The sequence below is a fragment of the Hymenobacter psoromatis genome (assembly GCA_001596155.1).
In the GTDB taxonomy this organism is placed as follows: domain Bacteria; phylum Bacteroidota; class Bacteroidia; order Cytophagales; family Hymenobacteraceae; genus Hymenobacter.
Map to the genome: position 1 here is coordinate 461371 of CP014771.1, position 57671 is coordinate 519041.

A 57671-nucleotide genomic window follows, 5' to 3' on the forward strand; every position below is an offset into this window, starting at 1 on the left:
GACCAGTTGGTAGGTATCGCGCAGCTGCTGCTGGGTGTAGGCACCCGCCGTGTAAGTACCCGTGTTGGTGCAGGTATCATCTTGCCAGCTAAATGTTTGCACCGAGTTGTGCGTCGTTTTCTTGGGCGGTGGCACCGCCACTGCCGGCATTGCGGCTGGCTGAGCGATGGTGGCTGCCGGCTTGCTTTCGCAGGCAATGAGCCCTACTAGCGGCAGTAATTTCAGGGTAGTAGAAAAAGTCATTGAGCGGGGCGCGCTGGGGCAAGCAAATGGCCGGATAGCCAGAGTAAAAGCCTCGGCAGCAGCCACAGGCAAAAGTAGAAACTGCGCGGCCACAACTTGTCGAAAACTAAAAAACGCCGCCCCGTTGCCAGGGCGGCGTTTCTGCAACCTAATTCAGCGAGCAGCGACTCGCCGGGGCAACCCTACTTTTTCGTCAGGTCGAAGCGGTCAGCGTCCATCACCTTGGCCCAGGCGGCTACGAAGTCGCGCACGAATTTGGGGCCGGCGTTATGGGTGCCATATACTTCGGAGATGGCGCGCAGCTCCGAGTTGGAGCCGAAAATCAGGTCCACGCGGGTGCCGGTCCACTTCACCACGTTGGTTTTGCGGTCGCGGCCTTCGAACAGCTGGTCGGCCTCCGAAGTGGCTTTCCAGGTAGTGCCCATGTCGAGCAGGTTCACGAAGTAGTCGTTGGTGAGCGTGCCAGGGCGGGCGGTAAACACACCGTGGTTCGAGTGGTCGTAGTTGGTGTTCAGCACGCGCAGGCCGCCAATCAGCACCGTCATTTCGGGGGCCGAGAGGGTCAGCAGCTGTGCCCGGTCGATGAGCATCGCCTCGGGAGCGGCTTCGTGGTTGGCGCGCAGGTAGTTGCGGAAGCCATCGGCGTGCGGCTCCAGCGCCTCGAACGACTGCACGTCGGTTTGCTCGTGCGTGGCATCGGTGCGGCCGGGGTGGAAAGGCACCTGTATGTCGTAGCCACCTTCCTTGGCAGCCTGCTCGATGGCAGCGGCCCCGCCCAGCACAATCAGGTCGGCCAGTGACACTTGCTTGCCGCCCGCGTTGCTGTTAAACTCCCTTTGGATGCCGGTTAGCGTGTCGAACACCTTGGCCAGCTCGGCGGGGTTGTTGGCATCCCAGTATTTCTGGGGAGCCAGCCGCAGCCGGGCACCGTTGGCCCCGCCGCGCTTGTCGGAACCCCGGAACGTGGCGGCCGAAGCCCAGGCTGTGCGAATGAGCTGTGCGCCCGTGAGGCCGCAGGCCAATAGCCGGTCTTTCAGCGTGTTAATATCCTGCTCGTCAACCGGCGCGTAGTCGGCGGCGGGCAGCGGGTCTTGCCAGACGAGTACTTCGCTCGGCACCTCGGGACCCACGTAGCGCGACACCGGACCCATGTCGCGGTGCGTGAGCTTGAACCAGGCGCGGCTGAAAGCATCGGCAAACTCCTCGGGGTTTTCGTGGAAGCGGCGCGAGATTTTCTCATAAATCGGGTCTTCGCGCATGGCGATGTCCGAAGTCAGCATAAACGGCTGGTGCGACTTATTCGGGTCGTGGGCGTCGGGAATCAGGCCCGCGCCGGCATCGCCTTTGGGCTTCCACTGGTGCGCCCCGGCGGGGCTCTTGGTCAGCTCCCACTCAAAGCCAAACAGGTTGTTGAAGTAGCCGTTGCCCCACTTGGCGGGGGTAGCGGTCCAGGCACCTTCGAGGCCGCTGGTGATGGTGTCGCCGGCGTTGCCGGTGCCATACGTGTTCAGCCAGCCCTTGCCCTGCTGCTCGATGCCTGCCGCAGCCGGCTCGTGCGCAATATACTGGGCGGGGTCAGCCGCGCCGTGGGTTTTGCCGAAGGTGTGGCCGCCGGCAATCAGGGCCACGGTTTCCTCGTCGTTCATGGCCATGCGGCCGAAGGTTTCGCGGATGTCGCGGGCCGAGCCCAGCGGGTTGGGGTTGCCGTTGGGACCCTCCGGGTTCACGTAAATCAGGCCCATCTGCACGGCCGCCAGCGGGTTTTCGAGCTGCCGGTCGCCGGTGTAGCGCTTGTCGCCGAGCCACTCGCGTTCCGAGCCCCAGTAAACTTCATCCATCGGCTCCCACACGTCGGCGCGGCCACCCGAATAGCCAAACGGCTTGAGGCCCATCGACTCCAGGGCGCAGTTGCCGGCCAAAATCATGAGGTCGGCCCAGGAAATCTGCTCCCCATATTTCTGCTTGATGGGCCACAGCAGCAGGCGGGCTTTGTCGAGGTTGGCATTGTCGGGCCAGCTGTTGAGCGGCGCGAAGCGCTGCATACCCGCGCCCGCGCCCCCGCGGCCATCGGCGATGCGGTAGGTGCCGGCGCTGTGCCAGGCCATGCGAATAAAGAACGGGCCATAGTGGCCGTAGTCGGCGGGCCACCAGTCCTGCGAGGTGGTCATCAGCTCAAGCAGGTCCTGTTTCACCGCGTTGAAATCCAGCTTCTTGAACTCCTCCACGTAGTTGAAGTCCGCGCCCATCGGGTTGGCCAGCGCCGAGTGCTGACGCAGGATGTTGAGCCGCAGCATGTTGGGCCACCAATCGCGGTCGCGGGTGCCGCCGCCGGCCGCCTGCTGCGTCTGCCCCGCCAAAAACGGACATTTCGCCGCTGAGGGGTCATTCATGAAAAACTCCGTGGTGTTGGCGGCGGGCGCGTGCTTGTTGTGGTCTTCAGCCATTGGTAAAGGGTTGGATTAATTGAAAGTCGGTTTTTAAGTAATAGGGTGCTACCGGGACAACCTGCCGAATAAACGGCTAAGATGGGCAAAGTACCGGCAAGTAGTGCATAGGTTTGTGGGCCGCCGGTAAAAGATTAGGGCATTTTTGTGAAAGGCCGGTCAACCTGCTTTCGTACCCCTCATTCGGGTTGCCAGTAGGTTACCGGGTAAGAAAAGCAGGTGCTATTTTGTTTAACAAAAGTAGCTATTTTTCTCAATAAACAGCGCGGAAAGCGTTTTTTTGCCTGATTCTGTTTAACCTACCTGGCGGCTTACTGCTACAGCACAGGATTTTTACTAACACCAATCCGGCGCTTTTTATTCCATGACGACCCGCATTGCCGCCGCCCTGGCCGCCCTCGAAGCCAAGTACGGCATCCGCATTCTCTACGCCTGCGAGTCGGGCAGCCGCGCCTGGGGCTTTCCCTCGCCCGACTCCGATTTCGACGTGCGCTTTCTCTACGCGCAGCCCCTGGACTGGTACCTGGGGCTCGACGAAGGCCCCGACACGCTCAACTTTCCCCTCGATGACGAGCTGGACCTCGGCGGCTGGGAGTTGCGCAAGGCCTTGCGCCTGCTGCGCGGCTCCAACGCGGCGCTGTTTGAGTGGCTGCAATCGCCGGTTATCTATTACCAAGCGCCGAATTTTTTGGCGCGGCTAGCCCCGCTGCTACCCCTCGCTTTCAACCTGAAGGCCGGCCTGCACCACTACCTGGGCCAGCTGCGGCGCGGGGTAGAAGAAGATTTAATCGGCGAAGAAGTGCGCCTGAAACGCCTGTTCTACGCCCTGCGTGCGGCCCTGGCGGCCCGCTGGATACGCGAGCGCCACAAGTTGCCACCAATGGAGTTTGCCCCGCTGCGGGCGCTGCTACCGGCTGATTTAGAGGGGGTAGTGAATGAATTGCTGGCGCAAAAAGATGTTTCCAGCGAGAAGACGCTGGTGGCCCGCCCGGCGGCGCTGGTGGCGTGGCTGGCGGAGGAATACGCGGCCGGGCAGGCGGCGCGCGAGGCGCTGCCGGTGGCGCGCGCCGCGGAGCCGCTGACGCGAGAGCTGAATGCGCTGCTGCGCGGGTGGCTCGTTGGGTAGCCGGCCGGCCAGGCAGCCTGAGCCATTTTGAGGCAGCCCCTCCACCCCGCTATTTTCGCCCCATGACCATCGCCGACCTGCGCCAGCGCCACCTTATTTTGTTCGAGGCCATCAGCGGCAGCCGCGCCTACGGCACGCAGCTGCCGCATTCCGACACCGATTTAAAAGGTGTATTCGTGCTGCCCGAAGAAGAATTTTTTGGCCTGAATTATATTCCGCAAATCGCGAATGAAACCAACGACGAGGTGTTTTATGAGCTGCGTCGCTTTGTCGAATTATTGCTGAAAAATAATCCGACCGTGCTCGAATTACTCGGCACGCCGGCCGACTGCATTATTTACAAGCACCCGCTTTTTGAGCAATTCAAGGCGGCCGATTTTTTATCCCGGCTCTGCCGCCAAAGCTTTGCCGAATATGCCGTGGCGCAAATTCGCAAGGCGCAGGGATTGAATAAAAAAATTAACCATCCCGAGCCGCCGGCCCGCAAGTCGGTGCTCGACTTTTGCTACGTGACGGTGGGGGCGGGGGCGCAGCCGGTGGCGGCCTGGCTGGCCCGCCAAGGCATTGAAGATGAGCAGTGTGGGCTGGCCAACGTGCCGCACCTCACCGACTTGTACGCCCTGTTCATCGACCCTACCCCCCTCCGCCCGCTCGGCTACCGGGGCCTGGTGCGCGACCCGGCCACCAGCCAGGACGTGCTGCTCTCGGCCGTGCCGAAAGGGGAGGAGCCGGTCGCCTATCTGTCGTTTAATCGCACCGGCTACAGCGTCTATTGCCGGGCCTTTCGGGAGTACTGGGAATGGGTGGAAAAACGCAATAAAGAGCGGTACGAAAACACCGTGCGGCACGGTAAAAATTACGACGCGAAAAATATGCTGCACGTGTTTCGACTGCTGCAAATGGCGGAGGAAATTGCCCGCACCAGCACGCTACACGTGCGCCGCCCCAATCCCGAATTTCTGCTGCAAATTCGGCGCGGCGAGTTTGAATATGCCGAGCTGGTGGCTCAGGCCGAGCACTTAATAGCGCAGGTCGAAGCGGCGTTTGCCACCTCATCCCTACCCCCCGCGCCCGACGCCAACGCCGCCGAAGCCACGCTGCGGCAAGTGCGCCGGGCATTTTATCAACTTTAAGTATTCATGCAGAAGTAAATAGGTGCCAAAAAACGTCCTTCCGAGCTTGCCAAGGAATCTCGCTCGCGTCGTAGAAACGAGACCCAAACGGCGCGGGCGAGATTCCTCGGCAAGCTCGGAAGGACGTTCACCACTTAACTCCCACCTACTTCGGCCAAATCGATTTCATGCCGGCCAGCTCTACGCTGGGCAGCGTGAGGGGCGCGCTGGCTTGCAGCGCCAGGCCCGTCAGCGGCTGGCTGGCAAAGAAGATTCCCGTCATGCACGTCAGCCCGCCATCGGCAAAAAGCTCGGCCGAGGCGGCATCGACCAGCAGCGTGATTTCCTGGGTGGGGCCGGCCGCCTGGCGCGGCGCGTAGGCCACCCGCGCGAAGCCTTTGCCGGGGGCAAAGTTGACGTTGCCCGACTTGCTGCGGTCGAAATAATACGCGTTGCGCGCCTGGTCGTAGCCAATAACAACCTGTTCTTTAGCAGCATTACTAAGCACCAAAGACCAGGTTTGCGCCTGCGGCACCATAAACTTCAGCCGGAAGCGCCCGGTCAGATTTTTGAGGTGCCGGCCCAGGTCGCACCGGTCAGTCACGGCCACGTTGGTCAGCTGCACGGCCTGCTCGGCTAGCCCGCTCAGCCCCGCGATGGGCTGCGAGGCCAGCAGCAATTCCCCTTGCGCACCAGCGCGCAAGGCCAGGGTACGCGGCACCGTCATGGCGCTGCGCCAGGGGGTAGTGGGCACCTGCTGGCCATAGTTCCAGTTGCTCATCCAGCCGATGAGGGTAGGGGCGCTGCCGGCGGGCAGGTTGGTCCACGTCACGCCCGCGTAGTTATCAGGGCCGTAGTCGAGCCAGTGCGTGCCGGGCAGCGTGGCTCGAAACTGCCTGCCATCGAACTCACCCACGAAATACTGCGTGGCCGAGCCGCTATTGGGCCCGTCAGGGTTCATGTTGACAATCAGTACGTCGTGCGGCTTGCCTTGCGCGTCGGGCACCTCCAGCAGGTCGGGGCACTCCCACACACCGCCGTGCGCCCCCAGGCTGCGGCCAAAATCGCTTTCCTTGGTCCAGCGCAGCAGGTTTTTTGACGAATAAAACTCGATGTGGTCGTGGGCCGACAAGGCCAGCAGCCACTTGTGGCCCGGCGCGTACCAGCGCACTTTCGGGTCCCGGAAATCGCGGCTGCCCTGGTTGGGCAGCACGGGGTTGTGGGCGTATTTCTGCCAGGTTTGACCGTGGTCGAGGCTGTAGGCCAGGCTTTGGTTTTCCACATCCTGGCGGCCGGCTCGGTCGCGGGCTTCGCTGTGGCTGGTGTAGAGCGCCACCAGCGGCGGCTGGTCGGGCCGCCCCAGGCCGCTCGTGTTCTGGGCGTCGAGCACGGCACTGCCCGAAAATATCAGGCCCAGGCTATCGGGGGCCAGGGCCGTGGGCTGCTGCTGCCAATGCACCAGGTCGGGGCTGGTGGCGTGGCCCCAATGAATATTGCCCGCCACCGGCGCGGTGGGGTTTTGCTGAAAAAACAGGTGATACGTGCCGTTTTCATACACTAGTCCGTTGGGGTCGTTCATCCAGTTTTCTTTGGGCGAAAAGTGGAACTGCGGGCGGTACGGCTCGTGGTAGCGCGGCGCGGGGGGGGTAGCCTCGGTAGAGGAAGTGGATGATTGGCACGCGGCCAAGCCAGCCACCAACAGGGGCGCGAGGTACAGGTGACGCATAGTCGGCGTAGGATTGAAAGTGTTGAGTGGGGGTAGGAAGGAGCAAAGAAGGGACTCAGCCCGCGATTATCCCCGTTCGCACTACCCTCAGCGCGTAAAAGCCGTAATATTGTACTGGATAAACTCAACTAAAAGCCGACCTTCGCATGTTCATTCACCGCCCGCTCACTGGCGGTGCTCCTTTGATATGATACTCACCAACGACCTACTCATTTCACGCGGCGAAGTACTTCAACAACTCGAAGGCTATCTGAAAGATAATATCTATACCTTTCTGAAACGGGTAGAAGACAGCTGGCAGCCAGCCGACTACCTGCCCGATTCACGTCGCGACACCTTCTTCGAGGAAGTGAAAGAGCTGCGCGAAAAGGCCACCGGCCTCAGCTACGACCTGCTGGCCGTGCTCATCGGCGACACCATCACCGAGGAAGCCCTGCCCAACTACGAAGCCTGGTTTCACGAGCTCGACGGCCTCAACCGCGACCGCGACAACGGTTGGGCGCAGTGGATTCGGGGCTGGACGGCCGAGGAGAACCGCCACGGCGACCTGCTCAACCGCTACCTCTACCTGTGCGGGCGCGTCAACATGCGCGAGTTTGAGTTTTCGACCCAGTACCTCATCAACGACGGCTTCGACCTGGGCACGGCCCAAGACCCGTACCGTGCCTTCGTGTACACGAGCTACCAGGAAATGGCCACCAACGTGTCGCACCGCCGCGTGGGCCAGTTGGCCCGCCAGGCCGGCGACGATGGGCTTTCTAAAATCTGCGGCATGATTGCGGGCGATGAAAACCGCCACGCCAAGGCCTATAAAACCTTTGTGGACAAGATTTTCGAGCTCGACCCAAGCGAGATGATGCTGGCCTTCGAGGATATGATGCGCAAGAAAATCGTGATGCCCGCTCACTATATGCGCGAGCTGGGCATTGATATGGGCAAGACCTTCGGGCACTTCACCGACGCCGCCCAGCGCATCGGCGTGTACACGAGCAGCGACTACACCGATATTCTCGACACGCTCCTCAGCGAGTGGAAAATCGCTGACCGCACTGGCCTCACCGGCCCCGCCGAAAAGGCCCGCGACTACGTAATGGCCCTGCCCGACCGCCTGCGCCGCGTGAGCGACCGCATGAGCGTGCCCAAGCTGGAATATAAGTTTAAGTGGATTAGCTAGGTTGCAAACTTAGTAAGTACCCGTTGCTAATTAGTTTGCTATAAAAGAACGTCATGCTGAGCTTGCCGAAGCATCTCTACCACGAGAGTAATCTCAATGTTTAGAGTTAGTTACGCAGCAGAGATGCTTCGGCAAGCTCAGCATGACCGTCTACTTTAACATTCTACTTTAACATAAAGTATTTGCCAACGGGTACTTAGCTGATATTACGCAACGGCGCGGAGACGCGAACTACAAAGTTCGCGCTACTCCCCGTGGCCATCTCGAATAAGGGTAGTGCGTAACAGTAGTTATACTCGTCACGAAGTAGGGTGCGGGGCTCGCCCCCGCCCGTCGTTGCTCGATTAACGCGCGATTCGTTCAACGGCGGGCGGGGACAAGCCCCGCACCCTACCTCTTTTTCGCAAATCACTTCGCGACGAGTATAGTAGTACTCTACCCCCATAAAATAAGTAAGTAGTTCGGCCCAACTACTTAGCCGTAAAAAGGCCCCGCTGAAAAATTCAGCGGGGCCTTTTTATTTTAGAAACGCTCAGCTATTTACGCCGCCGCGCTCATCTTATCCAGCGCGTCCATTACCTCTTTCACGTGGCCGCGCGAGGTTTCGAGCATGGCTTTTTCTTCGTCGTTGAGCTGCAATTCAATCACGCGCTCCACGCCGTTTTTGCCCAGGATAACCGGCGCGCCGAGGTACACGCCGTTGATGCCGTATTCGCCCTGCAGCTCCAGGCACACCGGGAACACGCGGCGCTGGTCGCGCACGATGGCTTCCACCATTTGGGCGGCGGCCGCGCCGGGCGCGTACCACGCCGAAGTGCCCATGAGCTTCACCAGCTCGCCGCCGCCCTGGGCGGTGCGCTGCACGATGGCATCAAGTTTTGCTTTGTCAATCAGCTCCGTAACCGGGATGCCGCCCACGGTGGTGTAGCGGGGTAGGGGCACCATCGTGTCGCCGTGGCCACCCATGAGCACCGCCTGAATGTCTTTGGGGCTCACGTTGAGGGCCTCGGCCAAAAAGGCGCGGTAGCGGGCCGTGTCGAGGATGCCGGCCATGCCGAATACCTTTTCGCGGGGCAGCTTGGCGGTGAGGTGCGCCTGGTAGGTCATCACGTCGAGCGGGTTGCTCACGATGATGATGATGGCGTTGGGCGAGTGGGCTACTACCTGCTCGGTCACCGTTTTCACGATGCCGGCGTTGGTCGAAATCAGGTCGTCGCGGCTCATGCCGGGCTTGCGGGGCAGGCCCGAGGTGATAACGACTACCTCCGAGCCGGCGGTGCGGGCGTAGTCGTTGGTGACGCCCACGGTGCGGGTGTCGTAGCCAATAATGGGGGCTTTCTGCCAGATATCGAGGGCTTTGCCTTCGGCGAAGCCTTCCTTGATGTCAACCAATACAACTTCGTTGGCAATTTCACGGGTGGCGAGCACGTCGGCGCAGGTAGCGCCCACATTGCCAGCCCCAACTACGGTAACTTTCATGGGGTAGGAATGAAGGTAGGAGGGAACAGCGCCAGCAAGTCTGGCCCGGTAAAAGTACGCCCAGCAGCGCGAAGCTTCTGCCTCGCACGCGAGCACAGTGAGCAGCTTGCACCAGGAATCGTACGCTCCCGCCTGCTCGCTGTGCTCGCGCACGAAGTGGAAACTTCGCGCTACTTATAGCGACAGCCGCACCAGGGCCAGCACCTGCGCCGGCCGCAGCTGGTAGGTATTCTGCACCAGCGCAAACTGGCTCACCGAGCCGTATTGGTACTGCCGCGTGTCGAAGATGTTAGTCCAGCGCACTTCCAGGTCGATTTTGCGGGCCGTGGGCAGCGTGTAGCGGTAGGTGAGGTCGGCAAACACGGCCCGCACCGGCGCGCCCGGCCCTTGGCTGGCGTAGTAGTCGGCGGCGGCCGTGAGGGCGTGGCGGCCCACCAGAAACACGCTCACGCTGGCGTGGTGGTCCTGCAACAGCGTCAGCGGCTGGAGCGCGCCGCCCGCCACGGTGCTGCGCAGCGCCGTGAGGGTGGCGCTGTAATCGAGGCTGCCCCAGTCGAAGGCCGAGCAACTGGCCTTGAAGCTGGCCATGGCGGTGCGCGCCTGCGTCTGGGCCAGCGTGCCATTGAGCACCTGCGGCTGGCGGCTGAGGCTACCCAGCATGTTCAGGCTCAGGTTGGTTTTCCAGGGGCTCACAAACTTGCTGACGGCCCCCGACACCGAGTGGCTCAGGCGGCGGCTGTCCTGGTCGAGCGCCACCGTGGTGAGCGCCCCGTTGGCATCGACCTGGCTGCTATACAGGCGATTGGTAAGTGTAGTCGAAAACGAATAGCTGGCGTGAAAGAACAGCGACTTCAGCGGGTTTTTGAAGTAAATGCCCGCGTTGTAGCTCTGCCCAATGCTGCGCGGCAGCGGCGCGTCGTTGCGCTGCAAGGTGCGGTAATCGCGCAGAATATAGGCGTAGTTGAGCTGCGAAATATCGCCGAAACCGTTGCGCAGCCCTACCCCCCCCGAGGCATACCACAGCGCCCCGAGGTCGCGGCGGGCGCTGAGGCGGGGCTCGGCCACCAGCACGCGCAGGCGCTGGCCGGTGTCGAGGCCGGCGTCGCGGGCCTGGAAATCGTAGTAGCTGATGGGCGCGTCGAGGCTGGCGTTCCAGGTGTCGGCTTTGTAGCTGAGGCCGGGCTGCACGTAGTAGCGGCCGCGCGCCCAGCGCAGGTCGTTGCGCAGGGGCAGGCCGGGGGTAGGGAGCACCGGCGCGGTGTCGAGGGCCGAGGTTAGCCGCTGAATCTCCTCCGAGAAGCCCGCCGTGCCCGAGTAGGCCCAGTGCCCCCGGCTGGCGCTAAGGCCCACCGAGTTGCTCGTAAAAAACGACCCCAGCCGCACCTGCTGCCGGGCCGTGTCGTAGGCCACGCCGCCCGTGAGCGCCGCCGCAAACACGCCGGGGCTCACCGCCAGCTGCTGCGGCGAATTGGTATAAAACACCAGCGACGACACCTGCAAAATCCGCCCCGCGCTCAGGGGCCGCACTAGTCCCAGCCGGTTGGTGGCCGCGAAAAACGGGTTGCGCGCCGCCTGCGCCACGCGCATCTGGCTCTCGGCCCGGTACACGTCGCCGGTCTGCGAATCCCAGCGGCCATCCAGGCTCAGCGTATTTTTCAGGTAGTAATCCTTGACGTTTTTGATGAACGCCAAATCGGTTTGCAGCGTGTTGAAGTACAGCCGGTTATACTTGTCCTCCGTCACCTTCACGGTTTTATTATCGGGTAGGAAATAATACGTCTGCGTGCCGCCGCGCTGCGTTTGCGCGTCGTGCAGGTACGAGGCATTCACCCGCAGCTGGTTTTCCTTGCTGATGGTGACTAAGTGGTTGGCGCTCAGCAGCTGCACCTGGTTAAAGAGGTAGCGGTTGGTGGCCACCGGTGGCTGGCCCAGGCCCTGAATGTGGGTGAGGTCGGGCTTGGCGTTGCTGCTCTCGCTCTGCTGCTGCAAGTCGGCCATAGTCAGGGGCTTGAGCTCGGCGGCCACGTCTTGGCCGGTGTTGTTGCTCTGGTAGGTGTCGATGAGCTGCTGCTTACCCGTAAACAGCATCGGCGACACGTTGGCGTTCCAGAGCGCCGAGGGTGGCGCGGGCACCAGCCCCGCGCCCAGCCGCGCCTGCCCGGTGGCGGTTATCTTGTGCTTGAGCTTGATGTTGAGCGCCGCGTTGTCGGGATGGATGAGCTTATCGAGCGCCCGGATGGGCTGGTGGTTTTCGAGCACCTGCACGCTCTGCACCGCATCGCTGGGCATGTTGTCGCTGGCCAGGTTGTAGCGACTTTCCAGCAAATCCTGCCCGTTGATGTAAAACTTGCTGATGGGCCGGCCCTCGTAGGAAATCTGCCCGTCACTCGCCACCTCAATGCCCGGCATCTTCTTGAGCACGTCCGAAATTACGCGGTCCTGTTTGCTGGCGAAGGCATCGACCTTGTAGCTGAGCGTGTCGTGGCTGCGCGTGATGGGCGCGCCCTGCACCACCACTTCCCGGAGCACGGTGGCTTGTTCGCGCAGGGTCAGCGTCACCGGCTGGCTGCGATTGGCCAGGCGCACGAGCTGCTCGGCGTAGCCCAGGGCGCGGGCCGAGAGGCGCAGCGAGTCGCTGGCCGGGGTGGGGGGTATGGTCAGCTTAAAACCGCCATCGGCCCCCGAAATCACGAAGGCCGAAGCCGGCGGCTGCGTCTTGGTTTCGGCTTCGATAAGAATGCCTTCCAGCGGCTGGCCGGCGGCGTTGCGCGCCGTGCCGGTGAGAATGGTTTGGGCGTGGGTTGGGTTAATGCTAAGTAGGAAAACTAAAGCAGTCGGAGATACAAACCAAAACCAAATGGTTTTGCGAAAAAACTGCTTGATAAGCATTTAATCACTTTAATTCTAATGGGTTATTACGATGCTTCATGCGCTCGTTATAAAGCTTTCGCTGGGTATCTAAATCGCCGTACGCAGAGCCATGCTGTGCCTGAACGTCGATTGCACGTGCCTGATAATCCGCGAGCCCCTTTCGAAACCCTTGTTTGTTTGTTGAAGTAATACGCTTATTAGAAAAGGTAATCGCGAGTTGAGTTTTTGGTTTCGTTACAGAAGCTAACTCAAACTTATACTGGTTTTTATCATCGTTGATTTTTACGATTAGTCCTGGCAGGCCTCGAAATTTATATGGGCCTTCACTGATTGGAATTTGCTTAGTAAACCAAGCTACGTATGAACGACCGGCAAAAGAAGTCGTCGCCTTGAAACAGTCGTATCCAGCTATTTTCTGCTGCTCAGCACTTATTCGCCATTGAAAATTTATTTCCTCCGTGTATTTATAAAAAGACGTGTAAATATTATCAACAGTTATTATACTGACCCCTCTTTTGTAAACTATGAACTGAAACCTTGATTTAGGGTAGTTAGTTAGATTAATTATGTGAGTTTTTATAGCCGGATTAGTTGGTGAGAATGCCATAGAATCTGCTAAGAAGCTATTAACAGTCTGAAACCTGGATAATTTACTGCCAATTAATAAGAAGGTATTCTCAGCCACAATGTTGTATACATCATTTGAATCGGGTTGAAAAGTCATGCGATATATACACTTCAGCTTAGCTGTATCTTTTATAGCTTCGGTCGTTTCACCTGATTGTGCATTGCTAACGAAGGGTAATGTAAGTAATACGAAGGCTATAATAAACTTCTTCTTCATTGTCTAACTAAATGATGAATGTAAGTATATCCGTCAACTATTAATAAATTTAATAGTTGACGGATAAAAAGGATTAATTAGAATCTTATACTAATCACCACAATACTCAGCTTCAGCTTGTAGTGCTCGTGCTATAACATCTCCAATTTCACCACATTCTATCCCATGTAGATTACAGGACAAAGTAACTTCATAGCATTCCCACTCAACAGTTTTTACCGGTTTAGCAGAATATGCTACCGTTACCGTTGTTTTTTTGACCGCTGGATTGTTAATATCCGGCTTCGACTTGGCCGCAGCAGTACCAATGAATGAGATGCTACCCAGTAGAGTAGCCATTAGAACAGTCTTTTTCATAATTGAATAAAGAAAAACTTCCAGCTCCGCCAAACCCCCGGAACCACGTGGGGCTGCTCTCTCGATAAAGCCCAGGTGCAGAACCTAGTCGGGCCGTCGCATCGAAACCGGGGTGCCAACCCAACGCCTGGCGCGCAGGGAAGCGGGCTATGCTGCTTTCTAGCAGTGGTGCTAGGCAGCTAGGTAGCTTCTCTGCCGGTAAAAGTTGCGAAAAAAAACAGATTACCAAACTTTTCAGGAAAATAATTTTAAAATATTTCAACCTAGACAATTAGATGAGTCAGGCACGGTTATTGTTAATGAAGGAAAAATGAAGTTTATAATTAGTGCTTCGAAACGAGAATAAGCCAGCGGCTATTTCAATTCCAGTGGATTATTTTTACGTTTGGCCTGCTCCTTACCCTTCTGCCGGGCCGCCTGAGCCTCCTCGGAGCTGTTGAAGCGGATGTTGCCGCTGGCCATCAATTGCACGAGGCCGTTGCGGTCGAATTTGGCTTTGCCACGCCGGAATTCAGGTTTAGTAATGGGTTTTGCGCCAGCGGCGGGCGGGGCGATGGCCACCGGCGGCACTAACTGCCGCAATTGGGTCAACTCAAATTCATAGTGGCCGCGCATATCGCGCACTTTCACGATGAGGCCGGGCATGGTCGGCAAGGTTTGAAGGGGGCAGATAATTCAAACCTAGTCTATTCACGCCGAACAGACTTTTTTTCGGACTCGTTTATGCCTCGCAACTTGGGTGTGCTAATATTTAAGCTCTAAAGGGTTGTTTGCATGTTTTAGCCGTTCTGTAAGTTGTTGCTGCGCTGCCTCAGGATTCTTAAAAGTTATTCCAAATTGAGGAGCGCTATTTACCGCATTTTCACGAGCTGCCCTTGCAGCGCGAAAAAAAGCGCCTTTAGTAGTTGTTAAAACAGGTTCAGCTGGTAGGCTTATGAAAAATATCTTTGTTGGCTTTGTCAAGCCTATTAATTCAAAATTATAACTATTAGTCATATCGCTTATTTTTATAATCAGCCCTGGTAGCCCACTGAATTTGTATGGGCCATCATTAATAGGTATTTTTCTAGTAAACCAGGCTGTGTACCGGCGCCCTGCAAAATTAGTAATTGCCTTTTGGCACTCGTACCCGGCTATTATAGAAGTTGTATCAATTAACTTCCAATCAAATGAGTATTTATCCTCTTCATATTTGTAATTATCCAATAAGATATTATCATAAACTATGCATTTTTTAGGGTTCAAGGTTTTGTACACAATGTAGTCGAACTTTGGCTTAGGACCTTTGAGCATATTACTTATTACTTGACCTAAGTTAGGGTCATTTACGCCTATTTCATTACCTTTTACGATAGCAGCCTTCTTGAGCGAATCTCTGACAGATATATTATAGCTTTTAAACTCTGTCAAGTTCTTTGATACCAGTAGCACCATCTTTTCTACTGACTGATTTGCAGAGTTTGAATCAGGGCGGAAAATTAATCGATAAGTGCATGTTAGTGTTACTAACTGCTCTGACTGGTTTGAACTTGTTTGGCCCAAACCATTAATCGTCCAAAGTAGACATGCGCAAAAAAAAATTAATTTATTCATACTATTTATATTAAAAATTAGATAAGTACTCAAGCTTTTTGAGTACTTATCTATGATTAAGTGTTATTAGCCGCAAAATGCTTTTTGAAAAACTGCTGCGAGATTTATCATATCTTGAACAGTATTTCCGCAAACGCCTACTGCAACGTCACAAGATAGACAAACAGTGGTGCAACCAAAATCACTCGTTTTCTTAACTGTGGTTGGCCGAACTGTTGTTTCGAGCTTAGCGCTAATATGCTTTGTGTGCATTGAAGTAGTGCTTGCCATGCTGATAAGCGAAGTGCTACCCAATAGGGCAGCCATCAAAAAAAGCTTTTTCATAACCAGAAAAGAGAAAAACTTCCAGCTCCGCAAAACCCCCGGAACCACGTAGAGCTGCCCCATCGATAAAGCCCAGGTGCAGAACCTGTGTCGGGCCGTCGCATCGAAACCGGGGTGCCAACCCAACGCCTGGCTTGCAGGGAAGCGGGCTATGCTGCTCTCTAGCAGTGGGGCTAGGCAGCTAGGTGACTTCCTGCCGGTAAAAGTTGCGAAAAAAAACATTTTACCAAACTTTTAAGGAAAATAATTTTAAAATATTTTAACCTCGGCAGTTCATTGTATCAGGCATAGTTGTTGCGGGCCGGGGTAGGGGCCGGGCGAAGCTGACAATCAGTGGTTTGAGGCGGGTTTTGGCTGGTGGCTACCGCAGCTCCAGCGGGTTATTGCGGCGTTTGGTGCGGGCCTGCGCCTTTTGTTTGGCCGCCTGGGCTTCCTCGGGGCTGTTGAAGCGTAGGTTGCCATTGGCCACCGCCTGCGAAAAGTTGGCGCGGTCGTATTCGGCTTTGCCCCGCAGGAAATCCGCTTTGGCGATGGGCTTGGCTCCGCCCTCCGGCAAGGCAATAGCGACCGGCGCGGGCAGCTTACGCAGTTGGGCCAGCTCAAACACGTAGTGCTGGCGCGTGTCGCTCACCTTCACGATAAGGCCCGGCAGGCCATAGAATTTATACGGCCCGTCGCTCACGGGCACCTCGCGGGTGAACCACGCTTCCCACTGCCGCCCGCCAAAACTGGTGGTGGCCCGCTGGCAGGCGTGGCCCGCGACAGTGGCCGTGGCGGGTAAGATGGTCCAGGCCAGGGGAGTAGGCTCCTGGTACACGTAGCGCGTGGCCCCAATGCGGTCGTACACGGCCACTTGCCGCGCGGTGGGCACTTTGTAAATCACGCCTCGAAAAAAAGTGCTGAACCGGCTGCGGTCGGGGTTGTCGATGTTGATAGTGGGCATTTCGCCCCGCTGTTGCGCCAGCGTCACTGCCGCCATCGCGGCCGTCATGGTCGAATCCAAAAACCGCGCGTTGCTGGTGTCAAACCGCGACAGCCGGCTGCCCAGTGTCAGGCGCGTAAGCTCGCTGCGCGTTTTCGCATCGGTCGAGTCGGGCTGGTAGGTGAGGCGGTAGTAGGCCTCCAGGGTAGCCTGGTCGGCGGGGAGGGCGGGGGCCGATTGGGCGCGGCCGGCCAGCGGCAGCCAACCCAGGGCCAGAGCGTAGAACCAGCGCATAGGGGTAGGGAAAAAGGAGGAAGAAATCAGTTCAGTTCCAACGGATTATTGCGCTTGCGGGCAATTTCGCGGGCTCGTTGCTGCAGTTGCTCCGAACTTGAGCCGTCGGCGCTATAAACCCCGGCCCCGCCGTTGGCCGCGGGCGCAAGGTGGCCCATAGGGTCGGCGTCGTAATCGTGCTTGGCGCGGCGGAAGGCGACTCTATCAGTGGCGGCCGACGCTCTGGTGGGCACCACAATCCGCCACTCCGTAGCGGGCTTGGCCAGCTTCAGCAGCTCAAAAACGTAGTACTGGCGCGTATCCCCAACCTTGACGATAAGGCCCGGCAGACCGTAAAACTTGTACGGCCCGTCGCTCACCGGCACCTCGCGGGTAAACCACGCCTCCCATTGCCGCCCGCCAAAAGCGGTAGTGGCCCGCTGGCAGGCGTAGCCGGCTATGGTCGCCGTGGCGGGCGTAATAGTCCAGGTAAAAGCATCGGCTGGTTCCTCGTAGCGATAGTGTTGCAGGCCGATATTGTCGTAGCAGTACACGCGCCGGGGAGCCATAGTTTTGTAGATATTGTAGTGAAAACGGCTGTGCGGCAGCAAATCATACTGCGTTAGGCTAATAGTAGCCGTTTCTTGATTAAAGGGTAGCTTATCCATCACAATTATCAGTGAATCAAGTGCCTGCGTGCCTTGGCTATGAAACTGCGATAGCGTTTTGCCCAGCAGCAAATACATGATTTCCGAGCGCGGTACCGGGTTGGTCGAGTCGGGCCGGTAGGTGAGGCGGTAGGTGCCCACCAGCGTGGCGGCTTCGGGCGCGAGTGGGGGGGTAGGGGCCGATTGGGCGCGGCCGACATGCACGGCCAGGCAGAGGGTAGGGACGAGAAGCCAACGCATAAAAGCTGATAAAGAAGGACTTATTTCAATTCGAGCGGGTTGTTATTCCTCTTGAGGCGCTCCCGCGCCAGCTGCCGCGCCTTGTCGGGGTCTTGCATGATGACGCCCGCCCCGCCGCCGGCGGCCGGGGCCATGCGGCTCACCGGGTCGGCGTCGTAGTCGGCCCGCGCCCGCCGAAACGCGGCTCGGTTGGTGGTGGCAGCCGCCTTGGTGGGGAAGGTGAGCAGGCGCTCAGCGACGGGCTTGGCCAGCTTGGCCAACTCAAACACATAGTGCTGGCGCGTGTCGCCGACCTTCACGATGAGCCCCGGCAGGCCATAGAATTTATACGGCCCATCGCTCACGGACACCTCGCGGGTGAACCACGCCTCCCACTGCCGCCCGCCAAAGCTGGTGGTGGCCCGTTGGCAGGCGTAGCCAGCTACGGTAGCCGTGGCCGGCAGGATGGTCCAGGCCAGGGGGGTAGGCTCCTCGTAGCGGTAGTGTTGCAGACCAATGCGGTCGTAGTAGTAGAGGTGCCGGGGTGCCGTCGTTTTGTAAATGCCGTAGTTGAACCGGCTGTGCGGCAGCGCCAGTATCTGCTGCGTCAGGAGGGGCGCGGTTTCCTGGTTGAAGGGAATGTCTTTCACCGTATCTACCAGCGAATCGCTGGCAAACTTGCCCTGGCTCTCGAACAGCGATAAGGTTTTGCCCAGCCACAGATACAGGATTTCCGTGCGCGTTTTCGCGTCGGTCGAGTCCGGCTGGTAGGTGAGGCGGTAGGTGCCCACCAGCGTGGCGGCTTCGGGCACGAGTGGGGGGGTAGGGGCCTGGGCGGCGGCTGGCCGGCTCCACCAGCCGGCCGCGAGCAAAAGGATAAGGAAGCGCATAGCAGCTGGAGTATCTAGCTGGCAATATAGCTGCACTATCCGGGAATTTTTTTTTGCCGACCCTGGCCGCACTACGCCTGTTACAGCCGCTGCACGGCCAGCACGCGGGCGGTTTCCTCGTCCACCTTGAAGCGGTCATCGACGCGGAAGCCCACGACCCAGCAGATTTTGCCGTCGGCCGAGGTCAGCACGCGCACGTCTTCTTTGAGGTTGAGCGGCACTTTCTGGTCGATGAGAAAGTCGCTGAGGTGCTTCTTACCCTTCATACCCAGCGGCATAAACCAGTCGCCCTCCTGCCAGCGCCGCAGCGTGAGCGGAAATTGAAGCTTATCCGCATCCAGCGCCGCCGTGCTGCGCGAGCGCGGAATCTCGTAGCCAGCGCTCGCGTGCTGGCTGGCGCGCAGGCGCAGGCCATCGGCCAGTAAATCTTCCTGGCCCTCAGCTAGTTGGAAGGTACCGTACTGCGCCAGCCGGCGCGGGGTAATCACGAGCTGGTCGCGGTCCTTCACCAGGCGGTGGGTCGGCGAGTCGAACTGCTTGCCCGCCAGCCCCTTGAAGCTGGCCACGATTTCTTTGGTCACGGGCCACGAAAAGCCGAAAGGCCGCAGCAGCTCGTGCAACACCAGCGTCGTGGCGGCCGTGTTTTGCAGCAGCCGAATGTCAAAATAAACCGCCTCGGGCGCGTCGCGGCGGGCCTGGGCGGCAGTGTCTTCCACGTAGCGGCGCACGATTTCTTCGGCCCCGCCCACGCGCTCGGCGGTGGCGGCCAGCGTGTTATCCAGGTTAGGATTAATCTCGCGTAGCACGGGCAGCACCTGCTGGCGCAGGCGGTTGCGCTGGTACACAGGGCTGTCGTTGCTGGCATCCTCGCGCCAGATGAGGCGGTTTTCGACCAGGTAATCGTAGAGGTCGTCCTTGGCCTGGGCCAGCAGCGGGCGCACTACCCGGTCGTTTTTGGCCCGAATGCCGTGCAGGCCCGCCAGCCCGGTGCCGTGGGTGAGGTTGAGCAGCATGGTTTCGGCGGCGTCGCGGCGGTGGTGGCCGGTGGCAATGGCGGCGTAGTCATTCGTCGCGCGCACCTGCTCAAACCAGCGGTAGCGCAGCAGCCGGGCCGCCATTTGGGTCGAAATTCCCTCGCGCTCAGCAAAGGCTTTGGTCTGAAAAAACTCGGCAAAATAGGGCACCTCGTACTGCTTGGCCAGCTTGCGCACGAACTGCTCGTCGGCGTCGGCCTCGGCACCGCGCAGGCCAAAATGGCCGTGCGCCACGGCCACTTTGGCCCCCAGCCGGTGCAGCACATCGAGCAATACCACCGAGTCGAGGCCGCCGCTCACGGCCACCAGCACGGTGTCGGCTTCGAGGTCAAAAAGATTTTCCTGACTGATAAACTGGCGAACCTGGTCGAGCATAACGGTAAACGGAGGGGGTAGGGCACTAGCCCGCAAAGATGCGCGTTAGGCCCTGCCCGCCGCCGTAACTTTGGCCCCGAATGCCGCTACCTCGTTTTTTTCTGCTCCTCCTGCTGTGGCTGCCCCTGGGGGTTTTGCACGCCCAAAACCGGCCCGCTGCCGCCCCCAAGCCTACCCCCGGCGCCCGCGCCCAAGCCGCCCAACCCGTGAAGGGCACGCCCGTGGAGCTGCTGCACGCCGATGAGCTGCGCGGCGGCGACTTCAACGGCGTCAAAATCCGCAAATTGCTGGGCAATGTCTCCTTCAAGCAACAGGATGTGCTGCTGTACTGCGACTCGGCCTACCAGTACACCGAACGTAATGAGATTGAGGCGTTTAGCAATGTGCGCATCGTGCAGAGCGACACGATGACCATCACCGGCGACCACGGCTACTACGATGGCAATAAGCGCCTGGCCCGCATGACGGGCAACGTGGTGATGCGCGACCCGCGCATGACGCTCACCACCACCGCCCTCGACTACGACATGACCCGCCGCACGGCCTTCTACACCGTGGGCGGCCACCTCGTGGACCCCAAAAATACCCTCGATAGCCAGCAGGGCTTTTACGACACCAATAGCAAAGTCTTTGTCTTTAAGCGCGATGTGCACCTGGTTTCGCTCGACGAGCAGGGCGCGGCCACTGACCTGCGCAACGACACGCTGACGTTTAATACTATCTCCAAAATCGCGTATTTCGACGGCCCTACCCGTATCAAGAGCGCGCAGGGCGACCTCTACGCCGAAAAAGGCACCTACAACACGGTGACGCGTATCTCCAACTTCGCCCGCAACGCCAAGATTGACACGCCCGGCTATCTGCTCGGCGGCGACGTGCTGGTGTATGACCAGGTGAAGCTCTACGGCGTGGCGACGGGCCACGTTTCGCTCATTTCGAAGAAGGACAACGTGGTGCTGCGTGGCGACCGCGGCCGCTACTGGCGGGCGCTGGGCCGCACCAAAATATTCGGCGACCGGCCGGTGGTGCGCAATATTTCGGGCAAAGACACCCTCTACCTGGCCGCCGACACGCTGCTGAGCGTGGAAACCCGGCCCGGCCGCGCCGTGCAGCGCCCCGTTATCTACGCCTGGCCCAAGGTGCAGATTTTCAGAGGCTTGATGCAGGGCCGCTGCGACTCGCTCACCTACGACCGCCAGGACAGCATTATTTACCTTAACCGCGACCCGGTGGTGTGGCAGGCCCGCAACCAGCTCACGTCTGACTCGATGAACCTGCGCTTCAAGCACGGCCAATTGGAGCGGGCCAACCTGTTCAGCAATGCGTTTGCCATTCAGGAAGACACCGTGCAGGACTACAACCAGGTGAAGGGCCGCAACATGGTGGCCTACTTCCGGCGCAGCCAGATGGCCCGCATCGACGTGCTCGGCAACGCCGAAAGCCTCTACTTTACCCTCGATGGCGACACGGTTATGAGCGGCCTCAATAAGTCGGTGTCGGCCACCATGCAGGCGCGCTTCGCCGACAATAAAATCAAGCAGCTCAGCTTGCTTACCAACCCCGAGGCCAGCTACACGCCGGTGCACGAGATAAAGCCGGGAACTAAAGAGCTTAAGGGCTTTAAGTGGCGGGCCGCCGAGCGCCCTACCCGGCGCATCGTCTTCGGCAAGCACTTCGCCAGCGATATCAAAAAAACCAAACCCAAGTTGAAGGCCAAAGTCAGGTCCGGCATCCGGCCAAAAACCCGGCCCAAACCCAAGGCAAAAATGAAAGCCCGCCCGCCCGCGCCCAAGGCCCCGGCGCGGCCGCCTACCCCCCCGGCCGTGGCCAAGCCCGCCGCCGTTGCAACCCCACGCTAGCTCAGCGGCTCCTGGGTAGTGACTAATGACGAGTGACGAGTGACTAATGTTCTTGTAAAGCAGGGTGTTAGGCTGATTGCAGTAGGTTGCCAATTCGAGCCTGACTAACTCAGTTGGGCCTCTGGCCCCTCACTCATTAGTCGGTAGTCACTACTCATTAGTCATTAAATCCCTTATCTTTGCCCTTTGTATGCGATTTCCCCGTCTGATTACCGCGGTTCTGCTCACCAGCACTCTTTCGTTAGGGTCCTGCACGGGCTACCAGAAGCTGCTTAAAAGCGCCAACGTCAATGAGAAGTACGAGGCGGCCATCAAGTATTACGACAAGGGCGACTACTTCCGCTCGGGGACGTTGCTGGAAGAACTGATTCCACTGCTCAAGGGCCGGCCCGAGGCCGAAAAGGCGCAGTTTTACTTTGCCAACACCAATTATAAGCAGCGTAACTACGTGCTGAGCGCGTATTATTTCAAGCAGTTTATCGATACCTATCCCAATTCGCCGCTGGTGGAAGAGGCATCATTTCTGCGGGCCAAGTCGCTGTTTCGCGACTCGCCCGGCTACGAGCTTGACCAGACCAACACGGTAACGGCCCTGGAAACGATTCAGGATTTTCTGAATACCTACCCCACCAGCCAGTTCCGCGTCGAGACGGATGCTATGTCGCAGGAGTTGCAGAAGAAACTGGAAAACAAGGCGTTTCAGAGTGCCAAGCTCTACTATGGCCTGCGCTACAACCAAGCGGCCGTGACGTCGCTGGGCAACTTTACGACCCAGTATCCTGGCTCGGCCTACGGCGAACAGGCGGAGTATATTCGCCTGCAGGCGCAGTATGAGTGGGCCAGGGAAAGCATCGAGAGCAAGCAGCGCGAACGCTTTCTGGATGCCGTGTCGTTCTACCAGCACTTCATCGATACGTACCCGCAGAGTAAGAATATCCGCACGGCTCAGGCCATGTACGACGACAGCCGCACCGAGCTGGAGCGCCTCAAGAGCATTCCCGAAGCCCAATCGGCGGCCCAGGCCGCAATTGACCAAACGAATGCGGCCGCTCCCGAGCCACCCAAGCGCTCATCCGGCGGTGGGGGCGGCGGTGGCCGCCGGGGCCACTAACTAAGTAGCAAGAAAAAAGTAATAAGTAGTAAGTCTGATGCTTTTTGCTTGATTATCAGCCTGCTATGGCCTTGCTGCTTAATTCTGGCTACTTACTTAAATCAGTCATTTATAACAACGAATTGTCATTTCTCATGAAAACCCCCGCTTCCGCTTCCATCGTTACCCGCAATCTGGCCGACATCACGACTGAAAACAACAACGTGTACGAGGCGATTTCCATCATCTCGAAGCGCGCCAACCAGCTGTCGGTGAAGCTGAAAGAAGAGCTGACGGACCGCCTGGCCGAGTTCGCTACCACCGTCGATAACCTCGAAGAAGTGTTCGAAAACCGCGAGCAGATTGAAGTCAGCAAGCAGTATGAGCGCCAGCCCAAGCCCACCAGCCAGGCCATTGAGGAGTTTATCGCCGGCGAGCTGCACTACGAAACCCCCGAGGCCGCACCCGTTATTATCCCCCGCGAGTTGTTCTAAGGAGTGGTGCTTGGTGCTTGGGTTTTATGTTCTTTTGCCTTTGCCTTTTTTAGGAAAATGCCTGACCAAGCCCCAAGCGCCAAGCCCCACGCACTAGAAAACCGCCGTGTTCTGCTGGGTGTGAGCGGCAGCATTGCCGCCTACAAAGCCGCGCCGCTGGTGCGGCTGCTGGTGCAGGCTGGGGCCGAGGTGCAGGTTATCCTTACCGAAGCCGCCGCCGCCTTCGTCACGCCCCTCACGCTGGGTACCCTCTCCAAAAAGCCCGTCCTGACGGGCTTTTTGCGTGATGCGGCCAGTGGGCAGTGGCACAACCACGTGGAGCTGGGCCTGTGGGCCGAGGCCTACGTTATTGCCCCGGCCAGCGCCAACACGCTGGGTAACCTGGCCAACGGCCTGTGCCCTAATCTGCTGAGTGCCGTGTACTTATCGGCGCGCTGCCCCGTGTTCCTGGCCCCGGCAATGGACCTGGACATGTACGCCCACCCGGCCGTGCAGCAGAATATTCAGCGCCTGCGCTCGTTTGGCAACCACGTGTTTGATTCGCCCAGCGGCGAGTTGGCCAGCGGCCTCAGCGGCCCCGGCCGCATGCTGGAGCCCGAGCAGATTGTTGCCGAGCTGGAAGGTTTTTTTGTAAGGTAAGCAACTGTGCGGTAAGCTTTAGCTTGCCGTTTTCAGCAGATAAAAGAAGTTAATTTGGCAAGCTAAAGCTTACCGCACATTCGCCACTTATGCGCGTTCTCCTCACCGCTGGCCCCACCTACGAACCGCTCGACCCCGTGCGCTTTCTGGGCAACCGCTCGACGGGCAAGATGGGCTACGCCCTGGCCGAAGCCTTTGCCGCGACGGGTGCCACAGTCACGCTCATCAGCGGGCCGGTGGCCCTACCCCCCCCCGCCAGCCCGCTCGTGACGACGGTGCGCGTCGAAACGGCCCAGCAGATGTACGAGGCCGCCGTTCAGGCTGCGCCGCTGGCCGACGTGTGGGTATTTGCCGCCGCCGTGGCCGACTACCGGCCCGCCACCGTGGCCACCGAAAAGATTAAAAAAGCGGGTGAAACACTCACGCTGGAGCTGGTCAAGAGCGTGGACATTGCCGCCACGCTCGGCCTGAGCAAGCGCGCTGAACAATTTGCCGTCGGTTTTGCGTTGGAAACTACAGATGAGCTGGTGCACGCCCAGGACAAGCTGCACCGCAAAAACTTCGATTTAGTCGTGCTCAATTCCTTACGCGATGCCGGGGCGGGTTTTGGCCACGACACCAATAAAGTGACCGTGCTCGACCGCGCCGGGCAGGTGCTCAACTTTGAGCTACAAGCCAAAAGTGAGTTGGCGCACGCGCTGGTGGTCCTGATTTTGAACCGTTATGCTACTGTGTATGCGTAAGTTAATTGCCTTGTTCGCTTTGCTGCTGCTAGGGGGGGTAGGCGCCCAGGCCCAGGAGCTGAATGCCCAGGTGGCCGTGACGCTCGAAAACGCGACGATTACCGACCCTACCCTGGTGCAGCAGCTGCAAAAGAATATGACGGAATTTTTGAATACTCGCACCTGGACCCGGCAAGCCTACCGGCCCGAGGAGCGCATCAAGCTGCGCATGTTTGTGGGCATCACCGCAATTCCGCAGAATGGCACTTACCAGGCCACGATGCGTCTTATTGCTACCCGCCCGGTCTATGGTACCAGCTACGAAACTAACTTGCTGAACATCAACGACCGCAGCTTCAATTTTAACTATACGCCCCAGACGCCGCTTGACTTCGCGGCCAGCAGCTTCGTTAATAATTTGTCGTCGCTGCTGGCCTTTTACGCCTACCTGGTGATTGGCAGTGACCAGGACTCGTTTGCCCGGCTCGGCGGCTCGATTTATTACGACCAGGCACGGGTGATTATGCAATACTCAGTCAGCCAGAACACTACCACCGAGTCGGACCCCGGCTGGACCGATGCCAGCCCGCGCAACCGCTATTGGCTGCTCAACAACCTCACCGACCCGCAGCTCGAAGCCTTCCGCACTGGCCTGTACGCCTACTACCGGCTGGGTATGGACATTTTTATTGAAAAGCCCGACGAGGCGCGCACTTCCATCATGGCCGCGCTCACGGGTATTCAGAAGGCTAATGCCGTGCGGCCCAACACGTTATTCCTGCGCGCCTTTTTCGACGCCAAGGCCGACGAGATTACCAACGTCTTTCGCACTAGCACCAACATCGAACAAAAGCAGCAGCTCCTGGCCCTGCTCACCGACGTGGACCCCGGCAACCTAGCGAAATACCAAACCATAAATCGCTAATAAATCGCGGATTGAGCAGATTACGCCGATTTCGCAGATTCAGACGACCACAACGAAGTCAAATTTCGAGCATCCTCAATCTGCTTATCATGGATAGTAAATAAACAAAATTTTCGAATATATTAGCAAAAATAAAACTATAAAAAACAGTAAGTCAGAACGAGCCGATAGAATCTGCGAAATCTGCGAAATCTGCTCAATCCGCGATTTATGTTAATCGATTTACGCATCCAGAATTACGCGCTCATTGAGCAATTGGAAATGCGGCCCTCGCCGCTGCTCAATATTATTACCGGCGAAACCGGGGCGGGCAAATCCATCATGCTGGGCGCTATCGGGCTGTTGCTGGGCAATCGGGCCGACTCGCGCATGCTCTTCAATACCGAGCGCAAGTGCGTGATTGAGGGGCAGTTTGATATTGCGAATTACCAGTTGCAGGATATTTTCGACTCCGAAGACCTGGACTACGACACGCAGTGTATTCTGCGGCGCGAAATTAGCCCGTCGGGCAAGTCGCGGGCCTTCGTGAACGACACGCCGGTGACGCTGGACGCCCTGCGCAAGATTGGCGCGAACCTCATGGACATTCACTCGCAGCATGATACGCTGCTGCTGGGCGATGCCGTGTTTCAGCTCAATCTGCTCGACCTCTACGCCAACCTCGTGCCTACCCGCACCCAGTACGGCAACGCTTACCGCCAGTACCGCAAGCTCGAAACCGACTTAAAAGCGCTGGAAGACCAGTCGGTGCAGGCTAGCAAAGAGTTGGATTACAACAGCTTTTTGCTGAGTGAGTTGGAAGAAGCCGACCTCGACAAGGAAGACCAGGACGCGCTGGAGCAGGAAGTAAAGCAGCTCGAAAACGCCGAGGAAATCAAGTATAAATTGAGCCAGGCGCTGCACGGCCTGCGCGACAGCGAAAGCTGCGCCACCGGCACCATGAAGGACGCTTCGACGCTGCTGGGCCAGGTAGCGAATTATTCGGAGAGTTTCCGTGAATTGCGCCAGCGCCTGGAAAGTTGCCTGATTGAGCTGCACGACATTGCCGACGAAGTAGAAACCGCCGAGCGCCGCACCGAGGGCGACCCCGCCCGCGCCGAAGAGCTGCAGGCGCGCCTCACGGTGCTGTATAATTTGCAGCGCAAGCACCAGCGCCGCGACGTGGAGGGCCTGCTCGAAGCCCGCGAAACCTTGCGCCAGAAGGTAGGCTCGGTGCTGAATCTGGACAAGGAAATCACGCGCCTGCGCAAAGATTCGGAGGCCGCGCTCAAGCAGGCTACGACTCAGGCTGCCAAGCTCTCGGAAAGCCGCCGCAAGGCGTTTCCGAAGTTTGAGAAGGAGCTGAGCGCGCTACTCTCCGACCTCGGGATGCCGCACGCGCGCATCGTGGTGGAGCACAAAACCGGGCCGCTCGCGGCCAGCGGCTCCGACGTGGTGAGCATCCTCTTCACCGCTAACAAAGGCGCGCAGCCCCAAACGCTGAGCAAGGCCGCGTCGGGCGGCGAGTTTTCGCGTCTTATGCTGTGCATCAAGTACATGCTGGCCGATAAAACGGCCCTACCCACGATAGTGTTCGACGAGATTGACACCGGCATCAGCGGCGAAATCGCGGTGAAGGTGGGCCGCATGATGCAGCAAATGGCGCACAAGCACCAGCTGATAGCCATTTCGCACCTGCCGCAGATGGCGGCGGCCGGCGACACCCACTACTTCGTGTATAAGGAAGACCGCGCCGACCGCACCGTGAGCCGCATCCGGCAGCTGAGCCCGGAGGACCGCATCAAGGAAATCGCGCACATGATTGCGGGGGCCAAGCCCAGCGAAAACGCCTTGCAGAGCGCCCGCGAGCTGCTGGCGTTGCGTGGGGACGTAGAATTAACAAAAACTTCACATTGAGCACATTGCGCTTTTAAAAAAAAACTATATGTTTGCTGCGTACCAATACTTCTCAGCAAGCATATGAAAAATTTTCTACGTTTAGCTACTTTAGTATGTAACTTCTTCGTGCTCGGCGTTCTCAATCAATGCACGGTTAAGGACAACCAGGTTTTGCCTGTAACGGTCTTATCGGCCAAGGACTTGGCTGCCGACTCCTCTTTTGTGAGAATAGCTGTGACTGGCAATGACTTTCAAACTGTACTATATAATACGTTACGTGATGCTCATAGCCAGCTTATTAGGCAACGGACTAGCAGTAGAATTCAAAAGCTATTAGTAGCTAATCAGCAAGATAGTCTACTACTAGCAATTAGATTGCTTGGGTTTAAGAACCCGACTCAATACTTGTCAGGACTTGAAAAAATTGAGCGGGCGAACAAACAATTGAGAACCAGGGGTATTGAGCTAACCAAGATGCCGTTGGATGTAATAGCCAAAGCGTATAGTATAGTGTCTGCTCAAACTGGTTATCATTATCCTCCAATTCAGTCATCAACATTATCAGCTAGGAAATCAGGCATTAGTAGCCCAGTTACCCAAGATTACAATACTGGTATTTGTGAACTCTGCTTCTTAAATAATTGTGATGAGTGTGGAGATTTTGGTGGTTCCACTCAAATTGAACCGGAGGAGAATGGTGGCGGTGGTGGCGGTGGCGCGAACTGTGTGCAACTTGCACAAGGTGTAAGGCAGGCCAAAGTAAATTCTGAAAATGTTGATTTCGTAGGTGCTCTCTTAGCTTGTGGAGTCACCGCAGGTGGTGCAGGTATTGCAGTGTGTGAAGGGACCTTGATAACCGTAGTAGGTGGTCCTTTTTCTCCCGCTACTGGTGTTGGTACGTACTGTGTTGTTTATGTGGGCTGCTCTGGTTACGCCCTATGGCAACATCAGGCTCACTTGTCTGTGATTGAAGCTGAATATGCTCAGGCCGTGGCTCAATGCAAATAGATATTATGAGCGTATTTTCTAAGTATTCTGTTTTAGCTACTGGACAACTACTCGTCGTGTTGATGGTTGTTCTAACAGTAGTTGGTTCCAAACTTTGGATATCGGCTGATGCACTTGGGAAAGTGGTGGTGCTATTTTTAGTATTTCCAATAATATTATTAATGTTTTATGGGAATAAATTGCTAGCTAAAAAGCTCGTTGCTGTTGCATGGTTGTGGTCAATAGTACCAGGAATACTGCTGACTTTAACTGTTAGCTACGCCAGATTGGCCATGAACTTTTAACTTTGTCGCGAGCGAAGCCTACCCCTCGTTTACCCACCAATGTCCTCCAACCTCCTCGCCGGCAAAGTCGGCATCATCTCCGGCGCGCTCAATTCCCAATCCATTGCCTGGAAAGTGGCCCAGAAGGCCCACGCCGAAGGCGCACGCATCGTGCTCACCAATGCCCCGCTAGCCATGCGCATGGGCGAAATCAAGGCGCTGGCCGCTGAGATTGACGCGCCCATCATCCCGGCCGATGCTACCTCGGTGGAGGAACTGGGCACGCTGTTTACGGAGGCGCAGGCGCACTTTGGCGGCAAGATTGACTTCCTGCTGCACTCCATTGGCATGAGCGCCAATATTCGCAAGGGCAAGAGCTACGGCGACCTCGACTACAAATTCTTCCAGCAGACGCTCGACGTATCGGCGCTCTCGCTGCACAAGATGCTGGCAGTGGCCGAAAAGCAGGATGCCTTCAACGAGTGGGGTAGCGTGGTGGCACTCAGCTACATCGCGGCCCAGCGCGCCTTCCTCGACTACACCGACATGGCGCAGGCCAAGGCCGTGCTCGAAAGCATTGCCCGCAGCTATGGCCAGCGCCTGGGCCACCTCAAAAAGGTGCGCGTGAACACTATCTCGCAGTCGCCGACCAAAACCACGGCCGGCACCGGCATCGCGGGCTTCAACGCGTTCTATGAGTACGCCAATAAAATGGCCCCGCTCGGCAACGCGCCCGCCGAAGCCTGCGCCGACTACTGCGTATCGCTCTTCTCGGACCTGACCCGCTACGTGACCATGCAAAACCTGCTGCACGACGGCGGCTTCAGCAGCACCGGTATCTCGCAAGCGCTGGCCGATTTGATGGAAAAGGCCGGGACCGGGGAGTAGGGGTGGGGTAGGGAAGTTTGCGCGTCAACGCTGAGTCTTACCAGTCAACGCGGTAACCAGATACGCCAAATAGCCTTTCCAGCCTCTTGTAGCAGTTTGTTCGCATCTTTACATTCCACTTCTGAATGAAGCAAACGGTTGCGTCAAAACCCCCACCCTTCTCGAAGCCCTGACTGCATTAACAGCCGGGGTTTCTCTTTTTACAGAGTAACCGTAGGCTTTCTTAGTGGATAATGGGTAATAAGTAAGGGGAGTAATGTTGTTCTACTATGAGAACGACATTACTCCCCTTACTGGTTTAAGGAACCTACGCCAGCGCCGGCTGGGTGCCTTCCGGCGGGATGCCGCCTTCCGGCTCCTGCTTTTTGGGGCCGCCGTGCTCTTCGTCGGGCTTGTAGTTTTTCTCCAGCTCGGCGAGCTTCTCCTTACCGTAGGCAAAGCGGGTGATGATGACGTAGAGCACCGGCACGATGAAAATGCCCAGACCGGTGGCGGCCAGCATCCCGCCGAGCACCGTCCAGCCCAGCGTCTGGCGGCTTTGCGCGCCCGCGCCCGAGGCAAACACCAGGGGTAGGATGCCCAGGATGAAGGCCAGCGAGGTCATAATGATGGGTCGCAGGCGCAGGCGCACGGCTTCGAGGGTAGCTTCTACCAGCGGCATCCCTCTGTCCACGCGCTCTTTAGCAAACTCAATAATCAGGATGGCGTTTTTGGCCGAGAGGCCGATGAGTGTAATCATCCCGATTTGGGCGTACACGTTATTGGTGAGCTTGGGGAGGAAAAACAGCGCCAGGATGGCCCCGAAAATGCCCACCGGCACGGCCAGCAGCACCGAAAAGGGCACCGACCAGCTTTCGTAGAGCGCCGCCAGAAACAGGAATACGAAGAGAATAGACAGCGCGAAGATGTAAATCGTCTGGCCGCCAGCAATCAGCTCCTCCCGGCTCAGGCCCGAGAACTCGTAGCCGTAGCCCTGGGGTAGGGTTTGCTCAGCGGTTTCCTGCAAGGCTTTGATGGCATCGCCGGAGCTGTAGCCGGGGGCCGCGCCGCCATTGATTTCGGCCGACCGGAAGAGGTTGTAATGCGAGATGAGCGGGGCGGATTCAATGCGGTGGTAGGTCGTGACGGCGCTCAGCGGCACCATGCCGCCGGCGCTGTTGCGCACGTAGTACTGGCCCAGGTCCACCATGTCGCCGCGATACGACGAATCGGCCTGCGCCACCACGTGGAAGGTGCGGCCGTAGAGCGTGAAGTCGTTAATGTAGGCGCTGCCCAGGTAGGTGCGCAGCGTGTTGCCGATGTCGCCAATTGAAACGCCTAATTTCTTGGCTTTCAGGCGGTCAATATCCAGGCGGTAGCCCGGCGTGTTGGCGGTGAAGAACGAGAACGCCGCCGAGATTTCGGGCCGCTTGCGAATGGCGGCCAGAAACTTCTGTAAGTTGGCGTCGAAGACCTGAATATCACCCCCGGCCTCGCGCTCCTGAAAAATAAACGAAAAGCCGCCCGTGTTGCCCAAACCCGGAATGGCGGGCGGCGAGATGACAACCGTGGTCGCTTCCTGGAAGCGAGCCATGTTTTTCTGAATCGTCGCTATCATGCCTTGCAGCTGCAGGGCCTTATCAGTGCGCTGGTCCCAGGGTTCCAACTGGCAGAAGATGGTGCCGGAGTTTGACTTTGAGGAGAAATTAACCGCGTTCAGGCCGCCGAGAGCCGCGAAGTGGGCGACGCCTTTCGTGTGCTCCAGCTCCTTCATCATGCCTTGCAGCACGGCCACGGTGCGCTCGGTGGAAGCACCTTCGGGCAGGTTGAAGGTGACGTAGATGCGGCCTTCATCCTCGGTGGGCAAAAACCCGCTGGGCTTGCCGCGAAACAGCAGCCCGGCCCCTACCACGATGCACACCAGCATAATGACCACGAAGCGCGAAAACCGGATGCCGCGCTTCACGCCATTGGTATAGCTGCCCGTGACGCGCCCAAACCAGTCGTTGAATTTCTTAAAACCCTTGTCAATGAAGCTCTTATTTTTCTCATTTTCGTCGTGGGGCTTGAGCAGCAGCGTGCACAGCGCCGGCGTGAGCGACAAGGCCACGAAGGCCGAAATCAGCACCGAAATGGCAATTGTAATGGCAAACTGCTGATACAAGCGCCCCGTGATGCCCGGAATGAAGCCCACCGGCACGAACACCGCCGCCAGAATGAGCGCGATGGCGATAACCGGGGCCGAAATCTCGCGCATGGCTTCCAGCGTGGCATCCATCGGGCTCATCTTGCGCTCGTTGATATTCACCTCCACGGCTTCGACTACCACAATGGCATCGTCCACCACGATGCCGATGGCCAATACGAAGCCGAAGAGCGTCAGCGTATTAATGGTAAAGCCCAGCGGAATAAACGCGATAAACGACCCAATGATGGACACCGGAATGGCCAGCACCGGAATGAGGGTAGAGCGCCAGTTTTGCAGGAACAGGAACACCACCACGACCACCAGCCCGAGCGCCTCCACCAACGTGTGCACTACTTCGTCAATGGACACCTTAACTACACTCGCCGACTCGAAGGGCACGATGTAGTCGAGGTCGGCCGGAAACTGCTTTTTGAGCTGGTTCATAGTCGCCAGCACGTTGTCGTAGGTTTCGAGGGCGTTGGCCCCCGGTGCCTGGTACACCAGCAGGTAGGCGGCGCGCTTGCCGTCCACGTAGGAGTTGTTGGCGTAGTTGAACTTACCCAGCTCGATGCGGGCCACGTCCTTGAGATACACCAGCGAGCCATCGGTGGGCCGGGTCTTGATGATGACGTTGCCGAACTGCTCCACCGTAGCTAGGCGGCCCTGCACCGTCACGATATACTCGAACGACTGCCCCTTCTGGGCGGGTGGTGCGCCCACCGAGCCGGCCGCAATCTGGGCGTTCTGCTCGTTCAGCGCGTTCTGGATGTCGGCAGCCGTGATGCCGAGCGCGGCCAGCTTGTCGGGCTTGAGCCAGATGCGCATCGAGAAGTCATCAGCCCGCGACACGATGTCGCCTACCCCCTTCGTGCGCAGCAGCGCGTCCTTCACGAACACGTTGGCGTAATTGTCTAGAAATGTCGTGTTGTGGGTTCCTTTGGGGGCAAACATGGCTACCAGCATCAAGATGCTGGGATTGCGCTTGCGCACGGTCAGGCCCAGGCGCTGCACCTCCAGGGGGAGGGTAGGGGTCGCGATGCCCACCCGGTTCTGCACGTCGAGGGCCGCGATGTTGACGTCCGTCCCTATCTCAAAGTTAACCGTCATGGCCATCTGGCCATTGCTGGTATTATTGCTCTGGAGGTAGGTCATGCCGGGCGTGCCGTTCACCTGCACCTCCACGGGCGTAGCCACGGTTTGCTCCACGGTCTGGGCATCGGCCCCGATGTAGCTAGCCGACACCGACACCGTGGGCGGCGTGATTTCGGGATACTGCCCAATGGGCAGGCTGCGCATGGCCAGAATGCCCACCAGCACGATAACCAGCGAGGCCACGATGGCCATAATGGGCCGGCGAATAAAGGTTTCGGCAATCATAGAAAAATGATTTAGCTATAACTTATTTATAAAAGAACGTCATGCTGAGCTTGCCGAAGCATGACGTTCTTTATTAATTACTTAGCGGCCGGTCCCGCCGGCCCGGCCACGGGCGCGCCCGGCGCGCTGATTTGAATCTTGGCTCCGTCGCGCAGCTTCTGCACGCCGTCGGTCACTACTTTGTCGCCGGCCTTGATGCCGTTCAGCACCACGATTTCATCGCGCAGGCGGGGGCCGAGCTTTACTTTACGTTGCTTGGCGCTGTCGCCGAGGGCCACGTACACGAAGTTTTCGCCCATCTGCTCCACGATGGCTTTGTTGGGAATAACCAGGTGGTGGCCCGAATCGGTGTTCAGCACTTTCAGCACGCCGCTTAGGCCAGCCTTGAGGCGGTGCTGAGAATTAGCGAAAACCACCCGCACCGTGATAGTGCCGGTTTGCGGGTCCACGGCCCGGTCAATGGTCTGAATGCGGCCGGGCTCGCCGTAGGGCTTGCCGTCGGGCAGCACGAAGCGCAGCGTCGAATCGCCTACCCCCCCTTTTTTACTCTGCAAAGCCAGGAAACGCGGAATGTCCGTTTCCGTCACCGCGAAGTCCACCCCCATCGGGTTTTCGGTCGAAATCGTGTTCAGCACCGTAGTGCCCGCCGCCACCTGCGAGCCCAGCCGCACCTGCGAGATGCCGATGCGCCCCGCGAACGGCGATTTGATAGTGGCAAAAGCCAGGTTGGTGCGGGCCAGGCCAACGCCGGCCTGGGCGGCCGCCACCTGGCTGCTGCTGGTGCTGGCGGTGGTCACGGCGTTTTCGGCCAGCTGCCGGGCCACGGCCTCCTGTTGCAGCAGCTGCTGGTAGCGCGCTTGGTTCACCTGCGCGTTCTGGGCCGTGGCCTGGGCGCTGTGCAGGTTGGCCACCGCCTGCCGGTAGGCATCCTCATACTGGCGCTTGTCAATTTCATACAACACCTTGTTCGCTGGCACCAAGTCGCCTTCCTTAAAGTAAAGGCCCGTGATAAAGCCCGTAATCTGCGAGCGCAGCTCTACGCTCTTGAGCGCCACCGCCGTAGCGGGGTACTGGTCGTAGTACACGGCATCGGTCGTGTGGGCTTCCACCACGCTCACGGGGGTAGGCGGCGGCGGGGCGTTTTTCTTGTTGTCGTCTTTCTTGCCGCACGCGGCGCTGGCCAGTAGGCCCGCAATGGCGCACAGGGCCAGGTAGTTAGTCTTCATTAGGCGAAGGCGGAATTAATAAGTGGTGGGCAGCGTACCCTGCGTGCGCAGCAGCTCTACCTTGCTGGTAAGTACCTGAAACAGCGCGCTGTAGTAGTTGAGCTGCGAGGTGCGCAGCGTAGTCTGGGCCACCAGCAGGTCGAGGTAGGCCTTGATGCCCCCGCGGTACTGCAAATCCACGACCCGGTACACTTCCTTCGACAGCTCCAGGTTTTGCCGGCCAATAACGTAGTCGTTGTAATAGCTCTTGTAATTAGCCAGCGCGGTGGCGTATTCGGTCGTCACCTGGTTGCGGGTATTAAGTAAATCCTGGTCGATGCGCTGGTCCAGAATGCGCGCCCGGCGCAGGTTGTAGGTGCGCCGGAAACCCGTGAAAATCGGCAGCCCCATCTGCACGCCCGTGTACGAGTTAGGGAACCGCTGGCTGTACTGGTCACTCAGCGTATTGGCCTGATACACCGCGTTGTAGTTGCCAAACGCCGACACGGAGGGTAAGAAGCCGTAGCGGTAATAATCGATGTTGAGCCCTTGCAGCGTCTTCTGGGTCAACACCTGCTGAAACTCGATGCGGTTGGCCGGGTTGAGGTGCTCCAGCGTATCCGCCACGGCCTCCTGCTCCAGCTGCAGCGTGTCGTATTTCAGGCTGATAAGCTTGTCGGCCGCCAGGCCCATCAGCTGCTGGAGGTAGGCCGTTTTGGCATTCACCGCCTCAAACGCCTGCTTGCGGCCCGCCACCGAGTTATTGAGCGAAATCTGAGCCTGGAGGTAGTCCGTCTTGTCCACGATACCCGCATCGTAGCGGGCGCGGGCATCCTTGTAGTTGCGGCTCAGCCGCCGGATATCCTCGTCAAATACCGCGAGCTGGCGCTGCGACAGCAGCACGTCGTAGAACGCCTTGCTGGCGTCCGAAACGGTCGCTATTTTGGTGTTCACCGTGTTCTGACCCGCTGCCAGCCGCGTGTAGCGGGCCTGGCGGGCGGCCAGGTTCACATCATTATTATAGATGACCTGCGTGGCGCTGCCCCCCAGCGTCGTTACGTTTTTTACCCCCAGCTGGCGGGGGGTAGAGATGCCCGTGGTGGGGTCTGGAAACACCGTGAAGGGCAGACCAAAATAGTGCTGCGCGGTGCCCGTGAGGCCCACCTGCGGCAGCCAGGCCGCCAGCGCAATGCGAATATCGGCCTCGTTGCTCCGCTCATCGAGGCGGGCTTGCTGCACCAGCGGCTGGTAGGCCAGCGCGTAGCTCAGGCATTGCTGGAGGGTAAGCGGCTCGTCGGGCGGCGGCGGGGGGGTAGGGACGGCAACTGGATTCTGAGCCCAAACCCGACCCGACCCCAGTAGAAAATACGCGAACAGAGCCCACAAACAGCTCCGCGCGGCGCGGCGTAAAATCTTCATAAGTAATTACAACCGGGCGGCCCAGTAAATGTTGAGGTTGCCCGTTGCGGATGTTTCATCAGCTCATGGCCTTCTCCCAAACGAGCAAACGGGTCTTTGGTTGATAAAAAATGCTTTCTTGGCGCAGCGTCTCTTGTCTTTAAAAAGTAGTCGCTTATGAAGTAGTAGCTTTTTATCGACTCCCACGGAAAGCACGGCCGCCTTACTGGCGTGGTGAATGGCAGCGGTCCCGGCCCCGGTTATAGCTAGGCTTGCGCTAAAAACGAGGGGGTAGGAGCCGTCAAGCCCAACGCAACGCGGGCCGATTGTCCGGTGTCTTTAGCAGTTATTCATCTACTCTTTCACCAAACAACCCCCACTCCCTGCATGCGGAAAACAATTTTTACCCTCGCCGCCGCTGGCCTGCTGGCTGTGCCTGCCCTGGCCCAAACCCCAGCCCAAACCGCCGAAAAACTCGACCCCGCCGCCCTGGCCAAAATCAAGGACGAAGGCCTGAACCGCTCCAAGGTGATGGAAACGGCCTTTTACCTCACCGATGTGTGCGGCCCGCGCCTGGCCGGCTCCGAGGGACTGGCCCGCGCCAACGCCTGGACCAAAAAGCGCCTCACCGACTACGGCCTGGCCAATGCCAACGTGGAAGCCTGGGGCGACTTTGGCCGCGGCTGGGACATCGATAAGAGCTACGTGGCCATGACGGCACCCTACTACCACGCCATGATTGGCGTGCCCAAGGCCTGGACGCCCTCGACCCCCGGCAGCTTGCGCAAAGCTGTGGCCTATGTGAACGTGAAAACCGCCGCCGACCTCGACAAATACAAGGGCCAGCTGCGCGATAAAATCGTGATTTTACCCGTGGCCACGCTGCCCCAGCCCAACTTCGAGCCCGACGCTAAGCGCCTCAGCGCCGAAGACTTGCAGAAGCTGGCCGACGCCCCCGCCGGCGGCGCGCCCACCGCCGCCAACCGCCCCGCCGAGGCCAACCCCGAAGCCCGCCGCGCCGCTATGCTGGCCGCCCGCGAGCTGCGCCAGCAACTGAATAATATGCTATTGGCCGAAGGCGCCGCCGCCGTGCTTAGCCCCGCCCGCGGCACCGACGGTACCGTGTTCACCACTAACGGCGCGCCCTACGCCGCCGACGCCAAGCCGGTGCTGCCCGAGCTGGAAATGTCGGCCGAGGACCAGCTGCGCCTCATTCGCCTCGTCGAAGCCGGCATTCCGGTCGAAGTCGAGCTGGAAACCAAAACGCACTTCCAGACCCAGGACCTAAAAGGCTACAACGTGGTGGCCGAAATCCCCGGCACCGACAAGAAACTCAAAAGCGAAGTCGTGATGCTCGGCGGCCACCTCGACTCGTGGCACGCCGCCACCGGGGCCACCGATAACGCCGCCGGTGTAGCCGTGATGATAGAGGCCGTCCGCATCCTGAAAGCCAGCGGCCTTAAGCCGCGCCGCACTATCCGCATCGCCCTCTGGGGCGAGGAGGAAGAAGGCCTGCATGGCTCGCGCAACTACGTGAAAAACCACTTCGCTGACCCCGCCACCATGCTCCTCAAACCCGACCACGAGAAGCTGGCCGCCTACTTCAACCTCGACAATGGGGCCGGTAAAATCCGGGGCATCTATGCCCAGGGCAACGAGGCCGTGAAGCCTATTTTCACCGCCTGGCTCCAGCCCTTCGCCGATATGGGGGCCAGCACCGTCACGCTGCGCAACACCGGCAGCACCGACCACATCGCCTTCGACGCGGTGGGCCTGCCCGGCTTCCAGTTCATCCAGGATGGCCTCGACTATTTCGCCCGCACCCACCACTCCAACCAGGACACCTACGACCGCCTCGTAGCCGACGACCTCAAGCAGGCCTCCGTAGTAGTGGCCTCCTTCGTGTATAATGCCGCCATGCGCGACCAAAAACTGCCCCGCAAGCCGCTGCCCACCGCCGTCAAGCCGCAGTAGGGGGGTAGGGAATCGTTAAAAAGAGCGCCCCGCTGAGCCTGGCTCGGCGGGGCGCTCTTTATAGATAAGCCCGATACGTACCTTGACCCGATGGGGCTGGCTATTAACCATTTTACGTAATTACTATGTGAGTTATAATGCTAAGTATTTACCTCTACTTTAGCAGGTTAAGCTGCTGTTTGCCCCAGCTACTAGTACAGGTATTTTCACCGCAGAAGAGTCGCAGAGGTCGTTCTTCTGCGAAGCCCTCTGCGTCTTCTGCGGTGAAAACATGCTAACCTGCCAAAGTAGAGTTAATTGAACAATATCTTCAGCTGTATAGACTACCCCAGCTTCTCCTTAAACAGCCGCAGCGTGCGCTCCCAGGCCAGTTTCGCGGCCTCCGCATTGTAGCGAGCGGGCGAAGTATCGTTGTTAAACGCGTGGTTAACCCCTTCGTACACAAATAATTCGTAGGGAATATGCGCCGCTTTCAACGCCGCTTCATAAGCCGGAATACCGGCGTCGATGCGCTGGTCGAGGCCGGCGTAATGCAGCAGGAGGGCCGCTTTTATCTGGGGCACGTCTTCGGCCTTGGGCTGCTGCCCGTAGTAGGCCACGGCGGCGTTGAGCTTGGGGTCGTGCACCGCGAGCTGGTTGGCTAGCCCGCCGCCCCAGCAGAAGCCCACGCAGCCGGTGTGGCCGTTGCACTCGGGCCGGGCGCGCAGGTAGGTGAGGGCGGCGAGGTAATTGTTCAGGTTTTTGGTCGCGTCGAGCTGGCCGATTAGTTCGCGCCCCTTGTCCTCATCGGCCGGCGTGCCGCCCAGCACCGACAGCGCATCGACGCCCAGCGCCAGGTAGCCGGCCTGCGCCACCCGCCGCGTCACATCCTTGATGTGCGGCGTGAGTCCCCGGTTTTCGTGAATCACGACCACCGCGCCGCGCTTTTTCCGGCCTTTCGGATGCACCAGGTAGCCGCTCACCGTGGCCCCGTCGCCGGGCCAAGTCACGGTTTCTTCCACCAAATCTTCCGCCAGCGGCGAAATGGTGGCCGCCCGAGCGTAGCCGGGCTCCAGCACGGAGAGCGCCGTGGTGGCCAGCGCTGCGCTGCCCACCAGCACCACCAGCCGATCCAGAAATTCCTTGCGCGAAAGCGGGCGGTGCGTGTACTCGTCAAAAAGGTTGATGATGCGCTGGTCCATAGGGGGGGTAGGGATTAGCGAGCAAGATAATCAAACTTGCTTTCGCGCGGTGTTTCGCGGTGCTAAACTGCGGTGTTTCGCAGAGTATTATTGGTCAGTAATTGGTGAAAATAGGCTGGCGATAATCGCAGCCGGCTGCCGTACCAGCTGAATAATTCGCCATCCACAAGTTGAATTTTAGCCGCCGGGCAAATCTCCTGAAATTCGGCCAAGTGCTTTTCCCCGAAGGGGTAGGGCTCCGACGATAATAAAATGCGTTCCGGCGCGGCGGCGCGCACTTGCGCGGCCGTTATTTCCGGGTAGCGGCCGAGGTGCGCGAACACATTGCGAAAACCCGCCCGCGTCAGCATATCATCGATAAACGTGCCGCCGGCCGCCGCCATATAAGGCTTGCGCCAAATAAAATAAGCGGCCGGAATGAGAGGCTGTGGCGCGGCCAATGCTGCAAACGAGTCCGCGATTTGAGCGGCCAGCTGTTCGCCCCGGTCCTGCGCACCCGTAATAAAACTCACTTGCCGAATCATATCCAGCGCCTGCGCCAGGGTACTGATGTCGCTCAGCCACACGGGGTAGTGCGCGGCCAATTCATCGATACCAGCCTGATAATTCTCTTCTTTATTCCCGATAATTAAATCAGGTTGTAAAGCCGCTATTTTATCAAAATCAAAATTCTTGGTGCCGCCAATTATCGTTGTGGTTTGCCGTGCCTCAGGTGGGTAAACGCAGAATTTAGTAATTCCCACTACCCGATTACCCAGCCCTAAATCGAATAATAATTCTGTTTGCGAAGGTACTAGCGATACAATGCGCAGCGGGGGGTAGGGGAACGTGATTTGCCGGCCTAGTTGGTCGGTAATCGTCATCGGACGCTGGTGCGAATTATGTGCCATGCCATTACTTTACTAACTTAAAAAAATGGCCATTCCCGTCGGAATGGCCATTATCTCATGCGGCAAACTAAAGCTTACCCTAAACCTGCCCGGCAAGCTGAAGCTTACCGCACGTCGTTCAAATCATCCACAAAATCCGATTAATCCGAAAAATCCGCATGAATCCGTGGTTCAGACAAAATACCGAAAATCCTGCCCGTCCTCAATGCGCAGCAGCGTTTCGTAGATAAGGCGCGTCACGCTGTCCACATCGTCCTTGTGCACGGTTTCGACGGTGGTGTGCATGTATTTGAGGGGTAGGGAGATAAGCGCGGCGGCCACGCCCGAACCCGAGTAAGCAAAGGCGTCCGTGTCGGTGCCGGTGGCGCGGGTGGCGGCGGCGCGCTGGAAGGGAATGTCCGTTTCCTTAGCCGTATTAATAATTAAATCACGCAAATTATTTTGCACGGCCGGGCCGTAGGTAATTACCGGGCCTTTGCCGCACGAAATATCCCCAGCGGTTTTTTTCTCATACATCGGCGACTGGCTGTCGTGCGTCACGTCGGTAATTATCGCCACGTCGGGATTAATACGATGGGCCACCATTTCAGCCCCGCGCAGGCCAATTTCCTCCTGCACCGCGTTCACGATGTAGAGGCCGAAGGGCAGCTTTTTGCCGTTCTCTTTCAGCATCCGGGCCACCTCGGCCACCATGAAGCCACCCACGCGGTTGTCGAGGGCGCGGCCCACGTAGTATTTGTCGTTGAGCACGGTAAACTCGTCCTCAAACGTCACTACGCAGCCCACGTGAATGCCCATTTCGGCCACCTCATCGGCATTGCTGGCACCACAGTCGAGGAAAATGGTTTCGATGGTCGGGGCCTTGTCCTGGTCTACCTTGCGCACGTGGATGGCCGGCCAGCCAAAAATGCCTTTTACCACGCCTTTTTCGCCGTAAATATTTACCCGCTTGCTGGGCGCAACCAGCGCGTCGGAGCCGCCATTGCGACGCAGATACAGGTAGCCTTCCTTGGTGATGTAATTCACGAAATACGAGATTTCGTCGGCGTGCGCCTCAATAACTACTTTGTATTTTGCCTCGGGATTAATGACGCCGACTACGGTGCCGTAGGTATCGACAAAATACTCGTCGATGTAGGGCTTAATGTACTCCAGCCACAGTTTCTGGCCTTCTTTTTCAAAGCCGGTGGGGGAAGAGTTATTGAGGTAGTTGGTGAGAAATTCGAATGATTCGGGACGCATGGGAAATTAGGTATTAATACGAAATTAAGACCGTCATGCTCATCTGGCGTCCGCTTGTCGAAGCATCTCTACCGCGTAACTAATTTCAATGTTTGGAATTAGTTACGCGGTAGAGATGCTTCGACAAGCGGACGCCAGATGAGCATGACAACGACTTGGGCAAAAATCACAGCGGAATATTCCCGTGCTTTTTGCGCGGCAACGTATCCACTTTATTTTCCAGCATTTTAAAAGCGCGAATTAATTTCTGCCGGGTTTGCGAGGGTAGAATTACCTCATCCACGAAGCCGCGGTGGGCGGCGCGGTAGGGGGTAGCAAATTTCCGCTGGTACTCATCTACCTTTTCCTGCAATTTCGCCTCGGGGTTTTCGGCCGCCGCGATTTCGCGCTTGAAGATGATTTCGGCCGCGCCTTTGGCACCCATTACGGCGATTTCGGCAGTGGGCCAGGCAAAGTTGAGGTCGGCCCCGATGTGCTTGCTGTTCATCACATCATACGCGCCGCCGTAGGCCTTGCGGGTGATAACGGTGATGCGCGGCACGGTGGCCTCGCAGAAAGCGTAGAGCAGTTTTGCGCCGTTGGTGATAATGCCGCGCCACTCCTGGTCGGTGCCGGGCAGGAAGCCGGGCACGTCTTCGAGCACCAGCAGCGGAATATTAAACGAGTCGCAGAAGCGCACGAAGCGGGCGGCCTTGGTGCTGGCGTTGATGTCGAGCACGCCCGCCAGCACGGCCGGCTGGTTGCCCACAATGCCGATGCTGCGACCCGCCAGCCGCGCAAACCCCACCACGATGTTCTCGGCAAAGTTCTGGTGCACCTCCATGAAGGAGCCGGCATCAATCAGGCCCTCAACAACTTCACGAATATCGTAGGGCTGGTTGGCGTTGTCGGGGATGAGCGTGTCGAGCGCGGGGCGGCTTTCGTCCTGGCCGGGGGGGTAGGGCACGGCCGGCGCGGTTTCCTCGCAGTTTTGGGGCAGGTAGCTCAGCAGCTGCTTGAGCTGCTGAATGACCACTACCTCATTCGACCCGGTGAAGTGCGTGACACCGCTCTTAGTGGAGTGCGTGCTGGCGCCACCCAGCTCCTCGCTGGTCACGTTTTCGTGGGTCACGGTTTTCACCACGTTGGGGCCGGTCACGAACATATAGCTCGTGTTCTCGACCATCAGAATGAAGTCCGTGATGGCCGGCGAATATACCGCGCCGCCCGCGCACGGCCCCATAATGGCCGAAAGCTGCGGCACCACGCCGCTGGCCAGCGTATTCTTGTAGAAGATATCGGCGTAGCCGCCCAGGCTCACTACCCCTTCCTGAATGCGCGCTCCGCCCGAGTCGTTGAGGCCGATAACGGGCGCGCCATTTTTCATGGCCAGGTCCATGATTTTGACGATTTTCTCGGCGTGCGTCTCGCTCAACGAGCCGCCGAACACCGTGAAATCCTGCGAGAAAACGTACACCAGCCGGCCCTGCACGGTGCCGTAGCCCGTTACCACGCCGTCGCCGAGGTAGTATTCTTTGTCGAGGCCAAAGTCTTTGGCGCGGTGCATCACAAACTTGCCGATTTCTTCGAACGAGCCCTCATCGAGCAGCAAATCAAGGCGTTCGCGGGCGGTGAGCTTGCCTTTTTTGTGCTGAGCATCAATGCGGACCTGGCCGCCGCCGAGCAGGGCTTCCTGGTTTTTGGCGGCCAGCAATTCGGTGGCAGAAAGCGTGGGGTGGGCGGCTACGTGGGGGTCGGCCATCGGGGGGTAGGGCAGGGAGGTTGGGGGTAACTTTAAGTTAATGCCCAAAGATAGGACGAGGTAGCGCGGACTCGCGAGTCCGCGCGTGGTATGGCTGAACAACATTCCCACGCGCGGACCCACAGAGTCCGCGCTACATTAGTCCCAGCCCATTTCTGAGTTGATGGCCGGCGCAGGGTCGAGCGATTTCCACAAATACTTGCAGGCCAGCGAGCGGTAGGGCCGCCAGGGCTCGGCCAGCAGCAGCATTTTTTTTTGTAGGGCGCGGCCGGTTTCCTCCAGGCCGTAGTGCTTGCGCATGGCGTTCTGGATGCCCAAGTCGCCCTCGCTGAACACGTCGGGCTGGTCGAGGGCAAATAGTTGCAGCATCTGGGCCGTCCAGCGCCCTACCCCCCTGATGGCGGTCAAGTGGTCGGTAAAGGCTTCTTCGCCGAGCTGGCTGAGGTGCTCGTAGTCGAGCAGGCCGCGCTCCTGGTAGTCGGCAATGGCTTTTAAGTAGCTGGCTTTCTGGCGCGAAAGGCCCGCCTCGCGCAGCTCGTCCTCGCTCAGGCGCAGCACTTCGCGCGGCTCGGGGTAACCATCGGGCCGGAACAGCGCCGTGAAGCGCCGCCAGATGGCCGCCGCCGCCTTGGTCGAAATCTGTTGGCTCACGATGGCGCGTAGCAGCGCCAGGTACAGGTCTTCGTGGGCGGCGGGGCGCACCGGGCCGGCCACTTTCGCAATGACCTGCGCCAGAATGGGGTCGGCCTGGCGCAGGTGGGCCAGGCCAGCGGCGTGCCAATGCGGTTCGGCGGCGGGAAGGGGGGTAGGGACGGGCATGAATAGCGAAACGGTATTTCTGGCGGCCAGGGCCAGCGGTCAATGAATTTTGCCGAACGAGTAAATATCCTCCGGCGCGGTCGGGACAGCAACAGTTTCGAGTACCTCCCCGGTTTCACTCAGGCGCAGGCCGGTGAGGCAGTGGCCATCGGCCGCGCCAGTGTCGAGGTAAATCGTGTCGGAGGCTTCCACGTGGTCTGGGCGGTGAGTGGGGGTAGGGGTGTGGCCCACCACTTGGCGCCGACCCAGATTACAGAGCGGGCCGCGCCGCCACAGCACGCCGTCCTCGTTGCTCGGGTCGAGCGGGTTGGGGGTGTCGGCGAAGCCAGCGTGGGAAAAAACCACGTGTTCGTTGCGCCAGCACAGCGGCCGCTGGCCGAGCCAGGCGGCGTGCCCGGCCAGCCAGTTGCGGTGCCGCTGATACTGCTGCAAGGTAGCCCTACCCCCCCAACCCAACCAAGCGCGGTAGGGGCCGTCGGGTCCCAGGTGCTCGGCCATTGCCCAGTCGTGGTTGCCCTGCAAAAACACGGTTTTCGTCGGGAAATCCTGGCCCAGCTGGCGGCACAGTTCCACGGTTTCGGGCGAGTAGTTGCCGCGGTCCACCAGGTCGCCGAGCTGCACCAGCGTTTCGTCGGCCGGCCGCCAGTGCGTCAGCAATTCGCGCAGCGTGTGTAGGCAGCCGTGGACGTCGGCAATGACAAAAAAGCTCATAAACAGGGCGGCGCGACGGAGCACCAGGCCCGGCCGCGCCAATCAATTGTACCAGAAGGCTTACGCTTACTCGTCGTCGTGAGATGTCTTCGACAGCCCCAGGTAGCGCACCAGCGGCCCAATGGTAAGGCCTTGCCCCACAATGCTGAACACCACCACTACGTAGGTCATGCCCACCAGCAGCTCGCGGGGCATCGTGTTGGGCAGGGCCAGGGCCAGGGCCACGGCCAGGCCGCCGCGCAGGCCGCCCCAGGTCAGCATCTTCACGGTGTGCCGGCCCGAGCGGTAGCGCCCACCCACCTGCAGCAGCTTCAGGGGCAGGGCTACGGCCACTACGCGCACCGCCAGCACCACCACGATGGCCACCAGCCCGGCCAGTATCGTGCTCAGGTGCAGGGGTAGGATAAGCATTTCGAGGCCCATCAATACGAAGAGCATGGCGTTGAGAATCTCATCAATTAGCTCCCAAAACTTATCCACGTAGTCTTGCGAGTGGTCCGACATAATGCTGCCCTTGCGGCTGAAATAGCCCACCAGCAGCCCGGCCATCACCATCGCCAGCGGCCCCGAGGTGTGCAGGTACGAGGCCAGCGCCGTGCCGCCCGTTACCAGGGCCAGCGTTATCAGCACTTCTACCTGGTAATTATCTACGGTGCGCAGCAGCCAGGCCGTGCCCAGGCCCAGCGCGGTGCCCAGCAGCATTCCGCCGCCGGCCTCTTCAGCAAAGAGCAGGGCCACGTGGCCCGGCGTAACGTTGCCGGTGCCCATCTCGGCCACCCGCAGCAGAGTAATAAAAATAACCACGCCTACCCCGTCATTAAACAGCGACTCGCCCACGATTTTCAGCTCCAGCGAAGCCGGCACGTTGGCCTTGGTGAGAATGCTGAGCACCGCCACCGGGTCGGTGGGTGAGATGAGCGCCCCAAACAGCAGGCAGGGCAGCAGCGGCACGTGCAGCCCCAGCAGCGGCAGCAGGTAAAAAAGGCCGGCCGCCACCAGCACCGTGCTCAGCACCGTGCCCATCGTAGCCAGCAGGCCCACTGGCCAGCGCAACTCACCCAGCCGCCGCGCATCCACGTTGATGGCCCCCGCAAACAGCAGAAACCCCAGCATCACCTGCATGAGCAAGGTGCTGAAATCCAGGCCGTCCACGAGGCGCGCAATGGCGATTACCGGCTTAAAGCCCGTTTTGCCCAGCTCCAGCAGCACCAGCGACGAGAGCAGGGCCAGCACCATCAGGCCAATGGCCATCGGCATTTTCAGGAAGCGGTGGTTGAGGTAGGCAAAGGCGGCGGCGGCGACTAGTAGCAGCGCCAGGGCATTAAAAAGTACGGGCATTCTTTCAAATAAGGGATGGCAAAAAAGTGAGGGGGTAGGGCATCGCCCCGGCACAAAGGTCAGACTCCCACTCGATTTTGCGCCCGCTTATTTTGGAAACCGCCAAGCGAGCCGTGTTCGGGCCAGCGTGCTTGAGTTAAGAGTTGAGAGTTAAGAGTTTAGGACTTAGGCAAAAGACGTTTGTCCTTGCGAGCATAGCGAAGCAATCGCCCCAGAACGATGGACGAACGACTGGCGTGGGTGTCGTTACTGGGGCGATTGCTTCGCTATGCTCGCAAGGACAAACATCTTTTGCCTAAGTCCTAAACTCTTAACTCTCAACTCTCAACTCTTAACTCAAGCGCCGCCACTACGCGCGCCACCATCGCATCGTCCACGTCGAGGTGCGTCACGAAGCGCACCCAGCTGCCGCCAAAGCCGCTGGCCCTGATGCCCTGCGCTTCGAGGCGGGCCAGAAAGTCGGCCACGGTCAGGCGGCTTTCATCGAGCCGGAAAATGACTAGGTTGGTTTCTGGCTCCAGAATTTCGGCCACGTAGGGCAGGGGCCGCAGCGCTTCGGCCAGCTGCGCGGCGCGGCGGTGGTCGTCGGCTAGGCGCGCCACGTTGTTTTCCAAGGCATACAGCCCGGCCGCCGCGAGATAGCCCGCCTGCCGCCAGCCGCCGCCCATGAGCTTGCGCAGGCGCTTGCAGCCCTTAATAAAATCGGCCGAGCCCAGCAGCACCGACCCCACCGGCGCGCCCAGCCCCTTGCTCAGGCACACCGAGATGGAGTCGAACAGCCGGCCGTAGTCCTCACTGCGCTGGCCCGTAGCCACCAGCGCATTAAAGATGCGCGCGCCGTCGAGGTGCAGCGCCAGGCCCTTTTGCTTGGCCAGCGCGGCAATGGCCTCCATATCAGCCCATTGGTAGCAGCTGCCGCCGCCGCGGTTGTGGGTGTTTTCGAGGCACACGAGCCGGGTAGTGGGGTAGTGCACATTGTTGGCGGGCCGAATGGCGGCCTCCACCTGGGCGGCGGTGAGGCGGCCGCGGTCGCCGGGCAACAGCGCCACCGAGGCGCGGGCCAGGTGTGCGATGCCGCCCACTTCCCACAAATACACGTGGGCCGTGGCCTCGCAAATCACTTCCGACAGCGGCAGGCAGTGCGCCTGAATGGCAATCTGGTTGGTCATCGTGCCCGAGGGGCAAAACAGGCCGGCCTCCATTCCGAAGCGGGCGGCCAGCGTTTCTTCGAGCCGGCGCACGGTGGGGTCTTCCTCATACACGTCGTCGCCGACGGGCGCAGCCTGCATAGCGGCCAGCATGGGGGGGGTAGGGCGCGTCACAGTGTCGGAGCGCAGGTCGATTACGGTTGCTTCAGCGGGCATGGGGTAGGGAATTCGGGGTGCTGGTGGCGAGCGTTAGGTTGAGCGTCGGTTTTTACCGGCAAAGAGCCGGCGCAAGGCTGCCTGGAGCTAGTATTGGAAATAAGGTTTGGGATTTCAAAGGTAAACCCGTATTTTTGCACCTCATTTGCCAGAAATCTAATTTCCCCGGAAATCATGTCCGTTACCCGTCTGAAGCGCAAGCACCGCAAAAACATTGCCCGTGCCAACAATGAAGTGCGCAAAATCAAGAACTTGCTGCGTACGCCCGTGCTGAAAAACGTGGACCTGGACGAGCTGAAGTCGAAATTTGGCCAGGCTACCCCGCCCGCCGTGGCTGCCAAGAGCAATGTGCCCCCGGCTCATCAGGAGCAGCCCGCCGCCCAGCCGACGGCAGCCCAGCCTGCCGCTAAGCCAAAAGCCCCCCAGTCGAAGGCCAAAACCGAAGCTCCGGCCGAAAGCCTGTTTGCCAAAGTAGCTCACGCTGCCTCGGCCGCCGCCGATACCGTGAAGCAAGCGGCTACCGATGCCGTGGAGGCCGTATCACACAATAGCGTAGTGGAAAAAGCCAAGGAGCTGGCTGGCGAAGCTGCCGACGCCGTAGCTCACAACAGCCTCGTGGAAAAAGCAACTGATGCCGTGCAGGAAGCCGCCCACAACCTGGTGGAAGGTGCCAAGCACGTGCTCGACAGCAAAAGCCCCGAAGCCAACCAGGCCACCGAAGCCAATCAGACCGGCACTGCCGGTTTCGACGCGGCGGAAGCCGAAACCAAGCCGGTGACCGAAGAAGGCCAGGCCGGCGAGCACCCCAAGCCCGAAATCGCGCTCTAACGCATTGCGCTGCCCCCATTATAGAAAGCGCCTGGCACTCGTTGCCAGGTGCTTTTCGTGTTTATACATAGCGCGAAGTAGGGTGCGGGGCTTGCCCCCGCCCGTCGTTGCCCGATTCTGGCGCAGGTTGTTCAACGACGGGCGGGGGCAAGCCCCGCACCCTTCTTTTCGCAATTCACTTCGTGATGAGTATGACCAGTGCTTACCGGCCCAGGTCCAGGGCAGCGGTGCGCGGGCCCAGCTCCACGGCGCGCAGGTCGAGCACCTTGCCCTTGTCGATGCTAAAGCGCAGCAGCGTGCGCACCTGGTGAAAGCCGTGCCGGCCGGCGGCACCGGGGTTCAGGGCCAGCAGCCCAAGCTTGGGGTCGGGCATGATGCGCAGAATGTGCGAGTGCCCGCACACGAAGAGGCCCGGCCGCGCCTGAGCCAGCAGTTGCCGGGCCGCCGGGGCGTAGTGCCCAGGGTAGCCCCCAATGTGCGTCATCACCACGCGCAGGCCCTCCACCACAAAATCCTGCACCAGGGGTTCGGTGCAGCGCACATCGGTACCGTCGATATTGCCATACACCCCCCGAAAAACCGGTGCCAGCCCCGTTAATTGCAGAATTAGCTCAGAGGAGCCAAAATCGCCCGCGTGCCAAATCTCATCCGCCTCGCGCAAGTGGTAGGCAATGCGCTCATCAAAGTAACCGTGGGTATCCGAAAGTAAACCAATCCGCGTCATATCTTCGGCAAAGATGCAACACTACCCGGTTGCGTCGTAAAAATCCGGTCCTCCCGTATCTTGCGGCGCTCCCCATCGTATGGGGCAGCTACCAGTGCAGGTGCCAATTTCTGGTAGCCCTCTCTTTTTTGAATTTTTTCCCGATGAACGTCTTCATCAACGACGTGCCGCTGATTATTAAGAATTTCAGCGACAAAGTATACAAACATAAATACGACCTCGTGCTCGGGGCCGGCGACGATTTTACCAGTAAAGACCTGGTAGGCGACGTGCTCGTGCGCGATGCTACCCCCGTTTTTCTGGACCGCCTGCTGCGGCTGATGGAAGTGAAAAAGCTCAAAAAGCTGGATTCACTCACCATGCTGGTTCGCAAAAAGAAGAGTCTTATCCTGCACCTGAAGGACCAGTTTAAGATTGCCAAGGCGGCCGGTGGGCTCGTGGTGAAAAACGGCCAGGTGCTGATGATTTATCGTCTGGGCAAATGGGATTTGCCCAAGGGCAAGCTCAAAAGTGAGGAAGACGTGGCCCTCGGCGCCATGCGCGAGGTAGAAGAAGAGTGCAACATCAAGGTGGAGCTGGGCGAAAAATTGCCCAGTACCTGGCATTCATATGCCTACAAAGGCAACAAAATGCTCAAAAAAACCAGTTGGTTTGTGATGAATTGCCTCGATGACTCGGTGATGCGGCCCCAAACCGAAGAATATATCGAGGAGGTTCGCTGGATGTCGCCCCAGGATGCCCTGGCCCGGCTCGAAGAGTCCTACGCCTCCATCACGCTGGTGGTGCGCCACTACCTGAGCGAAATGGCCGGCAAGCCCGCTAAGGCGGCCTCCGATTAATGCGCGACCGGGCCAAGAATCTGCTGGCTCATGGCTATCGCACCAGCCTGCGACTGGCGGCCTGCTGGGCAGTGGCCGGCTGCTCGGGCGCGCACGAACCCGCGCAAACAGCGCCTACCCCTCCCCGCGCCAGCGTAGTCGCCACGGCCAACGTGCCCGCGCTGCTGGGCAAGTCCATCGATAGCTTGCGCGGCAAGCTGGGCCCGGCGCAGGCCCTGCCTGCCAATTATAAGGACCCGTTAGAGACCATTACCGCCGCCGCTCCCACCACCGATTCCCTGGCGGCCTTTCGCACCGGCGGCCTCACCGTGGTGGCCAGCTACGACGCCCGCACCCGCCAGGTGCGCGACCTGCTGGTGCTGGGGCAGCACGAAGACAGCCTCCTGGCGCGGGCATCGCTGCGAGCCAGCGCGCGCAACTACCTTATTATGCCGGTTTTCTTCGCCAATAAGCCCGGCCATTTATTGGGGGTGCGCGTTGTTGCTATCAAGCCATAGCTCATCTGGTAAAAAGTAGGTGCGGGGCTTGCCCCCGCCCGTCGTTGAACAATCCGTGCTAGATTCGTTCAACGACGGGCGGGGGCAAGCCCCGCACCCTACGCCTCGACCGCTATTTTTGGTGCGCCCGCCAGAATATCAGCGTTGGCGAACTCGGCGTATTTCTCAAAGTTTTTGATGAATTTTTCGGCCAAATCGGAGGCCGTGCGGTCATACGCCTCTTTGTCGCGCCAGGTGTGGCGCGGGTCCAGAATCTCGGTGGGCACCCCCGGCACGGCACCGGGCACGGCCACCCCAAAGATGGGATGGGTGCGGAAGGTTACCTCGCTGAGCACGCCCGAGAGCGCGGCCGTAATCATGGCGCGGGTGTGGGCCAGCTTCATGCGCTGGCCAGTGCCGTAGCTGCCGCCCGACCAGCCCGTGTTGACCAGCCACACCTGCACGGTGGGGTTTTCGTCTAGCTGATGGCCCAGCATCTCGGCGTAGCGGGTTGGGTGCAGGGGGAGGAATACCTGCCCGAAGCAGGCCGAAAACGTGGTTTGGGGCTCCAAGATGCCCATTTCGGTGCCCGCCACCTTGGCCGTATAGCCGCTCAGAAAGTGGTACATGGCGTGGCTGCGGTCGAGCTTGCTGATGGGGGGTAGCACTCCGAAGGCATCGGCCGTGAGGAAGAAAATATGCTGCGGCGCGGTTCCTACGCTCGGCAACACGGCATTTGGGATAAAATCGATGGGGTAGGCGGTGCGCGTATTTTCGGTTACGCTTTTGTTGGCGTAGTCCACGGTGTGCGTATCGGGCCGGAAGCGCGTGTTTTCCACGATAGCCCCGAAGCGAATAGCGTCCCAAATTTCGGGCTCCTTGGCCTGGTTCAGGTCAATCACCTTGGCATAGCAGCCACCCTCAAAGTTGAAAATGCCCCCCTCGGGCGTCCAGCCGTGCTCATCGTCGCCAATGAGCCCGCGCGCCGGGTCGGTCGAGAGAGTCGTTTTGCCCGTGCCCGACAGGCCAAAGAAAATAGCCGTGTCGCCCTGCGCGCCCACGTTGGCCGAGCAGTGCATGGGTAGGGTCTGGCGCTGGTGCGGCAGCAGGTAGTTGAGTACCCCAAAAATACCCTTTTTCATCTCGCCGGCATAGGCCGTGCCGCCGATAAGAATGAGCTTTTCGGTGAAGTTAATAATCGCGAAGTTCTTCTGGCGGGTGCCATCCACAGCTGGGTCGGCTTCAAAGCCGGGCGCGCAAATAATACTGAAATCAGGCGTCCAGGTAGTATCGGCGGTGGCCTCGGGCCGCAAGAACAGGTTGTAGCAGAAGAGATTATGCCAGGCCAGCTCATTTACCACGCGCAGCTTGAGCTGGTAGTCAGGGTTGGCGCCTGCGTAGGCGTCGCGCACGAAAATCTCCTTATCGGCTAGGTAGGCCACCATCTTCTGGTGCAGCTGCGTGAACTGGGCCGGCGCGAAAGGAATGTTGATATCGCCCCACCACACGCTCCCAGCGGTGCCAGCATCCTGCACAATAAACCGGTCTTTGGGCGAGCGACCGGTAAATTGGCCGGTGTCGCACATGAGCGCGCCCGTATCCGTTAGCTGGCCTTCGCCCCGGCGCAGGGCGTGCTCCACGAGCGCGGCAGGCGGCAGGTTTAGGTGCGCCTGGGGCGGCGCTTGCGGAAAGCCAAGGGGAGCCAAGCGTGCTGCAACAGCTTTGTGGTCAGCCATGTAAAAAGTGCAAAAAGGGTAAAAAATGGGTAGGAGCAGGGTAAGGAAAATCGAAGTGCACAACTTGGCTGCCCGAGCAGCTGGTGCTAACATTTGCGGAGAATAATTGCGCTGCTTGCAGTAAAAAACAGCGCTGTCCCCACAGACGGGAAGCCCCTAGATGAGTTTAATACAAAGGTAAGTAAGATTAGCGAAAATTCGCTGCAAGTGCGGATTCGCTAAGCGCAAGCCGGGCCTGTTTGGCTGCTCGTTGAGTTTAGTTGGCCGGCATTACCCCAAAGTTTTCTTAGCTTTACCCACCCCCGGCCCGTCGTGGCCTGTGGGCTTTTTACTTTCTCTTTCTTTATCCCCTCGTTACCCACATGCAACCTGCTACCGCCAGCCTGCGCCCGCAACCGCCCCAAACGGCCTCGGGCAGCCACCCGCGCGGCCTCTACCTCCTGTTTGCCACCGAAATGTGGGAGCGCTTCAGCTATTACGGCATGCGCGCCGTGCTGGTGCTGTTTCTCATCGACGCCATGCGGATGGATAAGGCCTTCGCGTCGAAGTTCTACGGTGGCTACACCAGTCTCATCTACTTAACGCCCCTCATCGGGGCCTACATCTCAGACCGGTACTGGGGCAACCGCCGTTCCATCCTCACCGGTGGGCTGCTGATGGCTGTAGGGCAATTCACGCTCTTTGCTTCGGCCAGCATTTACGGTGGGGTTCAGGACCACCCCCTTAGCCATTGGCTGCTATACCTGGGTTTGGGGGCCATGATTGTGGGTAATGGGTTTTTCAAACCCAATATCTCGTCGATGGTGGGCTCGCTCTACACGCCGGGCGACAAGCGCAAGGATGCGGCCTACACCATCTTTTACATGGGTATCAACCTGGGCTCACTCATCGGCAATACTATTACCAGTCTCTTAGGCGATACCGGGCGCTCCCAGGATTTTCGTTGGGCTTTCCTGGCCTGCGGCATCGCCATGACGTTTGGCACGCTTGTCTTCAACTGGGGCAAAGGCAAATACCTGCATACCCCGGAGGGCCAGCAGGTGGGCCTCACGCCCACTCACTCGACCACAATTAAAGGCATTTTTGCTCTTTTGCCCGTGCTGCTGGTATTAATACTGGGTATCCTGTACCTCGACTCGGCCAAGTTCCCCACCATTGCCCCTCTGCTGCTTGTCGCGGTGATAGGCATCGCCGTCATGATTTTCAGCGATAAATCGTTGTCAAAAGCTGATATTCAGGGAGTAATTGTTATTTTCGTAGTATCGTTCTTTGTGGTGTTCTTCTGGGCTGCATTCGAACAGGCCCCGGCCTCGCTCACCTTTTTCGCCAAGGAGAATATGAACCGCACGCTGTTTGGTATTACGCTGCCGCCCAGCATCTTCCAAAATCTGAACGCCTTCTTTGTCATTGCCGGAGCCCCCGTTATGGCCATGCTTTGGACGGCTCTAGGCCGGCGTGGCAACGAGCCACCCTCCCCCGTAAAAATGGCTATTGGCCTGGCGCTACTAGCCCTAGGCTACCTGGTTATGTGCTTTGGGGTGAAGGACTTGCAGCCGGGTGTCAAGGTCAGCATGTTCTTCCTGGTGGCGCTGTATTTCTTTCACTCTATCGGCGAGCTGTGCTTGTCACCCATCGGCTTGTCGCTGGTCAATAAGCTTGCCCCGGTCAAGTTTGCCTCGCTGCTAATGGGCGTGTGGTTTTTGGCCAACGCCGCCGCCAACTACTTAGCTGGCTATATGAGCAGCCTTTACCCCGACCCCCAGTCGAAAGCCCCTGCCCCGGTGTTGCTCGGCTACCATATCAACAATCTTTACGACTTCTTCATGGTCTTCGTCGTGTCGGCCTCAGTAGCCGCCGCTATTCTACTCGTTATCAGCCCTAAACTGGTAAATATTATGAAGGCCCGCGAAGCTGAAGCTATCGTTTAGCTATAACCTACGTCCACAAAAAGCCCCGCCGGACCAACGTCCAGCGGGGCTTTTTAATGGGCCACCGAATCAGCGCAATCCGCTAAATCAGCGTCAATCCGCGGTTACATCATGCCGCCCATGCCACCCATTCCGCCCATGCCACCATCGCCGTGGCCGGCACCGCCGTCCTTAGGCTCAGGCTCGTCCGAGATAACGGCCTCAGTCGTCAGCAGCAGGCCGGCGATAGAAGCAGCATTCTCCAGCGCCAGGCGGGTTACTTTGGTCGGGTCGATGATACCAGCGGCCGTGAGGTTCTCGTAGCGGTCCTCGCGGGCGTTGTAGCCAAAGTCGCCTTTGCCGTCCAGCACTTTCTGCACTACTACCGAGCCTTCGCCACCAGCGTTTTGCACGATGGTGCGCAGAGGCGCTTCGAGGGCCGTGCGGATGATATTGACACCCGTGCGCTCGTCGCCGTTCAGGGTAGTAACCGCATCAAGCGCCTCAATGGCGCGCACCAGGGCTACGCCGCCGCCGGGCACCACGCCTTCCTCCACGGCAGCGCGGGTAGCGTGCAGGGCATCGTCCACGCGGTCTTTCTTCTCCTTCATTTCTACCTCCGTGCTGGCACCGATGTAGAGAATGGCTACCCCACCCGACAACTTGGCCAGGCGCTCTTGCAGCTTCTCCTTGTCGTAGTCCGAAGTAGTGGTTTCCATCTGCGCTTTAATCTGGTTAATGCGCGAGGTGATATCCTCCTTCTGACCTTTGCCATTGACAATCGTAGTGTTGTCTTTGTCAATGATGACTTTCTCAGCCGTGCCGAGGTAATCAATCGTCGCGTTTTCCAGCTTGTAGCCGCGCTCTTCCGAAATCACCGTACCACCCGTGAGGGTAGCGATATCTTCGAGCATAGCCTTGCGGCGGTCGCCGAAGCCGGGAGCCTTTACGGCCGCGATTTTCAGCGAACCGCGCAGCTTGTTTACTACCAGCGTAGCAAGGGCCTCACCGTCAACATCTTCCGAGATGATAAGCAGCGGCTTGCCGGTCTGAAGCACTTGCTCCAGCACGGGCAGTAGCTCCTTCATGGTGCTCACTTTCTTGTCGTAGATGAGGATGTAGGGGTTCTCGAACTCCGTCTCCATCTTCTCGGGGTTGGTCACGAAATAAGGCGAGAGGTAGCCGCGGTCAAACTGCATGCCTTCTACCGTCTTCACTTCGGTTTCGGTGCCACGGGCTTCTTCCACCGTGATAACACCTTCTTTCCCAACCTTATCCATCGCGTCAGCAATCATCTTACCGATTTCCGCGTCGTTGTTGGCCGAGATGGTACCTACCTGCGCGATTTCGGCGCTGTTGGCAATCGGCTTTGACTGGGACTTCAGGTTGGCTACGACGGCAATAACGGCCTTGTCGATGCCGCGCTTCAAATCCATCGGGTTAGCGCCGGCGGCTACGTTCTTCGAGCCAGCCGTGTAAATGGCCTGGGCCAATACCGTAGCAGTGGTAGTGCCGTCGCCAGCCTGGTCGGCCGTCTTGCTCGCCACTTCCTTCACGAGCTGCGCGCCCATGTTCTCGATGGGGTCGCGCAGCTCGATTTCTTTCGCTACGGTTACGCCGTCCTTCGTAATAGTGGGTGCGCCGAACTTCTTGTCAATGATAACATTACGACCCTTGGGGCCGAGCGTTACTTTAACGGCGTTCGCCAGTTTATCCACGCCGCGCTTCAAGCGGTCGCGGCCTTCGGTATCAAATTGAATGTTCTTAGCCATTGTGGTGGGCAAGTTAGAATAGTAGGAGGGGGTAGGAAGCGCCGAAGCGCCAGTGCTTTAGAGAACGGCCAGAATGTCCTTCTCCTGCATGATGAGGTAGTCCTCGCCATCCAAGGTGATTTCGGTGCCGGTCCACTTGCCATACAGCACCTGGTCGCCGGTTTTTACCTGGGGCTTGATGAGGCTGCCGCTGTCAGCGGTGCGGCCTTCGCCCACGGCCACAACTTCGCCGCGCTGGGGCTTCTCCTTGGCAGTGTCGGGAATGATGATGCCAGACTTGGTAGTGGCTTCGGCGGCGGCGGCTTTGATGACCACGCGGTCGGCCAGCGGTTTAATGCTCAGTGCCATTGATTGAAATGGGAAATGGATGTGTTGGATAATGAAGAAGTTGGGGACTCCTATGGCGGCGATTGACACGAAATGTGCCAACCGCCCAAACCTGACAGAATGCGCCCCTGAGTTGGCCGGTTTGGCAGACGCGCCTGCCGTAACTGGTCATAAAACCCGGCAAAAACGACGCAAAGCAAAAAGCCAGCGGCCCGTTCTTAAACGGAAGCCACTGGCTTTTTGCTGAATTTTTCCGAAGAAATGCTGCCAGGTTACTTCGCTGGCTGGGGCTGCGGAGCCGGCACATTCGAAGGGGCCGCCGCACCGGGCGCTGGCGCAGACATCGGAGCTGGTGCGGGAGCCGGCACCACGGCCCGCTGAGCGGCTTGCTGGTTGATGCTGCGAACCGGGCCGTTGGTGCCAGTACTCAGCATGTGGGTAGCAAGCGTAATCACAATCAGGCCGATGGCGAAGCCCCAGGTGAGCTTTTCGAGCAAGTCGCCGGTGCGCTTCACGCCCATCAGGTTGGCCGCGCCGCCTGCTCCAAACTGGCTGCTGATGCCGCCCCCTTTCGGGTTCTGAGCCAGCACGATGAGCGAGAGAAGAAAGCAGATAACCAGGATGAAGATGACTAATGCGAGGTACATGAGAGGAGAAATAACTACGCCGAAGGGCGCAAAGAGTCAATTTGGGTTACAAAGTACGCCATTTTTTCCGGCTGTTTCACCATTAGGCGCTCATAAATTACGATGGCGCGGTCAATTTTTCCCTGCCGCGCCAATATTTTGGCCAGGCTTTCCGATGCTAAATCTGGTTCGGCGCGGGTGCTGCGCACCGATAAGTCGGTCTGGTCTTCTTCATCGGGGGTAGGGAAGGCCCGGCGGCGCGATGCAGTCGGGGCCCGTTGCAGGAAACTATTGATGAGGTCGAGCGGGCGGGCCTTGGCTGCTTCGGGCTGCTGGGCGGCCACGTGGGCCAGCAGCAGCGCGTCGGGCGCGAAAAACTCCCCGGCTGGGGGCAGGCGGGCGGCGGGCACCTCGTCGCGGCTCCCGGCCGGCAACAGGCAAAAGCCCAGGCGGCTTCCCTCCGCCGGAGCGTACGCCACGTCGGCCAGGCCCGTAAAGGGGGGTAGCAATGGGGTGCCAACGGGCCGGCCGGTCTCCGCGTTTTCGACCAGCTCGGGTAGCTGATAAGCCATCAGCTCAACCGGACTTTCATCGGCCAGGCCAAACTCGGCGCTGGCCGCCGCGGCCTCGGCGGGCGGCCGAATGGGCGGTGCCTGGGGCGGCAGCTCCGGCTCAGGTTCTAGTGCGGGCGCTGGCCCGGCCGGGTGGCTGGCTGCCGGAGCCAGCTCCTGCTCGGGCATATCAACAAGTAGGTCTTCTGCTTGCTTGTCAAGGGGTTCGGTTGCTCCTGCGGTACTATCGCTCACAGGTTGGCTTGGCTCGCCTGATGGGGGGTAGGGCGCGGCAGCCAGGTCGTCCACGGCCTGGTTGGCTACCGGGGCTTCCGCCAGCACCAGGGGGGTAGCGGCTACCACAACGGGCGCGGGCAGCTCGATTAGCTGGCGCAGCAGCGCGCGGTCGGCGGCGTAGGTTGCGGCGCGGCGCAGGCGCTGCCCGGCCAGCATGGAGCCCTGGTCGTGGGCGGCTTTGGCCAGCAGCAGGTGGGCCGTCTGGCAGTAGGGGAAGGCCTCGGCCAGCTCTTCCAGCGCGCGCACATCGGCCCCGGTCAGGGCCGTAGGCTGGGCGAGCAGCTGAAGTAAGGTGGCACGGGTCATAGGGAGTTAAGAATTAAGAGTTAAGAGTTGAAAGGTAGGGCAGAAGGTCGTTTTCTTGGGTAGCTCCCACGGTTTGCTCTTTAGCGGAGCAGGGTGCAAAAAAGCACGTCATTTCGAGCTTGTTGAGGAATCTCGCTCGTAATCGTTCGGGTTCCGTTCCACGAGGCGAGCGAAATTCCTCGGCAAGCTCGGAATGACGTGCTTTTTTGTAACGACTATATCTCAGGTATCACCAGTTGGCCACCGACTTATTGAACATGTCGCTGATAATGTTGCGGGTAATCTCGCGCACCGAGGCCAGGTCATTGTTGACCGTCGCAATATCCTGGGTCGAAGGGAAGTCCTTCTGGCTCTGGAAAGTCTGCTCGAAATCCTGCTTGTTATTCTTCGTATTCGTGAAGCGCAGCTGCACCTGAATGGTGAGGCGGTTGGCAC

General features: G+C 58.9%; 43 protein-coding genes and 1 pseudogene (2 of these 44 only partly in view). 16 read left to right on the forward strand and 28 right to left on the reverse strand.

Annotated features, from left to right (window positions below):
- Together A0257_02100 and A0257_02105 are read right to left on the reverse strand one after the other, a co-directional pair.
- On the reverse strand, positions 1-243 hold the 5' end (the start) of the coding sequence (locus tag A0257_02100; protein ID AMR26010.1) for a hypothetical protein. It extends 579 nt beyond the left edge of the window; the window shows 243 of its 822 coding nt (coding positions 1-243); it begins with the start codon at positions 241-243; its stop codon lies off the left edge, out of view.
- Between the two features lie 182 nt (positions 244-425).
- Positions 426-2633, reverse strand: coding sequence for a hydroperoxidase (locus tag A0257_02105; protein ID AMR29583.1), 2208 nt, complete (start codon positions 2631-2633; stop codon positions 426-428).
- A 418-nt stretch (positions 2634-3051) separates the two neighbouring features.
- Here A0257_02105 and A0257_02110 point away from each other — a divergent pair, with 418 nt between their 5' ends.
- Together A0257_02110 and A0257_02115 are read left to right on the forward strand one after the other, a co-directional pair.
- Complete coding sequence (locus A0257_02110) at positions 3052-3813, forward strand: hypothetical protein (protein ID AMR26011.1); 762 nt, start codon at positions 3052-3054, stop codon at positions 3811-3813.
- A gap of 62 nt (positions 3814-3875) precedes the next feature.
- The gene (locus tag A0257_02115; protein ID AMR26012.1) at positions 3876-4946 is read left to right on the forward strand and encodes a nucleotidyltransferase; all 1071 of its coding nucleotides are present in this window, start codon (positions 3876-3878) and stop codon (positions 4944-4946) included.
- A 145-nt stretch (positions 4947-5091) separates the two neighbouring features.
- Here A0257_02115 and A0257_02120 read toward each other — a convergent pair whose 3' ends face one another.
- Positions 5092-6651, reverse strand: a complete 1560-nt coding sequence (locus tag A0257_02120) for a hypothetical protein (GenBank protein ID AMR26013.1) — start codon at positions 6649-6651, stop codon at positions 5092-5094.
- A 190-nt stretch (positions 6652-6841) separates the two neighbouring features.
- Here A0257_02120 and A0257_02125 point away from each other — a divergent pair, with 190 nt between their 5' ends.
- Positions 6842-7825 (forward strand): fatty acid desaturase, encoded by a 984-nt coding sequence (locus A0257_02125; protein AMR29584.1) that lies wholly within the window; start codon positions 6842-6844, stop codon positions 7823-7825.
- Between the two features lie 540 nt (positions 7826-8365).
- Here A0257_02125 and A0257_02130 read toward each other — a convergent pair.
- The 7 genes from A0257_02130 to A0257_02160 form a co-directional block, all read right to left on the reverse strand.
- On the reverse strand, positions 8366-9304 hold the full coding sequence (locus A0257_02130) for a malate dehydrogenase (GenBank protein ID AMR26014.1): 939 nt from the start codon (positions 9302-9304) through the stop codon (positions 8366-8368).
- 174 nt (positions 9305-9478) lie between these two features.
- The gene (locus A0257_02135) at positions 9479-12193 is read right to left on the reverse strand and encodes a hypothetical protein (protein AMR26015.1); all 2715 of its coding nucleotides are present in this window, start codon (positions 12191-12193) and stop codon (positions 9479-9481) included.
- A gap of 1537 nt (positions 12194-13730) precedes the next feature.
- On the reverse strand, positions 13731-14021 hold the full coding sequence (locus A0257_02140; protein AMR26016.1) for a hypothetical protein: 291 nt from the start codon (positions 14019-14021) through the stop codon (positions 13731-13733).
- Positions 14022-15654: 1633 nt separating this feature from the next.
- Positions 15655-16509, reverse strand: a complete 855-nt coding sequence (locus A0257_02145) for a hypothetical protein (protein ID AMR26017.1) — start codon at positions 16507-16509, stop codon at positions 15655-15657.
- Between the two features lie 26 nt (positions 16510-16535).
- The gene (locus A0257_02150) at positions 16536-17396 is read right to left on the reverse strand and encodes a hypothetical protein (GenBank protein ID AMR26018.1); all 861 of its coding nucleotides are present in this window, start codon (positions 17394-17396) and stop codon (positions 16536-16538) included.
- Positions 17397-17416: 20 nt separating this feature from the next.
- Positions 17417-18247, reverse strand: coding sequence for a hypothetical protein (locus A0257_02155; GenBank protein AMR26019.1), 831 nt, complete (start codon positions 18245-18247; stop codon positions 17417-17419).
- Positions 18248-18345: 98 nt separating this feature from the next.
- Positions 18346-19674, reverse strand: coding sequence for a tRNA(Ile)-lysidine synthetase (locus A0257_02160; GenBank protein AMR26020.1), 1329 nt, complete (start codon positions 19672-19674; stop codon positions 18346-18348).
- 80 nt (positions 19675-19754) lie between these two features.
- Here A0257_02160 and A0257_02165 point away from each other — a divergent pair, with 80 nt between their 5' ends.
- The 8 genes and pseudogenes from A0257_02165 (at position 19755) to A0257_02200 (ending at position 29440) form a co-directional block, all read left to right on the forward strand.
- Entirely contained in the window at positions 19755-21533 is a 1779-nt protein-coding gene (locus tag A0257_02165; GenBank protein ID AMR26021.1) for a hypothetical protein, read from the forward strand.
- 190 nt (positions 21534-21723) lie between these two features.
- Positions 21724-22554 (forward strand): annotated as a pseudogene (locus tag A0257_02170) (hypothetical protein).
- A 224-nt stretch (positions 22555-22778) separates the two neighbouring features.
- Complete coding sequence (locus A0257_02175; GenBank protein AMR29585.1) at positions 22779-23117, forward strand: DNA-directed RNA polymerase subunit omega; 339 nt, start codon at positions 22779-22781, stop codon at positions 23115-23117.
- A 57-nt stretch (positions 23118-23174) separates the two neighbouring features.
- Complete coding sequence (locus A0257_02180) at positions 23175-23756, forward strand: hypothetical protein (GenBank protein ID AMR26022.1); 582 nt, start codon at positions 23175-23177, stop codon at positions 23754-23756.
- A gap of 89 nt (positions 23757-23845) precedes the next feature.
- Complete coding sequence (locus A0257_02185; GenBank protein AMR26023.1) at positions 23846-24499, forward strand: phosphopantothenoylcysteine decarboxylase; 654 nt, start codon at positions 23846-23848, stop codon at positions 24497-24499.
- Positions 24492-25403, forward strand: coding sequence for a hypothetical protein (locus A0257_02190; protein AMR26024.1), 912 nt, complete (start codon positions 24492-24494; stop codon positions 25401-25403). Before A0257_02185 ends, A0257_02190 begins: the two co-directional genes overlap by 8 nt.
- Positions 25404-25613: 210 nt before the next feature.
- Positions 25614-27299 (forward strand): DNA repair protein RecN, encoded by a 1686-nt coding sequence (locus tag A0257_02195; protein ID AMR26025.1) that lies wholly within the window; start codon positions 25614-25616, stop codon positions 27297-27299.
- Between the two features lie 1313 nt (positions 27300-28612).
- Entirely contained in the window at positions 28613-29440 is an 828-nt protein-coding gene (locus tag A0257_02200) for an enoyl-ACP reductase (protein ID AMR26026.1), read from the forward strand.
- Between the two features lie 307 nt (positions 29441-29747).
- Here the strand turns inward: A0257_02200 and A0257_02205 are convergent, their stop codons facing one another.
- The 3 genes from A0257_02205 to A0257_02215 all read right to left on the reverse strand — a co-directional run bounded on the left by A0257_02205 (position 29748) and on the right by A0257_02215 (position 35575).
- On the reverse strand, positions 29748-32984 hold the full coding sequence (locus A0257_02205) for an RND transporter (protein ID AMR26027.1): 3237 nt from the start codon (positions 32982-32984) through the stop codon (positions 29748-29750).
- 77 nt (positions 32985-33061) lie between these two features.
- A complete protein-coding gene (locus A0257_02210; GenBank protein AMR26028.1) occupies positions 33062-34210 on the reverse strand; it encodes an efflux transporter periplasmic adaptor subunit in 1149 nt (382 codons plus the stop codon).
- 15 nt (positions 34211-34225) lie between these two features.
- The gene (locus A0257_02215) at positions 34226-35575 is read right to left on the reverse strand and encodes a hypothetical protein (GenBank protein ID AMR26029.1); all 1350 of its coding nucleotides are present in this window, start codon (positions 35573-35575) and stop codon (positions 34226-34228) included.
- Between the two features lie 399 nt (positions 35576-35974).
- Between A0257_02215 and A0257_02220 the strand changes: the two genes are divergently transcribed.
- Positions 35975-37561: a peptidase M28 gene (locus A0257_02220; GenBank protein ID AMR26030.1), complete on the forward strand. Its 1587-nt coding sequence runs from the start codon at positions 35975-35977 to the stop codon at positions 37559-37561.
- 323 nt (positions 37562-37884) lie between these two features.
- Here A0257_02220 and A0257_02225 read toward each other — a convergent pair whose 3' ends face one another.
- From A0257_02225 to A0257_02260, 8 genes are all read right to left on the reverse strand, one after another.
- Complete coding sequence (locus A0257_02225; protein ID AMR26031.1) at positions 37885-38742, reverse strand: carboxymethylenebutenolidase; 858 nt, start codon at positions 38740-38742, stop codon at positions 37885-37887.
- A 62-nt stretch (positions 38743-38804) separates the two neighbouring features.
- On the reverse strand, positions 38805-39632 hold the full coding sequence (locus A0257_02230; protein ID AMR26032.1) for a cobalamin-binding protein: 828 nt from the start codon (positions 39630-39632) through the stop codon (positions 38805-38807).
- A gap of 171 nt (positions 39633-39803) precedes the next feature.
- Entirely contained in the window at positions 39804-40874 is a 1071-nt protein-coding gene (locus tag A0257_02235; GenBank protein AMR26033.1) for a peptidase M42, read from the reverse strand.
- Between the two features lie 166 nt (positions 40875-41040).
- Positions 41041-42615 (reverse strand): methylmalonyl-CoA carboxyltransferase, encoded by a 1575-nt coding sequence (locus A0257_02240; protein AMR26034.1) that lies wholly within the window; start codon positions 42613-42615, stop codon positions 41041-41043.
- 138 nt (positions 42616-42753) lie between these two features.
- Positions 42754-43434: a Fe-S cluster assembly protein HesB gene (locus A0257_02245; GenBank protein AMR26035.1), complete on the reverse strand. Its 681-nt coding sequence runs from the start codon at positions 43432-43434 to the stop codon at positions 42754-42756.
- Positions 43435-43473: 39 nt separating this feature from the next.
- Positions 43474-44145, reverse strand: a complete 672-nt coding sequence (locus A0257_02250) for a hypothetical protein (protein AMR29586.1) — start codon at positions 44143-44145, stop codon at positions 43474-43476.
- 66 nt (positions 44146-44211) lie between these two features.
- The gene (locus A0257_02255) at positions 44212-45483 is read right to left on the reverse strand and encodes a sodium:proton antiporter (GenBank protein AMR26036.1); all 1272 of its coding nucleotides are present in this window, start codon (positions 45481-45483) and stop codon (positions 44212-44214) included.
- Positions 45484-45800: 317 nt separating this feature from the next.
- Positions 45801-46847, reverse strand: coding sequence for a threonine aldolase (locus A0257_02260; GenBank protein ID AMR26037.1), 1047 nt, complete (start codon positions 46845-46847; stop codon positions 45801-45803).
- A 174-nt stretch (positions 46848-47021) separates the two neighbouring features.
- Here A0257_02260 and A0257_02265 point away from each other — a divergent pair, with 174 nt between their 5' ends.
- Positions 47022-47675, forward strand: coding sequence for a hypothetical protein (locus A0257_02265; protein AMR26038.1), 654 nt, complete (start codon positions 47022-47024; stop codon positions 47673-47675).
- A gap of 202 nt (positions 47676-47877) precedes the next feature.
- Here A0257_02265 and A0257_02270 read toward each other — a convergent pair whose 3' ends face one another.
- Positions 47878-48399 (reverse strand): phosphodiesterase, encoded by a 522-nt coding sequence (locus A0257_02270; protein ID AMR26039.1) that lies wholly within the window; start codon positions 48397-48399, stop codon positions 47878-47880.
- Between the two features lie 143 nt (positions 48400-48542).
- Here A0257_02270 and A0257_02275 point away from each other — a divergent pair, with 143 nt between their 5' ends.
- Both A0257_02275 and A0257_02280 read left to right on the forward strand, forming a co-directional pair.
- On the forward strand, positions 48543-49238 hold the full coding sequence (locus tag A0257_02275) for an NUDIX domain-containing protein (GenBank protein ID AMR26040.1): 696 nt from the start codon (positions 48543-48545) through the stop codon (positions 49236-49238).
- Entirely contained in the window at positions 49238-49735 is a 498-nt protein-coding gene (locus tag A0257_02280; protein ID AMR26041.1) for a hypothetical protein, read from the forward strand. Before A0257_02275 ends, A0257_02280 begins: the two co-directional genes overlap by 1 nt.
- A 98-nt stretch (positions 49736-49833) precedes the next feature.
- Here A0257_02280 and A0257_02285 read toward each other — a convergent pair whose 3' ends face one another.
- Positions 49834-51450 (reverse strand): phosphoenolpyruvate carboxykinase (ATP), encoded by a 1617-nt coding sequence (locus tag A0257_02285; protein ID AMR29587.1) that lies wholly within the window; start codon positions 51448-51450, stop codon positions 49834-49836.
- Positions 51451-51812: 362 nt separating this feature from the next.
- Between A0257_02285 and A0257_02290 the strand changes: the two genes are divergently transcribed.
- Positions 51813-53378 (forward strand): peptide ABC transporter, encoded by a 1566-nt coding sequence (locus A0257_02290; protein AMR26042.1) that lies wholly within the window; start codon positions 51813-51815, stop codon positions 53376-53378.
- Positions 53379-53482: 104 nt separating this feature from the next.
- Here the strand turns inward: A0257_02290 and groEL are convergent, their stop codons facing one another.
- The 5 genes from groEL to A0257_02315 all read right to left on the reverse strand — a co-directional run.
- Positions 53483-55129, reverse strand: coding sequence for a molecular chaperone GroEL (gene groEL / locus A0257_02295; protein ID AMR26043.1), 1647 nt, complete (start codon positions 55127-55129; stop codon positions 53483-53485).
- A gap of 57 nt (positions 55130-55186) precedes the next feature.
- Positions 55187-55471 carry a co-chaperone GroES gene (locus A0257_02300; GenBank protein AMR29588.1) on the reverse strand — a complete coding sequence of 95 codons (285 nt, stop codon included), beginning with the start codon at positions 55469-55471 and terminating at the stop codon, positions 55187-55189.
- Between the two features lie 257 nt (positions 55472-55728).
- Positions 55729-56103 carry a preprotein translocase subunit SecG gene (locus A0257_02305; GenBank protein AMR26044.1) on the reverse strand — a complete coding sequence of 125 codons (375 nt, stop codon included), beginning with the start codon at positions 56101-56103 and terminating at the stop codon, positions 55729-55731.
- Positions 56104-56117: 14 nt separating this feature from the next.
- Positions 56118-57236: a hypothetical protein gene (locus A0257_02310; protein ID AMR26045.1), complete on the reverse strand. Its 1119-nt coding sequence runs from the start codon at positions 57234-57236 to the stop codon at positions 56118-56120.
- A 229-nt stretch (positions 57237-57465) separates the two neighbouring features.
- On the reverse strand, positions 57466-57671 hold the final stretch of the coding sequence (locus A0257_02315; GenBank protein ID AMR29589.1) for a hypothetical protein. It continues 253 nt past the right edge of the window; the window shows 206 of its 459 coding nt (coding positions 254-459); the start codon falls outside the window, past its right edge; the stop codon is at positions 57466-57468.

Coding starts and splice junctions, on each gene's coding strand:
- A0257_02200 (AMR26026.1), top strand. CDS start 28,613: ATGTCCTCCAACCTCCTCGCCGGCAAAGTCGGCATCATCTCCGGCGCG.
- A0257_02195 (AMR26025.1), top strand. CDS start 25,614: ATGTTAATCGATTTACGCATCCAGAATTACGCGCTCATTGAGCAATTG.
- A0257_02180 (AMR26022.1), top strand. CDS start 23,175: ATGCCTGACCAAGCCCCAAGCGCCAAGCCCCACGCACTAGAAAACCGC.
- A0257_02185 (AMR26023.1), top strand. CDS start 23,846: ATGCGCGTTCTCCTCACCGCTGGCCCCACCTACGAACCGCTCGACCCC.
- A0257_02310 (AMR26045.1), bottom strand. CDS start 57,236: ATGACCCGTGCCACCTTACTTCAGCTGCTCGCCCAGCCTACGGCCCTG.
- A0257_02205 (AMR26027.1), bottom strand. CDS start 32,984: ATGATTGCCGAAACCTTTATTCGCCGGCCCATTATGGCCATCGTGGCC.
- A0257_02105 (AMR29583.1), bottom strand. CDS start 2,633: ATGAATGACCCCTCAGCGGCGAAATGTCCGTTTTTGGCGGGGCAGACG.
- groEL (AMR26043.1), bottom strand. CDS start 55,129: ATGGCTAAGAACATTCAATTTGATACCGAAGGCCGCGACCGCTTGAAG.
- A0257_02140 (AMR26016.1), bottom strand. CDS start 14,021: ATGCCCGGCCTCATCGTGAAAGTGCGCGATATGCGCGGCCACTATGAA.
- A0257_02110 (AMR26011.1), top strand. CDS start 3,052: ATGACGACCCGCATTGCCGCCGCCCTGGCCGCCCTCGAAGCCAAGTAC.
- A0257_02280 (AMR26041.1), top strand. CDS start 49,238: ATGCGCGACCGGGCCAAGAATCTGCTGGCTCATGGCTATCGCACCAGC.
- A0257_02235 (AMR26033.1), bottom strand. CDS start 40,874: ATGCGTCCCGAATCATTCGAATTTCTCACCAACTACCTCAATAACTCT.
- A0257_02250 (AMR29586.1), bottom strand. CDS start 44,145: ATGAGCTTTTTTGTCATTGCCGACGTCCACGGCTGCCTACACACGCTG.
- A0257_02175 (AMR29585.1), top strand. CDS start 22,779: ATGAAAACCCCCGCTTCCGCTTCCATCGTTACCCGCAATCTGGCCGAC.
- A0257_02225 (AMR26031.1), bottom strand. CDS start 38,742: ATGGACCAGCGCATCATCAACCTTTTTGACGAGTACACGCACCGCCCG.
- A0257_02245 (AMR26035.1), bottom strand. CDS start 43,434: ATGCCCGTCCCTACCCCCCTTCCCGCCGCCGAACCGCATTGGCACGCC.
- A0257_02130 (AMR26014.1), bottom strand. CDS start 9,304: ATGAAAGTTACCGTAGTTGGGGCTGGCAATGTGGGCGCTACCTGCGCC.
- A0257_02260 (AMR26037.1), bottom strand. CDS start 46,847: ATGCCCGCTGAAGCAACCGTAATCGACCTGCGCTCCGACACTGTGACG.
- A0257_02270 (AMR26039.1), bottom strand. CDS start 48,399: ATGACGCGGATTGGTTTACTTTCGGATACCCACGGTTACTTTGATGAG.
- A0257_02165 (AMR26021.1), top strand. CDS start 19,755: ATGCCGCTACCTCGTTTTTTTCTGCTCCTCCTGCTGTGGCTGCCCCTG.
- A0257_02145 (AMR26017.1), bottom strand. CDS start 16,509: ATGCGCTGGTTCTACGCTCTGGCCCTGGGTTGGCTGCCGCTGGCCGGC.
- A0257_02240 (AMR26034.1), bottom strand. CDS start 42,615: ATGGCCGACCCCCACGTAGCCGCCCACCCCACGCTTTCTGCCACCGAA.
- A0257_02135 (AMR26015.1), bottom strand. CDS start 12,193: ATGCTTATCAAGCAGTTTTTTCGCAAAACCATTTGGTTTTGGTTTGTA.
- A0257_02120 (AMR26013.1), bottom strand. CDS start 6,651: ATGCGTCACCTGTACCTCGCGCCCCTGTTGGTGGCTGGCTTGGCCGCG.
- A0257_02290 (AMR26042.1), top strand. CDS start 51,813: ATGCAACCTGCTACCGCCAGCCTGCGCCCGCAACCGCCCCAAACGGCC.
- A0257_02285 (AMR29587.1), bottom strand. CDS start 51,450: ATGGCTGACCACAAAGCTGTTGCAGCACGCTTGGCTCCCCTTGGCTTT.
- A0257_02275 (AMR26040.1), top strand. CDS start 48,543: ATGAACGTCTTCATCAACGACGTGCCGCTGATTATTAAGAATTTCAGC.
- A0257_02150 (AMR26018.1), bottom strand. CDS start 17,396: ATGCGTTGGCTTCTCGTCCCTACCCTCTGCCTGGCCGTGCATGTCGGC.
- A0257_02160 (AMR26020.1), bottom strand. CDS start 19,674: ATGCTCGACCAGGTTCGCCAGTTTATCAGTCAGGAAAATCTTTTTGAC.
- A0257_02115 (AMR26012.1), top strand. CDS start 3,876: ATGACCATCGCCGACCTGCGCCAGCGCCACCTTATTTTGTTCGAGGCC.
- A0257_02230 (AMR26032.1), bottom strand. CDS start 39,632: ATGGCACATAATTCGCACCAGCGTCCGATGACGATTACCGACCAACTA.
- A0257_02190 (AMR26024.1), top strand. CDS start 24,492: ATGCGTAAGTTAATTGCCTTGTTCGCTTTGCTGCTGCTAGGGGGGGTA.
- A0257_02265 (AMR26038.1), top strand. CDS start 47,022: ATGTCCGTTACCCGTCTGAAGCGCAAGCACCGCAAAAACATTGCCCGT.
- A0257_02305 (AMR26044.1), bottom strand. CDS start 56,103: ATGTACCTCGCATTAGTCATCTTCATCCTGGTTATCTGCTTTCTTCTC.
- A0257_02255 (AMR26036.1), bottom strand. CDS start 45,483: ATGCCCGTACTTTTTAATGCCCTGGCGCTGCTACTAGTCGCCGCCGCC.
- A0257_02210 (AMR26028.1), bottom strand. CDS start 34,210: ATGAAGACTAACTACCTGGCCCTGTGCGCCATTGCGGGCCTACTGGCC.
- A0257_02220 (AMR26030.1), top strand. CDS start 35,975: ATGCGGAAAACAATTTTTACCCTCGCCGCCGCTGGCCTGCTGGCTGTG.